The organism is Corynebacterium sp. J010B-136, assembly GCF_002967075.1.
Lineage (GTDB): Bacteria > Actinomycetota > Actinomycetes > Mycobacteriales > Mycobacteriaceae > Corynebacterium.
Genome location: NZ_PUGE01000010.1, coordinates 1 through 57,671 on the forward strand (window position 1 = coordinate 1; position 57,671 = coordinate 57,671).

Consider the following 57,671-nt stretch of genomic DNA (forward strand, 5'->3'; position numbering starts at 1 on the left):
GTTCCATCAGAGAACTCAATCTCCAAATCACCATCAGCGTTAACCTCCTGGCCAACGACAGTAATCGACTCACCATCGCTACCATCCTGACCAGCAGGAATCACAATTGTATTGCCATCAGAGAAGACAATGGTGATGGTTCCAGTCTCTGGGTCCACAGTGTTGGACACGATTTCTACGGATTCCCCATCAGCGCCATCTTCACCATCAGCGCCGGTGGCGGGCACACCAGTATCGATCTCACCAATCCACCAGTTACCGTTTTCACCAACCTGTGGGGTCAAACCATCCTGGCCGTCTTGACCATCTTGGCCAGCTTCACCATAAGGAACTTCAATTACAGTTCCATCAGAAAAACGAATGGTGATCGAGGTATCGCCTGGGATAGTTTCAACAATCTCAAACGGAGACATGACGACATTTACGCGCGCGCGGAGATCATCGGTTGACCCATCTGGGTATGTTGCGATGACTGGGACTCGGAAAACAGTACCTGGGAATGCACCTTCTGGTGCGGTGATCTCAAGATCACCCGTAGCAGGGTCCGTGATGGAGATCGTCCAACCAGAAGGACCCGTCCAACCTGGGGCAATCTCAAACTCTGTACCCTCAGGAAGATCCGTGTCTCCAATCTGTTCTACAGGCAGAGTTTGACCTGCTTTAATGAAGACGTAATCGTAGCCTGGGTTATGGTCCTCAGCAATAGGGGCGCCGTCAATATAGGTATAGTCCAGTGGCTCCGATCGATCACCGTCGGTAGCTACGGAGACCTCAACCTCGTCTTGGGTAGTATTAAGCTCGGCCCATGGTGGTGCTACGAAGGTTGCGGTTCCAGCTTCAGCATCGAGCTCAAAGTCAGTAATCGCGGTGTCATTGATGTAGATCGTGTCAATACCTGCGAGGTTTGTACCGGTCAACGTAACTTCATTACCGCCGGAACGAGGCCCTTGGTTCGGATCGATGCCTAGAAGCTCTGGAGCGTTGAGAATAGGGTCATCAATATCGGTCGCTTTTACCGTTGAACGTGCCAGCGGAAGATCAACAACTCCGCCGTCGGTGCCCAAAGGAAGAACTTGTGCACGAATAGGTACAACGCTGAAATCTGCGGAAGGATCAGTCAGCGTTCCGCGGCGAGCATTTGGACGACCTTCGACAGAACCAGGCTCTGCGATCAGCTCATTCGTCTGGTAGTTGACGGTTACCTGCGCAACCTCGCTCAGAACCTCATCGATCAAACCGCTTAGCCCCAAGACGGAGCCGTCACCCAGCAAGGAATTAACCGGTGTCAAAAGATCGCCGATAATGTCGTTCAGGATGGTGACCTGAAGGTTTCCCTGATCATCGACGCTGCCCAGAACTGAGCCCAAACCGCTAACTAAACTATCAACGATATCCGCAAGCACACCACCGGTCACGACATCAAGCACCCCACCACCGGTAACCGCGACATCGTCAGCCAAAATTTGTGCCAGAGTGCCATTTATCTCGGCTGACCCTAGTAGGGTGCCGACAAGAGGAACACGCACTTCGAGTTTTACTTGAAGATGAGTGTCTAAGACCCCATTGTTCAACGTGTCCGTGATCCGCTGACTCAGCGAATTCAATAAGCCATCCACGGTGGAGGTAATGCGAGTGAGTTGCTCTGCATTAACTAAAGGCGTGTTGGGCTCTAGGTTGCTGAGGTTATCCCCATGCAGCTTTTCCAGGTTTACCTTGACTTCACCAGACTGCAAGTCAATGGTGACTAATTCATCCTCCGAGGTCAGCGGTTGACCTAACAACTCATCGAGTGCCGCCTCGAGATTCGTGGTCGCGTTAATCTCAACGCTACCTAGGCCCAAGCCGGTAAGCAGTCCGCTTACGAGCCCGACGATCTGACCGCCAACAAGTCCATCTTCACCCAAAAGGCCATTGACGACGCTGTCGAGATCTTCACCAAGTCCGCCAGGCTTGACCAGGCCGCCGATTTCTTCAACCAGCGGGCTGTGCAGGTACAGCTCAGCATTAGCTACCGCGTATTCAGAGGTAACTTCGTTGCCTTCAGCCTGTGCCATGGAACTGACAGCGCCTAGGCGAAGAGCCAGGTCATCGGCGATGGTATCGGTGATTGGACCTAAGCCCAGCTGATCCAAGACAGCGGTGAGCTGCAGGTTGGTTTCGACGTTGCCGGCACCTTGGGATGGATCAACATTGATTGCGCCATCTTCATTAACAACGCCAGCAGCAGCGTGAGCAGAGGTTGCGTCAGGTGCAGAAGCATAAGCGCTCAAAGCGCCTACGCCCTCGGTGCCGAGCTGCAATAGACCGTTGCCGGAGCCATCATCGATAAGCGGGAGAGTAATTCCACCCAGGTTGAGGCGAATATCCTGCAGCGCTTCCACGTTAAGCTGGCTGGTTTCGGGGCTGTTGTTTTCGTTCCCTGTGAAAGACTGCTGCGCTTGGAAAGCTTCAACGAGACCATCGAAAATACCCAAGTCATCTTCGTGGACGAATCCGCGCAAAAGGGAAAGATCAATGACCTCACCCTCGGCGTGAGCAAGAACTGCTTCCTGAGCAGCAGCCTCAGCCACGAGCGAGTGCTGGAAAAAGCTATTCGTAGGAACGGGAACAAGAGTGCCACCAACGAGGGCGGTACTGGTTAGGGTAGCGATGCCGAGACGAAGCCATTTACGTTTTTGAATTAGCCGCGCGGACACACTAGGGGAATGCGAATGCATCAAGATCTCCTGCAGGTTCTGGCCGGGAATCGGGATAAGTCCCAGCATCAAACGTTTGCCCAACAAAAGAAGTTGGGAACCAGCCATATCCTAGGCAAATTTTTAACCTAAATCTGCGCCCCCAAAATAGTGCAATTTACGAATTTAAATGCATTAAATGCAGTAGTTCAGGAAGGCAATTAAAAACTTGAAACTTAGTTAACAAGAGGCACAATAGTCACAAACGTTGAGCAAAAATTGTCCTGACTAGAGCGAACATGTATTTACTCAACTCACAGCAATGTGACAGAAACGGCATTTTCGCTTACCCCCGAAGGAGCTAGAGTTTCTTATATTTTGGGACATTTTATACATAGCGCAAGTACTTAGCTTCCGGTTTGCATGCGGTTGCGAGTCCCCAAAGCACTGTCGTCATGAAAGACTAAAGGGTGCCGGGAGATAATCCTCCGGCACCCTTAATGTGGTGAAAAATTAATCCTTGATGGACTCAAAAGCCTTCAGCAAGACATCGGTTTCTTCTTCCGTTGTGGTGGAAATACGCACGCCTTCCGGGAAGGCACGAATGAGTACGCCAGCTTCGGCGAATTTGGCGGCGAGCTCTTGCGGAGGAAGTGGAAGCGCGGCTGCGGGAAGCCACACGAAATTGGCTTCGGAGGCGATTGCGCCCCAATCGGCAAATGCTTTGGCGATGCGCTCGCGGGCGATGACGGCTTCATCGATACGCTCTTTAAGCTCTTCTTTGGCATCTAATGCCGCAAGCGCACCTGCTTGCGCCAGAGAGTTCACTGAGAAAGGAATAGCTACCTTGTTGATGGCTTCAATGAGGTTGCGTGGGCCAAACGCATAACCCACGCGGGCGCCGGCGAGGCCATAAGCCTTGGAGAAGGTACGCAGGCCCACGACGTTGTCGTATTTTGCGATGACCTCAGTGCCAATCGGCTGACTTTCAGCGCGGTTGTACTCAAAATAAGCCTCGTCTAATCCGACCACAACATTCGCGGGAACCTTGGCCATGAAGGCTTCAAACTCGTCGTTGCTAATAGTCGTACCGGAAGGATTATTCGGGTTGCAGATAAACACCAGGCTGGTCTTATCCGTAATAGCGGCCGCGAGACCATCCATATCCAGCCCCTGCTCAGGGGTAAGCTCCACAGGCACGGGGGTTGCGCCGACGACCTGCGCGAAGATTGGATAAGCCTCGAAGCTGCGCCATGGGAAAACCACCTCATTATCGGCAGTGGTGGTGGCGTGGACCAGCTGCTGGCACAGGGCGGAGGAACCAGTACCCACCGCGGTCTGTTCAAAATCCACGCCTAAATGCCGCGCCAGTGCGGTGCGCAATTCAACGGCACCCATATCTGGGTAGCGGTTCACGCCAGTTGCCGCCTCGCTCATGGCCTTGGCTACCGAAGGCAGTGGGGCATAGGAGGACTCATTGGATGAAAGCTTGACGGCATCATCCATGCGTGCGCCTGGTACATAAGCGGGGAGGTTTTCCAGATCTTTCCGGATCATTATCTATAGCTACCTTTTCTTGTGCTTTATTAATCGCTGCAGGTTTATAGGGTGTGGCCGCGAAACCTAGCTTTATCCTAGTCCGCGGGCAACCATTCCCATCTTATGGATTGCGGGGACCACGTGGGCCGAAGTCGAAGTCAGCGGTCATCGGGCCAAAGGCCTTCAATCCAGCAGGTGCATCCATAGCGTCAAGGTGGACTTCGAGGAAAGCTCCAGCATCAGAAGCCTGAATCTTGCTCAATGCATCTTCAAGTTCACCTTCGGTACGCGCCTGGTAGGAAACCATCGTGGTATCCGGTACGAAGACCTGCGGAAGCTTGGCGTACTGCCAATCGGCAATGTCGTTGTACTTTTCTTCCATGCCGAGGATATAGCGCTCGATGGTGTAGCCCTTGTTGTTGACCAGCACGATGATCGGCTTGAGGTCTTCACGCAGGATGGTTGAGAGTTCCTGGGCGGTGAGCTGGAAGGAGCCATCGCCGATAAAGAGCACGTGGCGGCGGTCGCGGTTGGCCAGCATGCTGCCCAATAGTGCGGGCAAGGTAAAGCCAATAGCGCCCCAGATAGGGGAGTTGATATAACGTGCCCCCTTAGGCAGACGCTCTGGGGTGAGACCAATGTGGGAGGTTCCGGCCTCTGCAATCACGGTGTCATCGTCTTCTAAGAAACGGATGAAGCGTGGCCACATGCGCGCATGGGTTAGTGGTGCTTCGGCGTCAATCTCCCACTCGTCATAGACGAATTCTTCCTTTTTCTTCTTGCGGGAAGCCTTGGTGCGGTCGATGAGGGCATCGAGAAGCTCAAGCGTATTGATGCCGACGAAGAACTCACCGCCGACGTTGACGTGCTGGTCACCGAAGTTCACGATGGCTTCAGCAGGCAGGTGGTGGGTGAAAGACCCGGAATTTACCTCGATGAAACGTGGATTGGTGGTAAAGAGCAGGTCAGCGGATTCCACGATCTTCTGCACACCCGGCGCGGAAGCCTTGCCGTTGTAGGAACCGAGGAACAGGCCATCACGTTCAGAGAGCACGCCTTTGCCGGAAGTCAGCTGCGAATAAGGAATCTGCAGCTTATCCACCAAGGTGCGGAATTTCTCCGTGAAACCGTGGCGATCGGTGTCCTGGTCAAAGAGAAAGACAGGCTTTTTCGCCTCGGCGATGCGCTCTAACACGCGGGCGGTGGCGGCTTCGAGGCGTTCGGCATCGGAAGTTGGCAGCGTCGTGTCTAATGCTTCTTCTGGCGCTTCGATTTCCAGGTGGGTGATATCCGAGGGGATCTGGATGTGCACTGGGCGCTTTTCGCGCAAGCAGATATGCAGCGCGCGGTCTAGCTCTTCCACCACGTTCATCGGTGTGATGCGCACGGCTGCACCGGTGAACGGCAGGATGGAATCCAGCATGTTCTCAAAGTCGCCATCTGCTAGCGAGTGGTGCAAGTTCCAACGATATTCCGTGGAATACAGCGGCGGGGAACCGGCCAAGCTCACCATGGGAACGTGCTCTGCGCGCGCGCCAGCGATGCCATTGAGCGCGGAGAGCTCACCCACGCCATAGGTCGTCAGCAGCGCGCCGACACCCGACTGGCGGCCGTAGCCATCGGCAGCGTAAGCAGCGTTGAGCTCATTACACGCGCCGACGAATTCGATGTTCTCTGCTTCATTAATCTGCTCAATGAAGCTCAAGTTGAAATCTCCTGGCACACCAATGATGTGCTCAATCCCCAGTTCTTTCAACCGCCTAATGATGAATTCACCTACGGTAGTGCGCATCGTCTTGTCCTCAACTTTCTTGCCAGTGACGGCATTATCCTGCATTAACATCTATTGTGCTGCACATCACTTTCAAAGTCACTAGACAAAAAGCGTGAATTTCTTCGACGAATGTCAAAATGTGCCAGACTTTGAGCCATGGATTCCTCCACGCCACAAGCAACACCCCGCGCAGCCCAGCTCGGTCAGATTCAATCTTTGGTCGATGAGCTAGCTAGCAAGCTCCAACGCTCCGTCCAGGTTGATACGCCGGCCTTCTATGCCTTTTGCTCCAGCCCGCAATACGGCGAAGTCGATAATGAGCGGGTATTTAATGTCCTGCACCGCGAACCCAACCCGGAACCCATCCCGTGGCTGGTTGCCAATGGCGTGCAGGAATCCCGCGATCCCGTGCGCGTGCCCGCACATAAAGAGTTCGATTTGCTTCCCCGCCTGTGCGTTCCGCTGTGGGAAGGGGAGAAGCTGTGCGGACATATCTGGCTCATTGACTCACCAGCCATTAGTGAAGCGGACTTAGAGATCATCACCAGCTATCGCCAGCCAATTATTGACCTGATGGCCGCGCGCGATGAAACCTTCTTGCGACGGGTAGCAGAGATGCGCGAGATAGCCCGCGATGTCACCTTGGGTCTAGATGGGTCGCTCGCGCACGCGGTGGACAATAACTTCCTGCCGCGGCGCGGCGCCATCCGTATTCATCAGCTCACCATCCGTGAGGCCGCCGAAGCTGCAGTCACCACAGATGCACCTGAGCGGCTCATGTTGGAATTGCTGCGCTTTCGGCGCCGTCGGCCTTTCCTCGTCACGGATAATCACGATGGGTTGACCATCGTCGAGCGCTCAGACGATGAGGCCGCATCGCAGTCGCTTTTCGATGCCCTCCAGGCCGCCTCAGTCGCCGTCGGCGCCGTGATTGTTTCACGTGGAACATCGACAATCAATGAGTTAAGCGGCGCCCGCAATACAGCCCGGCGCGCCAGTTTCATCGCCACGGTAGCGGCCTTGTTGGGGCAAGAGACTCTCACATGGGAGGATTCCGGTGCTTGGCGCTTGTTGTTGGGCTGGGAGCTTACACCCGCTACCGTCAGCGCGATTTCCCCAGCGGCGACAGCCCTGATTGCTGAGGGGTCCCAATCATTATGGGAGACGGTATTGGAGTATTTAGATAATGCTCGTAATGTCACCGCCACCGCAGATAACCTATTTATTCACCGCGCCACTTTGCACTACCGCTTGGAGAAGGCCCGGGCGGTACTGCCCGAAGGCGTGCTTGATGATGGCTGGGAGTCCACCTGTTTGCATGCAGCACTGCGCCTGCACGCGGCGTTGAATACAGTGCCATAGAAAAATCCAGTCTCGCCCGTGGGGAGCGAAGACTGGATCTAAGGACGAAGTTTTAACTTCGTCTACTGCAACAGCGTGCGGTCGGAGGTTCCGCCTTTAATCTTGGCAAATTCCGACATGAGGTCTTGCACGGTGAGCTTTTGCTTTTGATCTTCGGAAGCCTCATAGATGATCTTGCCGTCGTGCATCATAATGAGTCGGTTGCCCACCTGGATGGCTTGCGCCATGTTGTGGGTGACCATCAAAGTGGTCAGGTTACCTTGGGAGACAATGCGTTCCGTCAGGGTGGTGACCAGCTCGGCACGTTGTGGGTCCAGCGCTGCGGTGTGCTCATCGAGCAGCATGACATCAGGGTTGGTAAAGCCCGCCATGAGAAGGCTGAGCGCCTGACGCTGACCACCAGAAAGCAGACCCACCTTGGAGCCCATGCGGTCTTCGAGGCCAAGTTCTAGGCTTTCAAGCTGCTCGCGGAAGAATGCGCGGCGCTTGGAGTTGAGCCCCAAAGAAAGCCCACGGCCCTTGCCGCGCAAGTACGCGAGCGACAGGTTTTCTTCAATGGTGAGATTCGGGGCAGTACCCGCCATCGGGTCCTGGAAGACGCGGCCAACAACCTTCGCGCGTTTATGCTCAGGTTGGCGGGACACATTCTTGCCCTCGATGGAAATGGTTCCGGAATCAACAATCAACCGACCTGAAATCGAGTTGAGCAGAGTAGATTTGCCGGCACCATTAGATCCAATCACGGTGACGAAATCACCGGGGGCAAGGTTTAAGGAGACATCGACAAGCGCTTTGCGTTCGTTGGCTGTGCCGGCGAAGAAGGTTTTGGAAATGCTATCGATCTTAAGCATTGGCTACCTTCCTCCCGGCGACTTTCGGCGTCCGGCCGGTCAGCTTCGGAAGCAGCAGCGCGGCGATGACAAGCACTGCGGTAATCAACTTCATGTCGTTCGGATTCAGGCCGACCGTCAGTGCCACGTAGATAATCAGGCGGTAGAGGATGGAGCCCAGCGCAACCGAGCCGACAATCAGCCACAGGCGACGCTGCGGGATAACAGCCTGGCCGACAATGACCGAGGCCAGACCGACCAGGATGAGGCCGACACCCATGGAGATATCCGCAAAGCCCTGGAACTGCGCAATCAACGCGCCACACAGGCCAACCAGGCCATTCGACAGCGCGAGGGTCAGCGTCTTGGTGAAGTCAGTGGAGACACCGAAGGAGGTAATCATCTGTTGATTATCACCGGTCGCGCGCAGCGCCAGGCCGAGGTCGGTGGACAGGAACCACACGATGAGTGCCACTAGCGCAATTGCACCAACGACCAACAGGCCGACGACAGCCCAGTCATTTTTGATGCTATCGAGCGGGGTAAACACGGAGTCTTGGCTCAGCAGCGGGATATTCGCGCCGCCCATAATGCGCAGGTTGATTGACCACAAGCCAATCATGGTCAAGATACCGGCGAGCAGGCCGTCAATCTTGCCCTTGGTGTGTAACAGTCCGGTGATGATGCCGGCGATAAAGCCTGCAACGAAACCCACGCCCGTAGCCAGGATGGGATTAACACCGTTAGTAATGAGTACGCCGGCGGCAGCAGCACCGGTGGTGAAACTGCCGTCAACGGTTAGGTCAGGGAAATCTAGAACTCGGAAGGTGAGGTAGACGCCTACCGCCATCACGGCATAAAGGAGTCCGAGCTCAACTGCACCGATCATACGGTTTCAGCTTCTTCCAAAATCGCTTCTGGAATCTCAATGCCCTGTGCCTCAGCGGCTTCTGGGTTGACCACGTAGGTAAATTCCTTCGCGGATTCCACAGGTGTAGACGCTGGCTCTTCGCCATCTTGCAGGATGCGCAGCGCCATCTCACCGGTCTGGCGTCCCAGCTGCTCGTAGTCAATACCCAAGGTTGCAGCAGCGCCACCCTCAACGGTGCCGGCCTCAGCGCCGATGACTGGGATCTGCTTCTCATTGGCCACGTTGATCAAAGAAGCAATACCGGAGACCACCATGTTGTCAGTTGGGACGTAGATGGCATCGACATCGCCAAGCGCCTGCACCGCCTGCGGGATTTCAGTCACGGAAGTCACGGTCTGGGACTTCACATCAATATCAGACTCGCCCGCAACAGAGGTCAGTTCATCCACCTGCACCTGGGAGTTGACCTCACCGGAAGCGTAGACAACACCAACGGTCTTCGCATCCGGGACCAGTTCCTTCAGCAGATCCACCTGGTCCGAAATCGGTGCGATGTCGGAGGTGCCGGTGACGTTTGCGCCAGGTGCATCGTTGGAATCTACCAACTCTGCTGCCTCTGGGTCAGTGACAGCGGTAAAGAGCAGGGGAGCGTCCTTGATGGACTGCGCCATCGCCTGCGCGGCTGGGGTAGCAATAGCCAAGTACAGATCGTGATCAGCATTGGCCATCTGCTGCGCGATGGTCACCGCGGTGGACTGCTCGCCGTTGGCGTTTTGCTCATCCCATTCCACTTCGACGCCGGCGTCTTCAAACGCGGCCTTGAAGCCTGCGGCGCTGGCATCCAGTGCCGGGTGCTGCACAAGCTGGTTGATGCCGATGGAATAGCTTTCCGATGCACCTTCGCCGCCAGCGTTATCGCCAGCAGCGTCATCGCCGCTTTCCGATGAACAGCCGGCGAGCACGAGGGCAGTCGCAGAAATAGCAGCGATGACCGAAGTCATGCGGGAGGGCTTGGAGATTCGATTAATTCTCATATTGAGAGCTTCCTTATGTGTTGAAGGGAGTTCACAGGAAACGGTGGCGCCAGTTGGTGCACCACGGCGCTTCCTTCTGCAAAACCAGTAGGGTAGTTCTAAACATATCGGTTAAGCAGGGGTTTCAATACTCTTTCAACAAATTAATTCAGGCTCTATACGGCTGAATTCTTCACCCAATCCCCAAGCTTGCGTAATGCAAGTCACATAACATGCAGCTCATAGCTACGCCAGTCTTTTATTCACGCCTCGCCCAAACCGTCTTTACGGTCAGTAAATATTTGACATTCTAGCCCCGACTGGGGGTATCTACCTATGGCAGAACGGACCCAGGATTCCCCGCGCCCGGAACATAACACTCAACATAGTACTTAACATAGTAATCCGGAGTAAAAGTACTATGTTAAGTACGGAGTTAAGTGCTATGTTTGAATATCAGCATTTCAAGACACATTTTGAGGTCTTGAATTGTAATGAATTGGATGGGCAATGCTTAGCAGTAGTGAGTATGAGCCGGGGAGAAAAGAATTAAATTCGGGATCCGTATCCCATTTTTGAAGAGGTAGTGCTACAGTGTGTTTCATGAAGAAGTTAAGCACCGTTAATCTTTGGTGGTGGCGCGCGTAACACGCGGGCCCATTTAAGCTTCCTTCTTTAAAGCTTTCCTTAAAACCAGGCTCGCAGTATGCGGGCCTTTTCGTTGTCTTAAGGGACATAAACCGGTATAGACCCGCGAACTGCGAGATAAAAATATTAAATCTCTCAAAAACACAGTCGCGAAAGATAGATAGCTATGACCGGATTTTCTACCGCATCACGGCAGCTCCCGTACTATACGGATGCCGCTGCATTATTTGATGCCCTAGCCACCACACATGATTCCATGCTGCTGGAATCAGCAGATATTGAATCCAAGAAGAATGTGCAGTGCCTTGCTGTTCTAGATGCCGCACTCAAGGTCACCTGCCGCGGTCAGCGTGTATACGCTGAGGTTCTTACCCCCACCGGGCAAGCGATGCTCGAGCGCCTAGAAGAACAGCTTTCTGAGCACCGCGTCGGGGCAGGGGAGTTTGAATTCCAGCGCCCTACCGATAGTGATGAACGCCGGCGCCTGAAGGCCATTTCCAATGCAGAAGTCCTGCGTAAGCTGCAGTTATATGCAGGTTATTCACATGAAATGTTGCCCTTTCTAGGCGGCGGCTTTGCCTATGATTACCTCGATACTTTTGAGGTGCTCCCTGAGGTGCCAGAGAGCAACAATGAATACCCGGACTATGAGTTCATCGTGGCGCAGACTGTGTTGCACGTTGATCACCTCAACCACAGCATCGTTATCCACGGCGTCGATGTTAATGATGCTGCGCTGCAAGCGCGCTTAGATGAGTATCTGGACAAAGCACAAAAGCTTGTCGATGCCCCCCTGGCCGAAACCACCGAGGTTGCCGAAGAGAAAACCGTGACCGTCACCGCGGATATCTTGGATAAGGACTTCCGCGAACACGTGAGCAACCTGCAGAAGAATATCTACGAGGGCGATATTTACCAGGTTGTGCCAGCACGGTCTTTCTCCATGGAGTGCCCAGATGCTTTCGCTGCTTACCGGAAGCTACGCGAGACCAACCCTTCGCCCTATATGTTCTATATCCGCGGCGCAGATTATGAACTCATTGGTGCATCCCCTGAGTCCAACCTGAAATTTGATGCTAATACCCGCGAGGTGCAGCTCTATCCCATCGCCGGTACCCGTCCACGCGGTGCAACGCATGAATTAGATATCCGCAATGAGCTGGATATGCGCACCGATACCAAGGAGCTCGCCGAGCACACCATGCTGGTTGACCTCGCGCGCAATGACTTAGCGCGAGTTGCGGTTCCTGGAACCCGGCGCGTGGCGGATCTGTTGCAAGTAGACCGCTACTCCCGCGTGATGCACTTGGTCTCCCGCGTGGTGGCAGAACTGCACCCTGACTTCGACGCGATTGATGCCTACCGCGCGTGTATGAACATGGGCACGCTCACCGGTGCGCCGAAACTGCGCGCGATGGAACTAGTGCGCGACACCGAAAATAAACGCCGCGGTTCTTATGGTGGGGCAGTGGGGTACCTGCGCGGGGATGGCTCCATGGATAACTGCATCGTTATTCGTTCCGCCTACATCAAAAATGACACGGCGATCGTGCAAGCCGGCGCCGGCGTTGTTCGCGACTCCGTTCCACAATCTGAAGCCGATGAAACATTGCACAAGGCATACGCGGTATTACATGCAATTGCTGCAGCCAACAACGCCACCCTGGAGGTCGTCCGATGAGCACTATGGAAACCAAGACCGTAGAAACCAACCCAGGCAACAAGCCTAAGGTTTTACTTCTCGATAATCACGATTCTTTCGTTTATAACCTTGTTGACGCCCTTTCTGGCTATGACACCGTAGTTATGCGCAATACCGTCACAGTGACGGAAATCCTCGATGAGTCGCCCGACTTGATTGTGCTCTCCCCAGGACCCGGACACCCCACTGATGCCGGATGCATGATGGAACTCATCGACACCGTCTTGGGCAAGATTCCACTACTCGGTATCTGCCTCGGCTTCCAAGCACTCTTGGAATACCACGGTGGAAAGGTCACACCATGCGGACCCGTCCACGGCTCCACCGACACGATGGTGCTCACCAGTGAGGGAGCACAGCACCCCGTCTTCCATGGACTGACTACGGACGTGGAACCAGACCAACCCGATTACGTGGGCACCCAGGTTCCGATTGCGCGTTATCACTCCCTGGGCTGCACGCAGTTGCCAGAAGGTCTGCGCGCATTGGGATACATCGATGACATCGTGATGGCCGCCGAAACCACCGACGGCACAGCACTCGGTCTGCAATTCCACCCGGAGTCAGTACTGACACCCGCCGGCCCCATCATGTTGGAGCGCTGTGTGGAGCAATTGGCATCGAAAAGCGTGCTCTAAGCACACCATTAACCGCACGTTAAACCATATTTATTAAAGTATCTATTAAGAACTAGAAAGGATGCCTCCCCCTCATGGCAGCACCACTGAATGTATTAATGAAATTCCTCGACAACCCCGCGCCCACGGTGGAGGAGGCCCAAGAGGTCTTTAACCCGCTGAGCAACGGCGATTATGACGACATCCATATCGCTGCACTGCTGGCCACCATCCGCACCCGCGGCGAAACCTTCGCGGATCTGGCTGGCGCAGCCAAAGCCTTCCTCAACGCCTCACGTCCTTTCCCGATTACAGGCAAAGGCATCATGGACTCCGCTGGCACGGGCGGTGATGGCACCAATACCATCAACATCTCCACCGGCGCATCGCTGGTGCTCGGCGCTGGGGGAGCGAAGGTCGTCAAATGCGGCAACCGTTCCGTATCTTCTAAGTCTGGCTCCGCGGATGCACTAGAAGCTCTCAACATCCCACTGGATTTGGACGTTGACCGTGCTGTGCGCCAGTTCGAGGAATCTGGCTTTACCTTTCTCTACGCACCGGCGTACCACCCAGCGGTCGCGCACGTCATGCCCGTGCGCCGCGCGCTGAAGGTACCCACGATCTTCAACTCGCTGGGCCCCATCCTTTCCCCAGCAAGCCCAGAGTTTCAGATCATGGGCGTTGCCAACCCAAAGCTGGGCCGCACCATCGCTGAGGTCTTTAAAGAATTAGGCCGCGGCCGCGCCATCGTCATGCACGGCGCAGGCACCGACGAAATCGCTGTGCACGGCCCAACCCAGGTGTGGGAACTACGCGACGGCGAAATCGAAGAGTACACCGTAACCCCAGACGATTTCGGTGTGGGCACCCACCAACTTGCCGACCTCACCGGTGGTGACGGCGCCGAAAACGCCAAGGCACTGCGCCAGGTCTTCAATAACACCGCACCAGCAGCACACCGCGATGCGATCGCCGCGAACGCCGGCGCCATGTTCTACCTCACCGGCCACGCTGATAGCTACAAGGAAGGCACCGACAAGGCGCTCGGTTTGCTTGCCGATGGCACCGTGAAAGATTGGTTGCAGCGCCACGAGGAGGCTAACTATGCCAAGTAATCATCAATTACCCACGGTTCTAGAAAATATTGTGGAGACCCGGCGCACGCACTTAGGAGACATCGCCAAGCGAATTGCACACGTCGATGTTTCCAACCTGCCGCGCTCTACGCGCTCGCTGTATGACAACCTGCACGGCGCAACCAATGCCTTCATCATGGAGTGCAAGTCTTCATCTCCTTCCTTAGGTCTCATCCGTGAGCACTACGAGCCCGGTGCCATCGCACGTACCTACTCACGTTATGCCGCTGGCATCTCCGTGTTGTGCGAACCTGTGCGCTTCGGTGGCGACTATGACCACCTACAAACCGTTGCTTTGTCTACGCACCTGCCTGTGCTGTGCAAGGATTTCATCGTTGATGAAGTGCAGATTCACGCGGCCCGCTACTTCGGCGCTGATGCTATCTTGCTGATGCTCTCTGTCCTCGACGATGAGGAATACACCCGCCTGCAGGATGAAGCACACCGGCTGGGCCTTGATGTCCTTACCGAGGTCATCGATGTCGAAGAAACTGAGCGCGCCATTCGTTTGGGCGCGAAGATCTTTGGCATCAACCACCGCAACCTGCACGACCTCAGCATCGATCTGACCCGCTCGAAGACCTTGAGCGCGCTTTTGCCTGAAGGTTCCGTAGTGGTGTCTGAATCTGGCATTCGTGATAACAAGACCGTGCGCAGCCTGGGCAGTCACTCCAATGCCTACCTGGTGGGCTCGCAGCTTACTTCGGCACCGGATATCGATCAGGCGGCTCGCGCACTCGTGTATGGCGAAAATAAGGTGTGTGGGTTGACCACTTGGTCGGCTGCACAAGCCGCGCGTGCCGCCGGAGCTGTCTATGGTGGTCTCGTCTTTGAAGAGGCTTCTCCACGCAATGTTTCACGTGAAACCGCCGAAGATATCATCGCGCATGAACCCGATCTGGACTACGTTGCCGTCTCACGCCGCACCGAAGGTTGGGCAGAGCTAGCCGCCATCGATGGGGTAGAAGCGCTCCAGCTGCACGCTCCCTACCAAGGCAGCATCGAAGCAGAGCTGGACTACATCCACGCCGTAGTTCAAGAAGTCCGTGACTCCGGAATCGCCGTTGCATCCTCCAAGGATGAAGACTTGGACTTCGGCGCAGAGCAGGAGAGCGGCCTGCAGATCTGGCGCGCTGTCTCCATGAGCCATGCCGATGGCCCGGCCCTGGCTCAAGCGCTCATTGCCGACAAGGCCGTCGACCGCATTGTTCTCGACTCCGGTGACGGCGGAACAGGCACCAGCTTTGATTGGGCTACCGTTCCCGCTGAGGTTTTAGATTCCGCACTTCTTGCAGGCGGCATTGGTCTGGATAACATTGAAGAAGCACTAAACATTGGCACTGTCGGCGTTGATCTGAACTCCGGGTTGGAAACCATCAAGGGCACCAAAGACACCGGCCTTATTGCACGCGCATTTGCCACCATCAGAAATTTCTACCGCTAAGGATTACCCACCCATGACTGACACTTCTCGGGAGACCTTACTTCCTGCGTATTTTGGAGAATTCGGCGGACAGTTTGTTCCAGAATCTCTCATCCCCGCATTAGACCAACTCGAAAAAGCCTTCGTGGATGCCATGGAGGATGAGTCTTTCCAAAAGGAACTCGCAGACCTCCTGCGTGACTACTTGGGCCGACCAACCCCTATCACCGAGGTCCATAAGCTCGGCGGCAAAGCGCGCATCTTCCTCAAGCGCGAAGACCTTGTCCACGGCGGCGCACACAAGACCAACCAGGTTTTAGGCCAGGCGCTCCTGGCTAAGCGCATGGGCAAGACCCGCATCATCGCTGAAACTGGTGCGGGCCAGCACGGCACGGCTACGGCTCTTGCATGTGCACTCTTAGACCTTGAATGCGTTGTGTACATGGGCGCCAAAGACGTCGCACGCCAGCAACCCAACGTGTTCCGCATGGAACTCATGGGCGCTAAAGTCGTGCCCGTCGATACCGGCTCCGGCACCCTAAAAGACGCCGTGAATGAGGCGCTACGGGACTGGACCGCCACCTTCCATGAGTCGCACTACCTGCTCGGCACAGCGGCTGGCCCACACCCATTCCCAACGATCGTGCGTGAGTTCCACCGCGTCATCTCCACTGAGGCGAAGGCGCAGATGCTTGAGCGCATCGACGGCCTGCCAGACTTGGTCGTCGCCTGTGTGGGTGGCGGTTCCAACGCCATTGGCATGTTCGCAGATTTCATTGATGAAGAAGGCGTGGAACTTGTCGGCGCTGAACCCGGCGGAGAAGGCCTCGACTCCGGCAAGCATGGTGCAACCATCAACAATGGCACCATCGGCATTTTGCACGGCGCTCGCAGCTACCTCATGCGCAATAGCGATGGCCAGGTAGAGGAGTCCTACTCGATCTCCGCCGGACTGGATTACCCAGGCGTAGGCCCACAGCATGCGCACTTGCACGCTACTGGTCGCGCGAAGTACGTCGGCATTACTGACGCTGAGGCACTTGAAGCTTTCCAGCTGCTGTCTCAACAAGAGGGCATCATTCCAGCACTCGAATCTTCACACGCGCTGGCTTATGCGCTCAAGCGCAAGGACGAAGACATCAACATTCTGGTCTCGCTTTCCGGTCGCGGTGACAAAGACATCGACCACGTTCGCCAGACTCTCGAAGACCACCCTGAGCTTGTCATCAAGGAGAAGAACTAACCATGACTACAACACGTGATGGCGCTAGCCGCTTTGAAGCACTCTTTGCTGCACTTGAGGAGAAGAACGAAGGCGCATTCGTCCCTTTCCTCATGCTCAATGACCCAACGCCTGAAGACAGCATGGAAATCATCCGCACCGTCGTTAAAGCAGGCGCTGATGTTCTCGAACTGGGCGTTCCTTTCTCCGACCCGGTTGCTGACGGCCCGACCATTCAGGGCTCCCACATCCGCGCTTTAGACAATGGCGCATCCGTTGATGATTCCCTCAACTTGGTACGCCAAATCCGCGAAGAGTTCCCTGATACTCCCATCGGCATGCTCATCTACGGCAACGTTCCTTTTACCCGTGGGCTAGATAAGTTCTACGAGGAATTCGGTGCTGCTGGCGCTGACGCCATCCTGATCCCGGATGTTCCAGTCCGTGAAGGCGCACCCTTTGCTGCCGCCGCTGAGAAGGCTGGGGTAGCTCCAGTATTCATCGCTCCGGCCCGCGCATCAGAGCGCACTCTCGAAGGCGTTGCTAAGTACTCTAAGGGCTACATTTACGCTGTCTCGCGCGACGGGGTAACCGGCACTGAGCAAGAATCCCAAACTCTCGGCCTCGACGAAGTAGTTGCTAACATCCACCGCTACAACGGTGCTCCAGCTCTTCTCGGCTTTGGTATTTCTACGCCAGAGCACGTTGCTGAAGCAATCGCCGCTGGCGCAGCTGGCGCGATTACCGGCTCAGCAATCACCAAGATTGTCAACGGTTACGTTTCACGTGAAACAGAGGATTCTCCAGCTTTCATTACCGACATGGAAGCTCTGAAGAAAGAAATCACGGACTACGTCTCCGCGATGAAAGCTGCGACCAAGAAATAAAATAAGCCTGGTTCCTTCTTTCCTCTTTCGAGAGGAAGGAACCAGGCTTTTGTTATGCCGATTTCACATTGTATCGGCATACAAACTAGCTATTTTTCTTCGTGCTTTCCGGAGCTGGTCTCAGCATCAACGGCTTCAATGAACTCTGCTTCGTAGCCCTCTTCACCCAGGAAGTTCTCTGGGTCATCAGGGTCGACCATCTTGTTCTTAGCAAAGCGGTCAACGATCATCGCGATTGCACCGTCACCGGTGACATTCGCTGCGGTGCCGAAAGAGTCGACCGCGATGTAGGCGGCAATCATCAAAGCAATCATGGAATCATCGAAGCCCATCATGCTTTGCATCAGGCCAACAGCCACCATGACTGCGCCACCTGGAACACCAGGGGCAGCGATCATCATGACGCCCAGCAGCAAAATGAATCCTGCTGCGGTTCCCAGGCTAACGTCCAAATCTGCAAGGTAAACGACCGCAAAACCATATAAGGTCAGCTTAATCATCGAACCTGAAAGGTGAATGGTCGCGCACAAAGGAATGACAAAACCAGCAATCTGCTTAGAAATTCCGTTGTTCAGTGCGGCACGGTGGGTAACCGGAATGGTCGCTGCAGAAGAGGAAGTACCCAACGCGGTGAAGTACGCAGGCGCCATAGTTCGCAAAGCTTTAAACGGGTTGCGCTTAGCGATGGCACCCGCCACGACGTACTGCAAGATCAGGTATGCAATGGTCATTACGACCGAGAGCACCAGCACCTTAGCAAATGCCGAGAGCACATCGAGCAGATTGCCATTCATACCCAGGCCCAAGAACATACCGAAGATATAAATTGGCAACAGTGGGATAACAAATCCCCAGATCACCTTGATGACGATGGCTTCCAGCTCGCGCGAAGCGTTGTAAATGGTGTCTGCTTTGACCGCAGTCATGGCAACACCAACGCAGAATGCCAGCAGCAGGGCCGTCATAACCTCAAACGGTGCAGGCATCTCAACTTCGAAATAAGGCGCTAGTGAGCCTTCATCGATATCAGATACATCCAATCCAAGAGATTGGTTACCAAGCAATACTGGGTAGAGCAGCTTTGCGGTGACGAACGCGATCGCACCGGCGATAATGGTGGAACCATAAGCGATAGCAGTGGTGTATCCCAACCACTTTCCGGCTCCTTTTCCTAACCCAGCAATCGCAGGAGCGATGAGCGCAAAAATCAAGACCGGAATGAAGAAGTTCAGGAAGTTACTGAACAGACCGTTGAATGTCGCGAAAATGCGCCCAAGCCACTCTGGGGCAAAAAGACTTACAATGATGCCAAGAACAATCGCGATGATGATCTTGAACAACAGTGAGTCTGTCACTTTTGACTTAGACATTGTTTTCAATTCTTTAAACGTGCTGCGGCGGGGATCTACCTACTCACAACTATTCGACAGGGGCTCGCCACCGACAGGCTCTATTACCTGTCAAGCGACACGGCACTAACTTTAGCCCACGCCGGAACGTTTCCGACAGTTACTGTTTGGGTATTTTCGCTGATCCGGGATTAGAATGACCATCATGGTCGCTGTTGGTATTATCCTGTTGATTTTCGCCGTGTATTGGCTGGTTTTTGGTGGTTTAGCTACCGCCCGCCGACTGCCGGGAAACAAGTATTTTGGGTTGCGCATTCCTGATGTACGCAAGTCCAAAGAGGCCTGGGATGGCTCGCACGTCGTTGCCGGCCCAGTCTGGATCTTCGCAGGAATCACCCTTCTCTTCGGTGCTTTGGTAGCTTTCCGTGCTTCAGGCTGGATGTGGCTAATTCCAGTTGCCACCGTTTTGGTTGCGATCGTTGCCATCTCCGTGGGCTCTAACCTCGGTGCCCGTGCGGCACACCTTTATACCCTTAAAGACCAGGAAGAAAATGGCGGCTGCAGCTCCGAAGGCGGATGCAACTGCGGTTCTGGTGGATGCGGTTCCTCTGCCGAGACACCACAAGTAGACCTTGAGGCATTGCGCGAAGCAGCTAAGAACGTAGACCGCACCTAAAAATCGCGTTCGCTGCAGTTTAATTATCCCGGCTCATGTAGCCGGGATTTTTTATCCCTCATTCTTGCATGAGAAGTACACCCACGCTCATTTTTGCACTGATACAATGTGGGTCACATCCCCTACATGGGATGCTCCAAGTCACTAATCAAAGAGGCCTGGAAAATCATTGCTTCGAGTCAGATAGGAGAGGCGAGATGTCCACTGACGCGCCCCAAACATTTAATGCTGCTGTTGTCGAGAAATTCGGCCCTGAAGTAACCATCAAAGAAATCGACCTACCAAAGCCAGGACCCAACCAGGCCTTGGTCAAAGTACTAACATCCGGAATCTGCCACACAGACCTTCACGCACTAGAAGGGGACTGGCCGGTTAAGCCAGAGCCACCATTTGTTCCTGGCCATGAGGGCGTCGGCGAAGTTGTTGAGCTTGGCCCCGGCGAGCATGACGTCAACGTTGGCGATATCGTCGGCAACGCTTGGCTGTGGTCTGCCTGCGGAACGTGCGAATTTTGTATCACTGGACGTGAGACCCACTGTGCTGATGCCGAATACGGCGGATACACACAGAACGGCTCTTTCGGCCAATACATGCTGGTAGATACCCGCTACGCAGCGCGCATTCCGGAAGGAGTGGACTACCTTGAGGCCGCACCTATTCTATGTGCAGGAGTGACTGTGTATAAGGCACTGAAGGTCTCCGAAACCCGCCCGGGCCAGTTCATGGCCATCTCCGGCATTGGCGGCCTGGGCCACATCGCTGTCCAGTACGCGGTTGCCATGGGCATGCGCGTCATTGCTGTAGATATCGCCGACGACAAGCTCGAGTTGGCATCCAAGCTGGGCGCAGAATTTACCGTTAACGCTCTCAACGAAGATCCCGGCGAAGCAGTGCAGAACTATACCAACGGTGGCGCACATGGTGTCCTGGTTACCGCTGTTCACGAGAAGGCGTTTGGCCAAGCACTTGGCATGGCGCGCAGCGCCGGAACCATTGTCTTCAACGGACTGCCACCGGGAGAATTCCCAGCCTCTGTTTTCAACGTTGTCTTTAAGGGCCTGACTATTCGCGGCTCCCTTGTAGGTACTCGCCAAGACATGAAGGAAGCTCTTGACTTCTTCGCGCGCGGACTCGTCAAGCCAACCGTTACCGAGTGTGCACTCGAAGATGTCAATGATGTCTTCGATCGTATGCGCAACGGCAAGATTGACGGCCGCATAGCTATCCGGTACTAACACTGACTGACAGCCATCCCAATATTGGACCTAAAGGAGATGCCACGCTGCGTACACCAAGTACGCAGCGTGGCATTTCACTGTTGTATGAGCGCATCGAATTCCTCAGCCGGTAGACTTTCACAACAGGAAAAATTGATTTTCACGCGAACAGGGCTGAGGTACTAACCCGCTCGAATAGCGTCACTGTGACGCTATTCGAGCGCGGACTACTACCGAGTTTCAAACCGAGATAGTTTAGCTATTTCAAAACGTTAACTATAGATTTTAGCGATGATTGAATAACTCATATTACGACTAAACCGTCTGCGATAGGGAAGAATGCGCGAATTCGTCGGCGATCCGATCTTTAGGGTTATCTTTAATGGGATTCCTCAACCATTGATGAGTTCTATACTCAAATTAGTCCAAGGTATAGGTGCCCTATCCTAAAGAACATCAATAGATGATCCGGGGAGACGCTGGGTAGAAATTCTCTGCGAAATACTCGCCACGTGCGATTGTAATCCCGACGGGCGCTGGATTACTACGTTATTATTTTACACGAGAAGACTGTAGCAACAACAGCCCCAACCTCCACAGCTTAGAGCAGCGGGGATACCGAACAAAAGAGTTACCTGCGTAACAATATAAAGGTTTCTGCCAATCTCCTGGCCAAGTAGCCATAAGGAAGATATCTACCGCTGAGTAAGGGAGGATGGAGACATGAATAAGTCCGTAGCTATTACCGCACTCGCCGTTTCCGCCCTTGCGTTAGCTTCCTGTTCTACGGAAGCGTCTAATGACGACAGCACGGACAATGGCGCCATGACCCAGACCGCCACCCAGGAGTCTCCGGAAACCACGGAGGAGACCTCAGAGGAAACCTCTGAGACCACCAGCGCCGAAGAATCCAGCTCTGAAACAACGAACACCGCCGCATCGAGCTCGGGCCGATTCGATGAAGCCGCTCTCAAGAGTGAACTCGAGGGAATGGGATATCAGTGCGATGACGATGATGACTGCACCAAGACCGAGGGCACCATCGTCTACGACGTCGATATCGATGATGATTCCGTGGACGCTGAAGTCCAGGGCAATAACAATCTTGATCAGCACTTTGAAACTATCCTGACCGATATTGGAACTGCATTCGGGGAGTATGACTTCGGTGGTGCTTCTTGGGATGAGATTCAGACGTGGTCGCTGGAAGCCGGGGAAGATGAAGAAACCGTTCTCGGAAATGTTGGGCTAGAGCATGACCTCGGAGAAGACGATGGAATCCCCACCCGCGATCTCAGCGTAGAGCTCATCGAAAGCTAAACCGCGTCGACTAGCCTACAGCGGAAAATACTACTAGTGACCAGGTAAAATGAAATCATGTCCGCTAACCCTGTCCGTCCCAATTGTGCGCGTCCGCATTCTTGTTCTTTAGACGTCCGTCTGGATGCCATGGCGCGTTCACCGCTTACACGGGAACTCAAGCCCGAAGAACATCTAGATCTGGATTCCTTCGTCACCTCGTGGGCGTGGTCGGAGGGTGATCCGCTCATGATGGCAGGGCAGAAGGTATCGGGTTCCTATCTCGTTGTGGCAGGTCGGGTACGGGTCGTGCGCGATACCATCGATGGCCGTGAGATCACCGTCGACATTGCCTCGCCAGGAGATATCATTGGACCGCTAGAGACGAATCCTTCGTATGCGGTGGATTCAGCCTGGGCAATGGAAACCACCTGTGCGTTGTACCTACCTGCGGACCGTCTCGCAGAAGTCATCGCTAAGCACCCGGCTTTGGCAGTAGCAATTGTCCAGATGCAACACGCGCGCTTAGCGCAAGCACGAGATAGAGATGTCAATCAAAGCGCAAAGACCGTTGTGCAGCGCGTAGCTACCGTTCTGCTTAGGCTCGATGCCAAATTGGGGAACCTGCGCCCAGACGGCAGCAGCTTGCTGCAAATACGCCTTCGACGCGACGATATCGCCGGGATGGCTGGAACTACCCTGGAGTCCACTTCCCGCGCCATGTCGCAAATGAAAAAAGATGGACTCATCGACGCGGGGCGGGAGTGGGTGTCCATCATCGATGCCCAAGCATTAGATCGCATTGCCGATGGTGAATAACAAGTTCTACGCTCTTTGATCGGCGTCAAAGAACCTTTCCTAACTTCGTTTTAACATTGTAATTGCAAGCACGAAGGAAAGTGAAAGGAAGCTGAGAAGCCATGACCACCCCAACCGCATTGAAGAAGACCACCCTGCGCTCTGATGAATTCACCTGCCCAAGCTGCATCGCGAAAATCGAGAATAAGCTACGCGGCCTCGATGGTGTCGAGTCTGCAGAGGTGAAGTTCTCTTCCGGCCGCGTCCTTGTAGAACACGACCCCGCAAAGGCGAGTATCCGCGACCTCGTCGACGCCGTGTCAGAAGTAGGATACACGGTTAAGCCATCCGCCATCTAAGCAACCACCGGGCAGTAAGCGGAGAAACCGCAATTACTGACCGCTCATTGCACAGCCTGTTCCTGACCATCATCAGGAACAGGCTTTTTGTATTTGCGGTGCGCATACCAACGAAAACCAGTATCGCGAACATTGATCTGGATCAAGGAACCCCGACTGCATCCCCCATAACGTTAAAGGTGACAGCACAACACCAATGAGGGAAGGAACTTAAGAACAATGAAAACGTGGAAGACGTGGGGAGTGGTTGGCGTATCAGCGCTGCTGATTGCGCTGTCCTGGTTAAGCCCCGCAGAATCATTAATCGCAGATGCTCTGATGATTGCTGCTGCAGTTGTAGCAGGTTGGAATATCGCTATCTCCGCAATCCAGGCACTACGCATCAAGATGGTCTCGATCGATCTATTGGTCGTCGTCGCCGCCATCGGTGCGCTGTTTATCAACAACTATTGGGAATCCGCAGCCGTCACATTCCTCTTCGCATTGGGTAAGGCATTGGAAAAGGCCACGATGAACCGCACCCGCAAGGCCTTGAGTGACTTGGTAGATTCCGCACCGGAGACGGCATTGAAACTGCACGACGACGGCTCTACCGAAACGGTGGAAGTATGGGAGTTAATGCCCGGGGAGAAAGTCCTGGTTCGCAATGGCGAACAAATCCCCGTGGATGGCCGGGTTATATCCGGGTTCGGGGGAGTGGACGAAGCCAGCATTACTGGTGAGTCCGTCCCAGCGGAAAAATCCGAGGGCACAGAGGTCTTCGCGGGAACCTGGTTACGCAGTGGCGTACTTCACGTCGAGGCAACAGCGGTGGGATCAGATTCCACCTTGGCAAAAATCATCCACCGCGTAGAAGATGCGCAGGATGATAAGGCAAAGACGCAGACATTCTTGGAACGCTTTTCCAAGTGGTACACCCCAGGAGTCATGATCGCGGCTTTAGCAGTTGGCCTCATCACGCAAAACGTGGAACTGGCACTGACCTTGCTGGTTATCGCATGTCCAGGTGCTCTGGTTATCTCTATCCCCGTCTCCATCGTCGCCGGCATTGGTCGCTCGGCCAGGGATGGCGTGCTCATTAAGGGTGGGGAATACCTGGAGACCTCCGCGAAGATAGACGCCGTTGTCGTCGATAAGACTGGCACCTTAACCAATGGACAACCAGAACTTACTGACGTCGAAGTACTCGACCCTGCTTATACCTCTAACGAGGTTCTGCAGCTCGCTGCGCGCGCAGAAACCGCCTCCGAGCACCCGCTTGCCGATGCCATCATTCGCGGTGCCAAGACCCGTGGGTTAGAAGTCAAGCTAGTAGAAAGTGCACAACCAGTGATGGGCAAGGGTATTCGGGCTAAAGTTGATGGGCACGTCGTCGCAGTGGGCTCCGCCGAGCTTCTCGATGAAACCCCCAGTGAGGATCGGGTCCTGGAATTAAACACTCAAGGCAAGACCGCCATGTACGTCGGCGTCGATGGCCGTGCCATTGGATTGGTCGCAGTTGCCGATACCATCCGCAGCGATGCACCTGCCGCCGTTAAATCCCTTCATGACAATGGCATCAAGGTTGTCATGGCAACTGGTGACGCCCAACGCGTTGCCGAAAACGTCGCACGCGAATTAGGCGTGGATGAAGTTCACGCCGAGATGATGCCGGAAGATAAGCTGGACTTGGTCAAGGAACTACAAAGCCGCGGCCATGTCGTGGCCATGGTCGGAGATGGCGTCAATGACACACCAGCCCTGGCCCAAGCAGACATCGGTGTAGCCATGGGCGCAGCAGGCTCACCCGCCGCTATTGAAACCGCGGATATCGCGCTAATGGCAGATAAGCTACCACGCTTGCCCTATGCACTACACCTCGCTCAACGCACCGTACGAACCATGACGCTCAACATCGTCATCGCACTGGCAACCGTCGCAGTTCTGCTGGCGGGTGTGCTCCTGGGTGGAGTGACCATGTCCATTGGCATGTTGGTCCACGAGGCTAGTGTCCTCCTCGTCATTGGCATCGCGATGCTGCTTCTGCGCCCGGTATTGAAGCCAGAAGTGACGAGCGAGAATCCAGTTCCTCGTGAAACACAAGAAGTCGCAGCAGCCTAAACACCAGCGCAGATTCCGTGAACAATAAGCAGACTGGAAAAGGGGCAGTTATCTTGCCCCTTTTCCTAATTCTCGCCCCAAGCGAGTGCACTGCGTAAGCTAACACTCATGCTTGAGCGCTTGAAAAAGGTCGACCCACTTATTGTTTTGATTATCTCGGCGGTCATCATCGCCATTATCTTCCCGGCCCGGGGGCAGTTCGCCGAAGTGTTTTCAACACTGGTCAGTATCGCGATCGCGGTGTTGTTCTTTCTCTATGGCGCACGTTTATCCACGCAAGAAGCGCTCAATGGCCTAAAGCACTGGAAGCTGCATCTGACCATCTTGATGTTTACTTTCGTGCTCTTTCCCATCGTCGGACTAGCCCTGCGGCCACTGACGTTATTTATTACCGATGAGATGTACCTCGGTATTCTATTCCTCACCCTGGTTCCTTCAACCGTGCAGTCCTCGGTGGCTTTTACTTCCATAGGTCGCGGCAATGTAGCCGGAGCCATCGTGGCCGCATCTGCTTCCAACCTCGTCGGCGTTATCGCCACCCCAGTGCTGGTGATGCTCCTGATGAATTCCGCCGGCGGAATCCACATCGATGCCTCGGTCTTCGGGGAGATTGCACTTCAGCTTCTCGCACCATTTATCCTCGGACAGCTCTTGCGCCCGTGGGTGAAGAATTTCGCGGCGAATAAAGCCACCAAAGTAGTTGACCGCGGATCCATTGCCATGGTCGTCTACTCAGCCTTTTCCTCCGGCGTGGTTGCCGGGGTGTGGGGGCAAATCTCTGTCGGCGAAGTTATCTTCCTCGTTGTCTTCTCTGCCGTTCTGGTCTGCTTCATGCTCTTTCTTACCCGCGTAATTAGTAAGCGCATAGGCTTTAATCGCGGCGATACCATCGCAGCGGAATTTTGTGGTTCCAAGAAGTCTCTAGCGACAGGTTTGCCCATGGCTTCGGTCATGTTCGGCTCGGGCGCGGCGCTGGGTCTGCTGATTCTGCCACTGATGATTTACCACCAGATTCAGTTGATGATCTGCTCATGGCTTGCCGCGCACTACGGCAAGGAAGAAACCGAGCCGGCGGCTTAGATAGACTGTCAGACCATGGACACCATTCACTACGTACGCACCACCTTGTCTGTTCCCGGCGCAGGCATGGCCATCCATATCGCCGAGCTCAAAGAGCTCAATAGCCAAGTGTGCGAGATGTTGCGCTTGATTGCTTTAGACCCCAATAACTCCATCGTGGGCGCTGCAGCAGGCGATGCGCGTGAAGGCAATATTGATATGCCCACCAAACAGGTTCCACACCCGGAAACCTATGGCCAATTCCCCGATATTGAAGCGACCTATATCGATTCGCAGGAATTCGAAGGTTTGTGGTCGGAAGCCCAGGCACTTTTCCCACGCCTTTAAGCACGTCACGAAATCTCCAACCCGATAACATCACCTCCAAAGCAACAGAATGCCTCTGCAAGGTTTCACGTGAAACCTTGCAGAGGCATTATTTAGAAGACCAGGTTGACCAACAACATATAGGTAACCGTGCCGCCCAAAATGGATAGGCCTACATCCCGACGCCATTTGTGCAGTAGGTAGGTCGCGGCAACCGCAATGGCAACGGAAAGGAAACCACCGGAGGCTTCTAGTTGCCCATGCCAGGTATAGACCACCAGCACCGTCATAACGCCGACTGGCATGGTGCGGCCCAGCACCGCCATGAACTCACTGTTGCGCAGGTAGCGCAGCAGACTAAAGGGAAGTGCACGAAGAGCTACCGTGACGATGAACAGCGGGATGATAACCGCAAGGACCATCCCCAGGCTTACGCCAGCAGGCATTATTTAGTCCCCTTTCGCCATTCCATCTTTTGATCAATCTGTGGCGAGTAAAAGCGCAGAAGCAACACCGCAAGGTAGGCCGTCAGAGCCACCATCAAGATCTGGTTAGGGAAGATGACCGCGGCGATAACTCCAAAGACTCCTGCGGTAAGTGGGAGAGAGTAGTCCTGGTTATTTTTAAACGAGTCCATCATCAACACAACAAAGAGAGCGACCAGAGCAAACTCCAGTCCTTCTAAATTGGGTGGAATGATTTGGCCGGCGAGTGCGCCGATAATGCCGCCACCGACCCACGCGAGTTGGCACAGAATTTGAATACTTAAGATGCGCGGTCCTGTAAGTTGCAGATCTCGCGGCATGGCCGAGACGATTGCATAGGACTCATCGGTAAGCGCGTAGGTGGAGTAGACCTTCCCAGGACCCGAATTAATACGATGGCGGGGAAAGGTTAGTCCGTAGAACATGTGCCGGAAATTCACCATGAAGCCGGTGATGATAGATGCGGCAACGCTGGTGTTGTTTAAGACCATGGGAATGGCCAGAAATTCCATCGAACCGGCGTAGACGACGATGGAAAATATGGGCGTCCACCACCACGCGAAGCCTGTTTGGACCATCAAAAGTCCGAACGCTAACCCTAAGGGAATTAGTCCGATGCCTACCGCCCAGGAATCCTTGATCCCCTTCTTTATCTCCTCAGCACGCATGAGGATACTGTATCAGCGCAAAATTAAACGTGGGCAGTGAGATTCAGCCCGTACCAACTCCGGTGCGGGGGCTTCTCGACGGATATTTTCTGCAGAGAAAATCTCTAGTTGGATTCGAGGTCTTCGGGGAAGGTCGCATACAGCGGCAAGGGCATGTCCTGGCGGCGCATGACATCGCCCCACAAGTCCGCAGAGCCCGGCGTAATCACGTCTTGAGGCAGGGCAGGGGTGACAAACCAATCACCGCGCTCAATCTCATCATTAAGCTGTCCGGGACCCCATTCGGCGTAGCCTGCAAAAAGACGTACACCGTCGACGTAGTTTGCCAGTTCTTCTGGATCAGTGCGCATGTCCACGTGTGCAAGGCGCGGAGCTAGGCGGTTGAGTTGCGGTTGGGCATCGATATTCACGCCCGTCTTGGTCATGGCCAATCCGACCACGGATTGCTGGTTGAGTGGACCACCGATGTAGAGAGCTTGCGGCTTAGCGATGACCGGTAACCAGTCCGGCAGCACGTTAAATACGGCGACCTCGCTGCGGGATGTCAGGTCCACGCCGAAGCTCATGGAATCAGTGTGTTCAATGACGAGCAAAACGGTGCGGTTAAAGTGCGGGGACATCGTGCCCGGCGCAGACACCAGCATTTGGCCAGGGCCTGGCTCGTTGCGCTCTAAGGCGTTGAATAATCTATCGGCGTACATCATTTCTTAGACTCCCACCATTTCAGCAACTCCGCAATAGCTTCGTCCCGCGACAGCGGGCCGACCTCGAGTCGCAAATCTTTCATGAAGGCCCACGCTTGACCAACTTCGGGGCCAGGCTTGAGATCTAGAATTTCCATGATCTCATTGCCATCCAAATCTGGACGGACCGCGGCGATGCCTTCTTTTTCTTGAATTTCCGCAATGCGCTCTACTAAATGATCATAGGTGCGTTGCAGGCGTCGCGCCTTACGTTCGTTGCGGGTCGTGCAGTCGGCGCGCACAAGCTTGTGTAGACGCGGCAGCAATTCACCGGCATCGTTGACGTAGCGGCGCACTGCAGAGTCCGTCCACTGGCCGTCGCCGAAACCGTGGAAGCGCATGTGCAAGCGCACTAGCTCGGAAATCTCCGAAATGGTTGCCTTTGGGTACTTCAGCTGACGCATACGGCGGCGAGCTAATTTCGCTCCCACAATCTCATGCTGGTGGAAGCTAACCTTGCCGTCGGTGACATCGCGGGTATCGGGCTTGCCGATGTCATGCAGCAGGGCTGCCCAACGCAGTACCAGATCGGGGCCGTCTTCTTCTTGTTCCATTGCTTGGCGAAGAACTGTTAGCGAGTGCGCGTAGACATCCTTATGCTGCGCATGCTCATCTGGCTCCATGGCCATCGCAGGAATTTCGGGGAAGATGATCTGCGCCAGACCAGTCTCCACGAGCAGGTCGATGCCATCCCATGGCGCCGCGCCGAGGATGAGCTTGTCCATCTCTACTTGGATGCGCTCAACAGTAATGCGACGGATTTCCTCAGCCATGTCGGTCATGGCTTTACGCACGCGATCGCTGACACCAAATTCCAACTGAGATACAAAGCGCGCGGCACGCAGCATCCGCAGCGGGTCATCACGGAAAGAAAGCTCCGGGGCAGCCGGAGTGTCCATGATCCCCGCCTGCAAGTCCTTGAGACCTGCCATCGGGTCAAAGAATTCCCGGGTGTCATCGGCACGCAGCTCGATTGCCATGGCGTTGACTTTAAAGTCACGGCGAATCAAGTCATCGTCAAGCGTGTTGCCAAACGTGACCTCCGGGTTACGGCTATCCCCGTCATAAAGATCAGCGCGGAAGGTAGTGATTTCAATCTGCTGGCCCTTGTACACCGCAGAGACCGTGCCAAACTCAATGCCAGTATCCCACGTTGTCTCCGCCCAGCCGTCCAAGATCTCATGAACAACCTCAGGCCGGGCATCAGTGGTGAAGTCTAGGTCATTACCCAAACGGCCCAACAAAGCATCACGAACGGAGCCACCTACTAAATAGAGGGAGTGTCCGCGGCGCGAAAATTCGGATATCAAGCCGGATAAAAGATCACTTAAGCCTGCAATGGTCGAGTCTGCACGGGCGAGAAGTCCCATTAGCTGAGTGTCCTGTAAATCCACGCCTTGGAGTCTACTACGATAAGCAGGGATGACTAACCACGCTAACCGGAAGCGGCGCAAACGCCGCCCAGCGCAACGGCCGCAACGCCAGGCGCGCTCGACAAATAAAATGGTAACCCGCGATGAAACCTCAGCGGGTGGCTTAGTGGTGTCCGGATTAGCTGAGGCAGTCGGTGAAGACGGGGAAGTAGATCTCACCCGCATTTACGTCGCGCTAATTGGCAGGCTTGATCGCCGCGGCCGCCTGTTGTGGTCCATGCCGAAGGGCCATGTCGAAGATGGAGAGCCCAAAGACCTCACCGCGCAGCGCGAGGTGTGGGAAGAAACTGGCATCCATGGAGAGGTTATCTCTGAGTTGGGTGTCATTGATTATTGGTTCGTCTCCGATGGCGTGCGCATTCACAAAACGGTGCACCACTTCCTCTTGCGCTTTGTCGATGGCATCTTAAATGACGAAGATCCTGAGGTCACCGAGGTGGCCTGGGTTCCAGTGGCCACGTTGATTGAGCATTTGGCCTATGCCGATGAACGCAAGCTCGCGCGCTTGGCGCATGATCAGCTCCCGGATCTCGCACGAAAGGAAGCCGCAGCAGGAAGGGCAACCCCGCGGTGATGACGGTGAGGTCAAGGCACTTTTTGTGGGATCTTCCCATAAAGCGCGCAGCGGGCATTTCCGCTGCCGCGGCTTTAACCATGCCTTTGGCACTTGGTGGTGTGCCGCTAGTTGAGCAGACGCCAACGGCGTCCGCTCAGGAATATGTCCAAGAAGATAGTGACGTAGCCGTTCAACACCCAGGCTGGGAGAGCCTGTCAACCCGCCGCGATGATCGCGTGGGCTTTGAGCTCACCACCAATCCGGGCAGCGTGGAGTTAGATGAGCGCTTCAATGTTGGGATGGAAATTTCCAATGACACCATGGGCACGCTGGAAAACCTTCAGGTTACGGCTCGTCGCGGCCCGCAGGTCACAGACGCCGAGTCAGCACAGCAACAGCTAGCACACGGGGATTTTCCCTATTATGGCTCCACGGTATTCCCAGCGGCAATGGCACCGGGGGATAGCGCCACCGAAGATATTGATATCGCTGTCGGCTTAGAAGATGAAGCCACCTTGGCGATTACTAACCCAGGTGTTTATCCCGTCATGTTGTCGCTAACAGGCACCCTCGATGGGGAGCCAGTTGCGCTTGCCGATGACCGCTTCTTGCTCACTGTCACCGACGCCGATGGCCAGATTCCCGGTGCGGATGATTCATTTGCACCCTCGACTCTGATCTATCCCATTACTGCACAGACCAATATCGCGCCAGGAGAAACCGGCGATAGCCCGCTGGTGCTTAACGATGAATCCTTGGCCGAGCAATTAGCCAACGGTGGTCGTTTGGATCGCCTCGTTGATATCTACGAGGACCATAAGTTAGGCGATGGCGCCTGCGTCGCTATCGATCCGGCCCTTTTAGACACGGTGGATCGCATGAGTGAGGGCTATAACGTGGCCGATAAGCATCCGCCAATTGTTAAAGAGCGCAAACGCCTGCGCGATTCCTGGTTTGATAATGATGACTATGACGAAGGCGTTCCCGGCACCGGTGCTGCCGATGCCAAGCGCTGGGTCGAGCGTGTTTCACAGTTGAATTGTCTCATCGCGATGCCGTGGGCAAATACTGATCCCAATGCGGTCGCGCGCGTTAATAACAACTGGCTCAATGTTGAAGCCACCGAACGCGGTAAAGAAACCATTCGCGCAATTACGGGCAAAGAAGTTGCCTCTGATCTGATCGTCCCGGCGTCAGGTTATTCAGAAACCAAGACCGAAGTGCCTTTCTTAGTTGCGGATAACACCGGCTGGGAAGGTCAGGCAGCAACTTTCGACGCCAACCAAGCAGCGCTGCTGGCGCAAGCGGGCACGAGGCCCCAAACCACCGCGTATACCGATCCGTGGCTGCGTTATGACTTCACCACGGATTCTGTGCATGCTCGCGATCTCTCAGCGGCATCGGCAGTCTTCTTGCAGGATGCCCGAGAAGGCGGAGAAGCAAACGGTGTTGATAACGGAAACACCGATGCTTCGCCGAATATTGTGAAGTTGCCGAATTACTTGGAGCCATCGACAGCCGAGGCGGTACTCGATGCCGTCGATAAGCTGCCCGAGCTACGCCCGCTTACTGAAGTAGAAATGCGCACTACCGATCAAGAGCCGGGTCTACCTATGGATAGCACTGGGGTACAAGCGGTGTCTGACCCGGCGGCTTTTACTGATCCGGAAATCCAGCGCATCGCTCAGCAAGCTCGTTATACCGATGAGCTGACCATGATGATGGAAAATAGCGAATCCATCGCGATGACGCGTTATGGCTTTACCTTGCCGCTGCGCCGTGATTTGCTCGCAGCCCTGTCGATGACCAAGCGCGATTCCTTGCACAGTCATGATGACGCGGTGAGCACTGCGAACCGCCGTTTGCAGGAAGATAACGTGGTGCTGCGCACATTGCGCGATGCGGTGAATTTGATCCCACCGGGCAATGTGTACACGCGTACCTCGGATTCCTCGCCGCTGCTGGTCGTAGCGGAAAATGCGTTGCCGTTGCCGGTGCGCGCGAAGTTGGAATATGACAGCAATGACGCCGTTAGTTTGAACACGTCCGAAGACATCGTCATTCCGGCAAAAGGTTCGATTACGGTGTCATTAACCGCTTCCATGCCTGAGCGGCAGGAGCGAACAAATATTTCTATGTGGCTCGCCACTGAAGACGGTGCGACAATCTCCGAGCCTGCCAACATCGCTGTGCAGACTCGAGGCGGTATCGTAAACATCTATGGCGCCGCCATAGCGTGTGCCTTGATCTTTGTCCTTGCCGTGGTGGTGAGGATTAGTCGGAAGAAGAAACGTGGACGACAAACCTAAATCTCTGAGTTCGACGGAGAAGCAGGACCAACCTGTTTCTCCGTCAAATGCTACTGCCCCTTCTGTCACGGAGGAAGACGCTGCCGCAACCGCTGTTGCCGCGGCCAATATTCCTGCGCTGAACAACGACGGAGGTTCTGAAGAAACCTCGCCGGAAGGGGGCTCTGAAGAAGCTGAAGGTTCCTCGGTCGGCTTGCGCCAACGCATCGTTGCGCCTTCGCCACCAGCTCCCGTACCGGAGCTGAAAAAGCCGGAGCCAGTACCGCCAGCGGTAGAGGATAAGTCAACGCTGAAATCAGCGCAGGCGACCCAAACCAGTGACGGCGACGTCGTGCGCGCGACCGGCTCCATGGCGGTAGCGACGCTACTGTCACGCATCACGGGCTTTATCCGCAACGTGCTCATTGGTTCTTCTTTGGGTGCGGCGATTGCATCGGCGTTTACGACAGCAAACCAGCTGCCCAACCTGATTACGGAAATCGTCCTCGGCGCCGTGTTGACCTCGCTTGTGGTCCCGGTGCTGGTGCGTGCGGAAAAGGAAGACGCCGACCACGGCGAAGCCTTCGTGCGAAGACTGTTTACCCTGGCAGTCACGCTGCTGGGGGCTATTACCTTGCTGTCCATTGTCTTCGCGCCTCAACTGGTGAAGATGATGCTGCCGGAAACCGGCCAGGTCAACACCACGCAAGCAACAAGTTTTGCCTATCTGCTGCTCCCGCAGATCTTCTTCTATGGCCTGTTTGCGCTGTTCCAAGCAGTGCTCAACACCAAGCACATCTTTGGCCCCGCGGCCTGGGCGCCAGTGGCTAATAACGTCATTTCTATCTCAGTCTTGCTGGCTTATCAGTTTGTTCCCGGCCAGCTCAATGCCGCTGAAGCATCTCCAGTAACAGATCCACACGTGCTGCTACTGGCTGCTGGTACCACCTTGGGTGTGATTATCCAGTGCGCGATTTTGATGCCTTATATCAAAAAGGCCGGCATCAATATCAAGCCTTTGTGGGGCCTGGATGCACGCTTAAAGCAGTTCGGAAACATGGCGATTGCCATTGTTGCCTACGTGGCAATTTCCCAATTCGGCTACATCGTCACCTCCCGTATCGGCGCGCTTGCCGATGAAGCAGCACCGTTTACTTACCAGCAAGCATGGCTGCTTTTGCAGGTTCCCTACGGCATCATTGGCGTCACTTTGCTCACGGCGATTATGCCAAGGCTCTCGCGCAACGCTGCCGAAGGTGACGTCAAGGCCGTCGTTCGCGACCTGACTTTGGGCACCAAACTGACCTTTATTGCGCTGATTCCAATCGTCATTTTCATGACTGCTTTTGGCGTTCCGATTGCGCGCGGGCTCTTCCAGTACAATAATTTCTCCGCCGATGACGCCGAGCTTTTGGGACTTACGCTGTCGTTCTCGGCGTTTACGCTGATTCCTTATGCCTTGGTGCTTTTGCACCTGCGCGTGTTCTACGCGCGTGAAGAAGCTTGGATTCCGACCTATATTATTGCCGGCACCATCTTCACCAAGGTTGTGTTGACCATGCTCTCACCACTGGTGGCAGGTTCTCCTGAGCGCGTGGTTATTTTGCTCGCGGCCTCCAACGGCTTCGGTTTCATTGCCGGTGCCGTCATCGGTGCTTTCTTGCTGCGTCGCAAGCTGGGCAACCTCGGTGGCAAGGAAGTTATGTCCACTACCTACTGGGCTGTGGGCGCTTCCCTGGTCGGCTTGGTGCCTTCTGCGCTGCTGATGTGGCTGATGAACTGGCTGCTGCCAGATTCTGTTCCGAGCGTGGTCTTCTTACTGCTGCTCGCGATTGTTGGCGTCATCTTCGTGATCACCACCGGTGTGGTCTTGGGTCGCTCGAGCTTGCCGGAGGTTGTCAACCTGGGCCGCGCGCTGCAGAGGATCCCTGGTCTCAGCCGTTTCATCCGCGTGCGCACCGAAGATGGCATCAACGTGGAAGCACCAGAGATGGCCGAAATCCAGCCTATCTACGGCCTGGATGCATTCAACTCTTCGCCAGTTCCACCACCAATGTCCGCAGGTATTGTGCGCGGCCCACGCTTGGTCCCTGGTGCACCAGTTTCCGATGGCCGCTTCCGCCTGCTGCGTGACTGCGGTTCCGTCCCAGGTGCACGCTTCTGGCAAGCCCGGGAGCAAGATACGGGTCGCACCGTGGCTCTCACATTCGTTGACACCACCTCCCAGGCACCGCTGGCGCCAGCTCCTCCAGCAGAGGCAGCACGTCGTTCAGCGCTGGTATCGCGCAATACCCGCAAGCTTGCTGAGCTCAACCTCGACACCATGCCAACCGGTGTGGAAATCTTGGGCTACCGCTCAGGTTGCTTGGTTGTAGCGGACTGGGTCGAGGGCTCTGATCTGGCAACCGTTGCCGAGTCCGGCAGCTTGGATCCGCACGCTGTAGCTCGCGCACTGGCGCCACTGGTGGAGGATTCCGCCACCGCTCACGAAGAAGGGCTTGCGGTAGGTATTGATAACCGTTCCCGCATCCGCATTTCCACCGATGGGGTAGCGGTGCTGGCTTTCCCGGCAGTGCTTAATGAGGCGACTGAAGAGACCGACCGCAAGTCTTTGTCTTCTGCACTTCGCTTGCTTGTCGATGCTTCCACTCCAACCCCACAGGTTCTGGTGGACTTAGGCGATAAGGACGCGGATCATTCCCTCGAAGAAATCGCCGCTGGTTTGCGGGATTACGCACCAGTAGAGACTGATGAGCAAGAAGAGCAAGAGCCGGTTGAGGCGCTTCCTATGCCAGAAGAGCCGCTGGCGCGACAGGATATCCCGGAGGAAACCGCAGGCTTTGGCGCCCGCAGCTATACGCGCGTAGGTGCGATTGTCGTTGGTACCGCAGTGATCTTCTTCGTGGTCTTGATGGCTGCGTTGACCACCTGGATCACTTCTTTGATCGGCAAGGATTCAGAGGCCAACCCAGTGGCAAGTGCACCGCTGGAAAGCCAAGAATCTGCAGAGCCAACGCTGGCAACTTCACCGCCGGTGATGCTACCGATGGCCTCCGCCATTGAGGTCCCTACTGGCCGCATCGTAGGTGAGGCTGTCGATGATGACCGCGACACCGCTTGGACCGGCGATGAAACCGGCTTGGGAATCGTGGTTACTTCAGAAAACTCCGCACAACTGCGTGATGTCTTGATCTCCCATCAGGGGTCGTCTGGGGCAGAAGTTGTCATCTATGGCGCCAACGCTGCTGACTTCACCGCGTCGCAGTTCAACGCTGATGAGCTCACGCAGCTGGGCGAAGGCACGCTCTCGCGTGGTCGTACTGCCATCGACTTGGAAGAGGATCCAACCTCTTATGACTCGGTGATTGTGTGGGTAACCAAACTTCCTTCCGATGATGAAATCAACGTAACGGAAGTACAGCTGACCGGAGTTATCACCGGTGCTGGTTCTACCGACAACCCGGAAGAAGCAGTAGGCGAAGAAAGCTAATCACAGCTTTTGCACCTTTAGCCGGCTTGAAGCTTAAGAGAAAACTCTTGCTTCATGCCGGCTTTAGTATTTGCTACTAGGATTGGTGGCGCGGCCTCCCAAACCGTGGGGGAGGCTGGTGGATTCTGATTGGTTGTTATTGCAATTTCCGACGAGTTGAAAGTAATTTCAACTCGTCTACCTGCAATTTCAAAATATTTTTAGTTAAAGGTTGACGTATCATGCAACTGGTGCCATAATAGTTGTTGTTGCGTCAACAAAGGTTGATGCTAAGGCTTGAATCGCAACGCATTTGAAATGACTACTTAGGAGTACACAATGTCTAACTTCACCGGTTCTTACACCCTGGACCCAACCCACACCATCATCGGTTTCGTAGCTCGCCACGCAATGGTTACCAAGGTTCGCGGCAAGTTCAACGAGTGGGATGCCACCATTGAAATCGCTGACACCCCAGCAGATTCCAACATCGAGGTTGTAGTTAAGACCGCTTCCGTGGACACCGGCAACGCTGACCGTGACGGCCACGTTCGCGCTGATGACTTCTTCAACTCCGAAGAATTCCCAGACATGATCTTCAAGGCAACCGACTTCAACATCGATGAGAACGGCAACGGCACCCTGACCGGCGACCTGACCATCCGTGAAACCACCAAGTCTGTCACCTTGGATGTAGAGACCGAGGGTATTGCTGAGGACCCATTCGGCAACACCCGCGTCGGCTTCGAAGCTTCCACCAAGATCGACCGCACCGAGTTCGGCCTGAAGTTCAACGCTCCACTAAACACCGGCGGTGTCCTGGTTTCTGAAAAGGTCACCATCGAGATCGAGGGTTCTGCAATCAAGAACGCTTAAGTTAAAACCTTAAAAAGGTCGTGCTGTCGGATTTTCTCCGACAGCACGACCTTTTTCAATTACTCCCTAAACTACACAGCCCAGGCTTGCCAGAGCTTTTCATACACCCCACCAAGTGTGCGCAGCTGCTCATGCGTGCCGGATTCTTTAATGCTGCCGGCCTCCATCACAATGATGCGATCAGCATCGGCAGCCTGATCCAGGCGGTGGGCCACTGTCAGGCACCCACGATCTTTGACTACAACCCGGGCTGCTTCTTCCAAACGCTGCGCCTGATCCGAACCAGCTTCTGCGGTCGCTTCATCTAAAATCACTAATTCTGGATTGGCGAGCTCCACGCGCGCCAAAGCCAGCATCTGGCTTTCAACCGCACTGAGACCAAATCCGCCGTCACCGATGACAGTTTGAAGTCCCTGGGGCAAGCGGTCAATCCAAAAATCCCCCACGGTAGAAAGTGCTGTGCGGACTTCTTCATCACTGGCATCAGGTTTAGCCATGCGCACATTGTCAATCACAGTGCCGCGGAAACAGTGCATTTCTTGGCTGACCATCGCGATGACACCGCGCAGCTGACTCGGCTCAATATCAGCAATATTTTTGTCATTTAGCTCCACGGTACCGTCAGTGGGGGTCAATAGCCCCGCCGCGATCAACGCCAACGTGCTCTTGCCGGCACCTGTGGCACCAACAATGGCAATATGCTCACCCGGTGAAATGTGCAGACTCACCTTATCGATGACGGGAAGCTCGTCGAAGGCGTGGGAGACATCGACAAGCGAAAGCGTTGCGTGCTGTGGTGCTGCAACCGTTCCGGGCGTGCGTGCCTGCGCGGTGTCGATAACCCCAACCATGCGGATCAACGACGCGGCCGCCGATTGAATATCGGCAAACATGCCCACCACGATGCCAATCGGTCCGAAAAGCCGGTGGAAGATCAATGCCGCAGTAGAAACCGCACCGACCGTGACAAGATCTTGAGTGACCAGGTAAAAGCCCATGCCCAAAATAGCAATCAGCGTTATGCACTCTGCGCGGTTATTGCGGGAAAAGGCCCAGGTGACAAACCGGAATACCGCAATCGAGATATCCCGCGCCTTGCCTGAAGCCTGGTTGATGCGCGCAAGCTCCACCGGTTCTGCGTGGTAGGCGCGCAAGGTTGAAGCACCTTCCACAGCACCCAGCAGGCGTTGCGTGCGAACACCAAAAGCTTCGCGTTCTTGGGTATACATAGGACCCGACCTGGGCAAGTAGACGCGCAAAGTTGTCCAATACAAGGGGATAGCGATTAACCCGATCAGCCCTAAACGCCAATCCACCGCGGTCATGCCGACGGCAGAGACAATCACCGTGAAACCAGCTTGGATGACCATCGGCATAACCGAGCTCGCCGCCGTGGATACTTCCCGGGAGTCATCAGCAACACGTGAGACCAAGTCACCGCGACCGGCACGTTCTACGGTATCTGAATTCAAGGTCAATGCCGCATCCAGTACCGATTCACGCAAGTTGGCGATGGCTGGTTCTAGAACCCGCGCCAGCAACACATTGCCCCACCAAGTGCCCAATGCTGCGATGATGCCGCCGACCACGATAAGCAAGCAATACCCGAGTACTTGACGGAAATCTGGGGTGATGAGCAATTTGTCGACTACGACGCCGACTGCCCACGGGCCGATCAGCCCGCAAATCGCAGTAACTAAACCCAAGACCAGTACGCCAAGCAGGCGAAGCCGGTAGGGTTTGAGCTGGTCAAACGCGATCTTGAAAGCGTGCTTGGGGCGCGCTGAGGCTAAAATAGTGCTCATTTACTTCACCTCGTCTGCTAGGTGCCGAAAAGCCGGTGAGGTGCTGAGCACCAGCGTGGACTTGCCCGCGCGATAGTTATAGATCCCCTGCGCAATGCTAACTTCGGTGACTGAATCAACGGCACTGGTGGGATCGCTAAGCACTAGCACTTCCGGATCTGCATACAAAGCGCGCGCTAAAGCCAGCCTTTGGCGCTGACCGCCAGATAAATTGCTGCCCGAATCCCGCACGGGTGCATCTAAGCCCTCGGGGAGTGTTTCAACAATTTCTGCCACACCCGATGCTTCCAGCACCGCTGGGTCAATGACCGTGTTGGGCTCATGCGTCATGGTGATATTAGAGCGCAAGGTTCCCTCAAAGATATCGGCTGAGTGCGGGGCAATCAGTACCTGCTCGTGGTTTTCAGGCAAGGTGATAGCCGCTGGGTCCGCGACTGTGAACGCAGAATCGGCGATTTCTACGTTGTAAGTTTGACCATTCGAAGGTGGGGTAGTGCCCAAGAATTCGCTTACTCGTCCGGCTGCGCCATGCGCAACGGCGGCATCACTCATGGAGTTGCTCAATAACCGGATCGGTTCGGAAAGATACACAGCAATGCCCACGATGGCCACGAGCTGACCTGGTTCCAAGTGACCGGAGGTGACTCTCCACGCTGACATCAATAACACCGCAGCTAGGTTCAAAGCCACGGCTAGCTCACCAATGCCAGCGACTTTTCCGGTGGCAGCGGCAGTACTAATAGCCGCGCGTACGGATTCTTGGGAAGCCTGGTGGTAAGCGGAGCTTGCCCACTTCTCACCGCCGATCGCTTTGATGACGCGCAGGCCCAGCATCGTGTCACCGACTTGCGCCCCGGCGGCGGCAAGCGTCGCTTGTTGCTTGGCGCTGCGTTGGGAAATCCCCTTGCTGGTTGAGGCCACGATCAAAGAAATCACTGGCGCGATAATCAATACGATAAGCCCAACAAGCCAGTCGCTAAACAGCAAAAATATCGCACTTACGGCAAAGCCCGTAAGCGCGGAAACACCCGTTCCAATCTGGCCAAAGATGCGCGTGATGGAATCAGCATCCGCAGTAGAGCGCGACATGACGTCACCTGGCACGAGATCTTTAGTAGACAGCTTCGTCAACGCATGCTCTGCGACTTCTACCCGCAAAGAGTGCGATTCATGGTTGACTGCACGATTAAGCGCCCGGGAGCCAATGCGATAGGAACCGGAGAGAACAACGAATAATAGCGCGAAGCACACCAACGCGATCCCCATGAGCATGAGATCGCGCGGCAACACTGCGTGATCGATGATGAGACCAATGGCAATAGGAACTAGAGCTTCACTAATTTGCCACAGGCCTAAGAAAATAGCTCCCGCAACAGCGCGCTTCCATTGTCTTTTTACCGTGCGCTGCAATAGCGATGTTCCGCTGTGCGGCACCTTTTCCATAGCAACCTTTCTCTCCCGCAACAACGACATGGCTTATCGATGCCCGCAGAACCTACTGAATGTTATGAATCTACCTGAGATCAAACTTTAGTAGGCATAGGCGTTTGGAAAGAGAAGGAAGCTAAAGGGGCATTGCAGATTGCTCCCAGCTTTAATTGGCGGAGACGTTTATAGCCCAGCTGATGCCGAAGCGGTCCCGGACGTGGCCATAGAGTTCGCCCCATGGCGCTAACTCCAGCGGCAAAACAACTTCGCCGCCAGTATCTAGGAACGTGTCCCAATAGTGTCGGCCTCCTGCTTCATCCTCAGCAATAAGCAAAAGTGAATAAGGCGTGCCATCAAGCCCTGGAGCTGATTCATCCATAGCATCACCACCCGCGAGAGAGATGACATCAGAGACCAAGGTGGCATTGGCAACAGCATCCGGGTTTAGTTCAAAGGGAAATTCCGAGGCCATTTCCTCCGGGAATTGGCCATAGGTCAAGATCTCGAGTTCACCACCAAAAATGGAGTGATAGTACTCAAATGCTTCCTTCGCAGTACCGGGGAAGCTGATATAGGTATAAGATTTCACGGACATGACGACCCTCCAATGGGGTAGTTGTGGCAACCCCATTCAAGGGCCGCTTAGCCTAAAGCGTACCTGTCCTAGCACCCGAGAAAAAGGGCTCAGTGTGCTCAGCGTCATATTTTTCCGGTGAGTTCTACAATGGCCAATATGTCTCAAGCTAATCTCACTCATAAAGAAGCCCAGTTTCGAACCGATGCGCTATCTTTAGATTCTTACCACCTGCATTTAGATCTGTCGCAAGCACGCGATCACGAGCGCACCACCTATCCGGTGAACACTCGAATCGTGTTCTCAACGACTGCACCGGAGATCTTCTTAGATTATCTAGGTGCGGAAATCTCTGATCTGACTGTCAACGGCAACCCCGTTGATGTCGACTTCCACGATGGCAGAATTTATCTCCGCGACCTGCCAACCGGGGAAGAAGTAACCGTTGAAATTAACAGTCTCTCCAGCTATTCACGCAGTGGGCAAGGCTTACACCGCATGCTCGACACCGCTGACGGCAATACCTATCTCTATTCACACTTAGAGCCTTCCGATGCCCGCCGGATCTTTCCATGTTTTGAACAGCCTGATTTAAAAGCGAAGTTTCACGTGAAACTTTCAGCACCCGCCGAATGGGAAATCCTGGCCAATCAGCCGGAGGTGTCCCGCGATTCCAGTGGGGAAGTGGCGACCGTGCAGTTCGCGCCAACTCCGTTGCTGTCTACTTATCTCACATCCTTTGCTGCGGGGCCTTATGCATCTAAGTCCCGAACATGGACAGCGCCGGATGGTTCTTTAACGGTGGACTTGCGAAGCTTTGCGCGGGCATCCATGGCCGATTACTTGGATGATGAGATCTTAGAACTGACAGCTCAAGGCATGGATTTCTTCCATGAGAACTTTGCCTATCCCTACCCCTGGGGCAAGTATGACTCCATCTTCGTGCCGGAATACAACTTAGGCGCGATGGAAAATCCAGGGCTTGTCACTTTTACTGAGTCTTATCTCTTTAGATCAGCGCCAACGCGTGCGCAGCACGCTGCCCGGACCAACACGATCTTGCACGAAATGTCGCACATGTGGTTTGGCGATCTGGTTACTCCACAGTGGTGGGATGACCTGTGGTTGAAAGAATCTTTTGCTGAATACATGGGAGCAGACGCCTCCGTGCATTCGACCCAATATAAAGAGGCGTGGACGAATTTTGCTGGTAGCCGCAAGAATTGGGCGTACCTCCAGGACCAGTTGCCCACCACGCACCCGATCAAGGCGGTGATCCCAGATGTGGATGCTGCACGCCAGAATTTCGACGGCATCACCTATGCCAAGGGTGCTGCAGCGCTGAAGCAGCTCGTGCACTATGTCGGCCGCGAAGAGTTTTATGCCGGCGCCCGGGATTATTTCCAGGCGTATGCCTTTGGCGCCGCAACCTTTGACGATCTATTAAACGCGCTGCGTAACCATACCGACCGCGATCTTGAAGCCTGGTCTAGAGCATGGTTGAAGACCTCTGGGCCAGATACCCTTACTCCGGAAATTCACATCCAGGGTGACACCATTGAGTCTTTAGAAATCCATGCGACAGCTGACGAGGAAGTTCGTCCACACCGTTTCAGCATTGCGCTTTTCGATGCCCACCTTCACCGCACTGACACCTTCGATATCGATATCGCCGCTGGTAGCAGCACTACCGCGATCTCAGCGGCTAGAGGCAAGCCAGCCCCTAGCCTGGTTTTACTCAACGATGGTGACCATACTTATGCGAAGGTGCGCTTTGATGACAACTCCTTAGAAACGGTGCGCACAAACCTTTCGCAGTTAACGGGAGGAGCCGAAGAAGAACTTTCGCGCGCGGTTATCTGGACGGCACTGTGGAATATGACCCGGGATGGGAAGTGGCCAGCTAAAGAGTTTATCGCCACGGTCTTAGAGCACGCCCCGAAAGAAGACAATGCCGATCTCATGGGCACCAACTTCGCCAATGCGCGCTATGCCGTTACGCATTTCCTCCCTGAAGAACAACGCGATGATGCACGTGCAGAAATCGCGCAGGCTTCTTGGAACTTGCTGACCAGCGCCGATCCCGGATCCGATGCGCAATTGACGCTGGCCCGTTCTACCATCGCATCGCTTACCGCAACCCCTGAAGAATCGGGCACTGAACGCTTGCAAGAGATCCTCAATGGCGCGGTTACGGGCCTTCAATTAAGCCCGGATCTGCGCTGGTCCATCATTCGCGGCCTCGCAGCACGCGATGCACTACCGCTAGAGGTCCTCGATCAGCAGCGTGCAGAAGACAACACGCTTACAGGAGAAGCCGAATACTTAGGCGCGAAGTATTCTTTCCCCACCGAGGAGAATAAGCGCTATATCTTCGATCAGCTGCTTATTCCGCAGGCATATTCCAATGCGGAAGTACTGAAACTGCTTGGGGCATTTAATGCTCCACGCTCGGCATCATTAAGCGAAGTCTTTGCGCCAAAGTTCTTTGAAGTCCTGTCTACTGTCTGGAAAAAGCACCCCATCGAGATTGCCAACCACATTGTGCGCGGTTTATACCCACAACTAGAAATGGCTTTAGCAGCAACAGATGAGTTCTTAAGCGCTGACGAAGTACCCGGTGCTTTACGCCGTGTACTGCTGGAATGCCAGGACACTGTGCGCCGCAACCTTCATGTACAGAAGGCACAGAAAGAACTGAAGGGCCAGTAGTCGCAGACTGCGCAAGTCTAAGAAAGGTTGCGCGGTATAGCCCACTTCGGTGGGCTAAAAACCCTAGTTCTTTGTTGAAAGCCCCGTGATAATGGGTGAAGAAACACACCATGTAGTGGTGTTTAATATTTTCATCACAATATCTCGGGGGAATGTGCGATGGCGGCTGATGACAGTGAGCCCACGGACGAAAAACTGGTGGAAGCCTTCTTAAACGGGGACCATAAGGCTTTTTCCACCATTGTTGAACGTCACCGAGAACAACTCATCTACGTTGCGAAGTCTTATACCAAGACGGAAACTGATGCCCAGGACATCGTGCAGGAGACATTCTTTAAAGCCAGCAATAAACTGCATACCTTCCGGGCTGAGGCCAAGCTTTCGACCTGGTTAAACCGGTTGGTGCGAAATTCGGGTTATGACTATGTGCATCACCGTTCCAATGTGCAGCACCATTCTTTCGACGGGGAAGTAGATGCTGATCGAAATAGCTGGCTTTCCCACGAGCCCCTGATGGGCATCGATACGCGCTTGGATATCCAAGAAGCTTTAGAAAATCTGCAACCTGAACAAAGGGAAGTGTGGATGCTCACGGAGATTGGTGGTTACTCCTTAAAAGATGTCGCAGGACTGCAGGGAGTAGCGGAAGGAACCGTAAAATCGCGGCGCTCGCGCGCGAAAAGTGCTCTGCGCTTGGCGATTGGCTAGAAGCACCGTCTCCGGCGGTAGACTCGCAAGAAGAATTGGTTTTTAAGAATTTACTTTCAAACCAAGTCGCCGGGGTCTTTGCAGCTACCTGTCTTGCAGGCTCGGCTCGACATGCAGCAGCTGTGGCGAATGAAATTAGTTCACGAACCCTGCTGTTGATCCTATTGGCGGCTATAATCGCCCACGGTAACAAATAGAGGAGTTAGTACATGACCATCCATGATGTCGCTATTGTTGGGTCCGGCCCAGCAGGCTACACCGCTGCACTTTATGCAGCACGCGCAGAGCTCAAACCCATCGTTTTTGAGGGTTTTGAATACGGTGGCGAATTGATGAACACCACCGAAGTGGAAAACTACCCTGGTTTCCAAAAGGGCATCATGGGCCCTGAGCTCATGGAAGAAATGCGCGCTCAGGCTACTCGCTTCGGTGCTGACCTGCGCATGGAAATCGTGGACTCTGTTGAGCTTGAAGGCGACATTAAGAAGATCCACGTCGGAGACGAAGTCTTTGAGGCTCGCTCTGTCATTTTGGCAACCGGCGCGGCACCACGCCACCTCGGCGTTGAAGGTGAAGACACCTTGACTGGCCGCGGCGTTTCTACCTGTGCAACCTGTGACGGCTTCTTCTTCAAGGGTCACCACATTGCTGTAGTCGGGGGCGGTGACTCTGCGATGGAAGAAGCGACCTTCTTGACCAAGTTCGCTGAAACCGTCACCATCATTCACCGCCGTGAAGAGTTCCGCGCTTCTAAGATCATGCTGGAGCGCGCACGCGCCAACCCACAGATCAAGTGGGAACTGAACAAGACTGTGGAAAAGGTCATCGAAGTCGACGGCAAGGTCGGCGGCCTAGAGCTGAAAGACACCGTTACTGGTGAGACCTCCACGAAGGACTTCACCGCAATGTTCGTCGCCATTGGCCACGATCCACGCTCTGAGTTCCTCGAAGGCCAGGTTGCTACTAACGAAGAAGGCTATGTCGTAGTTGAGCAGCCTTCCACCCGCACCAATGTCGATGGCGTTTTTGCATGTGGTGACCTGGTTGATGATCACTACCGCCAGGCTATTACCGCCGCTGGTTCCGGTTGCCGCGCGGCCATCGATGCGGAACATTTCTTAGCTGCACAGCGTTAGGGAGAATATGAGCAACGTAATTGACGTAACCAAAGACACCTTCCGCAGCGAAGTTATTGACTCCGATAAGCTCGTGGTCGTTGATTTTTGGGCTGAATGGTGTGGTCCATGCAAGAAGTTATCCCCATTGCTGGATGAAATCGCCGCGGAAATCGGTGATGATGTCACAATCGCCAAGATCAACGTGGATGAAGAGCGCGAATTGGGCGCGATGTTCCAGGTAATGTCCATCCCTTCTGTCTTGCTCTTCAAAAACGGCGAGAAGGTCGATGAATTCATCGGGCTGCAGCCTAAGCCTGCGATTACTTCGAAGATTCAGGCACAGCTTCAGTAATTTTCTCGTGTCTGTCACCAACCGTAAAGTGTGATGAAAAGACTCTAATAATATGTGACGCCGAGGTCGAAAGCTTCCTGCTGAGACCTCGGCGTCTTCGCGTTCCTGCAGGTTATTGCCGCTAATGTGGCATAGCGCCGAGTTAGGGCTAGTCGTGATTAGTTTGTTATCGTGGTTCGCTGATGTTTCCACTGATGTTCGTGTGAAATGGCGTATTCTCAAACTGTCACACTAGAGTGGAATGCAAGATTAATTGTCAACGGATAAAAGTATTTACTGAAATGGTTATGAGTTCTAGAAAGGGGGACGAAGTGGATCGAGTCCTTCGGGTTGGAGATCGCAGTGCCCGCGTTGCTGAAGCTAGGGCTACGCTTGCGCGCGTTGGAATGTTGTCGAACTACACCGGCGACGTATCGGATTGGAAGCGCCAGAAGTTCTCCGAAGAAGACAAGCACTTCGACCCCGAGCTTTCCGACATCCTAAAAGCATTTCAGCAGTCCCGGGGCATCATTCCTTCGGGAAATATAGATGATTTAACCCTGCGGGAACTACGCCAGGCTTCCTATAAATTGGGCAACCGGGTCTTAAGCTATCAACCCAACAATGAGCTTGTTGGTGATGATGTCCTGCAGCTGCAACGCCAGCTGCAAGAGTTGGGCTTTTACATGGCGCGTATCGATGGCCATTTTGGCTCCTTTACCCATGAAGCACTGCTGGAATACCAGCTCAATTACGGTCTGCAACAAGATGGTGTGTGCGGCCCCGCTACGATTCGTGCGTTCGGCCTCTTAGGCCGACGCATTACCGGCGGGTCTGCACACAACATTCAAGAGCGTGAACGCGTGCGTAATGCGGGACCCCAACTCGCTGGTAAACGCGTTGTTATTGATCCGAGTCTCGGTGGTGATAACAAGGGTCAGCAGGTTAAAGGTCGTTTTGGCCAGATTTCTGAAGAGGAAATCTTGTGGGATCTCGCTGAACGTCTGGCTGGTCGCATGATTGCAGCGGGCATGGAAATTATCTATTCGCGTACTCGCGAGGATGAGCCTTCCAACAAGGACCGCGCAGAAATAGCCAATGCTTTTGATGCTGATCTGGTTATTTCCTTGTCCTGCGATCACTACCCGAATGAAAAAGCTAACGGTATCGCAAGCTTTTACTTCGGCTCCGAGCTAGGTAGTACCTCCATGATTGGAGAAACGCTCTCTGGATATATCCAACGCGAGATTGTCGCGCGTACGGATCTGAGCAACAACCATAATCATGCTCGTACGTGGGAGCTGCTGCGTCTTACGCGCATGCCGGTTGTCCAGGTGGTGTTGGGCTATCTGTCCAACCCGCATGACGTTTCGGTACTGACCAATCCATCTAGCCGCGATGATATTGCAGAAGCCATCGTGGTTGCTGTCAAGCGCCTCTATCTGCTTGACGATGATAATGCGCCAACCGGTACCTATAATTTCGCCGAGCTATTGCGTGCTGAACAAGCTCCATAAAGCTAGGCCCAATACTAAATCACCGCAGCCATCGAAGATTTACTTCGTTAGCTGCGGTGATTTTTCTATACGCATAATCGGACTTGCTAGGCCAAGGCTTTAGCGACTAAGTCTTCAACGGCGGCTGCTGAGAGCAGATCATGCGCCGGTGGCAGCTCTAAACGCAGCCGCGGGGTAACTGGATGGTCTTGGACGATCTCAAAGCCTGCTCCTTGCAGGATAGAGACCGGTAAAAGCCCAATATGATCGGGGCGGATACCTAGAAAGTGCCGGGCAATCTCAAAATTTACGTCGACGAAAAACTCCGAAGAAGTGCTCTTAAAGAGCTCCTCGATTCCAGGCCCTTGCGTACCTACATCAGTACTTTCATAAAAGATTTCATCGTCCGCGGTCTCTCCAAAATCGTGGTAGCCAAAAGCTTCCACGGCATCGAACTCGCGCTGGAGCAAATCCATAATTGCAGTATCCAAAAGTACTGATTCCAACCCACGTCCACAACGCTGGGAGGACACGAATAATGACGTGATGATGGCAGCATCTGAACTTACTGGCCCGGTAGGCATTTTGGCGATACCGGGGGCGTCGTCAGCAGCGCAGTAGATGATGGTGGCATCGGAGCGAATACTGAAACCACACGGGCCAAAGCTGAGCAAGGTAGATGAAATCCAAGCTTCTTTTTCAAAGCCCGGATCAGCTACCTCATGCGCGCACTCCCAATACATGGAGCTAGCTGCCCGCGGATGCATCTCCGAATATGGAGTTAGTGGTTCAAGCATTGCCTCATGCTTTTCCTTTACTTGCTGTTGGCTCCTAAAGGACTAAGAGCCTTGTGCTCCTGCGCCGTCGATCAAGGCCATGATGCGTTCGAAGTCTTCTTGATCGCCGAACTCAACTACCATTTTGCCTTTTCGCTTGCCCATTGTCACGGTTACCTTCGTGTCAAAGCGGTCTGAGAGGCGTTCTCCCGCGTTGGTGTAGATCTCCGGCTGTGGCTGTGCAGGCTTCGGTTGTGGAGCGTCAGGCATGCCATTGCGCTTGATTAGCGTCACGGCTTCTTCAGTCGCGCGCACAGACATGCCTTCGGCAACGATGCGCTGCGCTAGTTTGTCCATGACGTCTTTATCTTCCAAGCCCAACAATGCACGCGCATGACCGGAGCTTAAAACGCCCGCTGCAACGCGGCGCTGCACTTCAACGGGCAGGCGCAGCAGACGAATGGTGTTGGTGATCTGTGGACGTGAGCGTCCAATCCGATCAGCTAACTCATTTTGCGTGACGTTAAATTCTTCCAGGAGCTGCTGATAAGCGTGAGCTTCTTCCAAAGGGTTGAGCTGCACACGGTGGATATTCTCCAACAACGCATCGCGCAACAAGGAATCATCTTGAGTATCGCGAACAATCGCTGGAATCGTCGCCAGGCCAGCCTTAGACGCTGCACGCCAACGGCGCTCACCCATAATCAGCTCAAAGCCACCTTGGCCGGATGGGCGAACTACAACGGGTTGCAACAGGCCAAACTCACGAATGGAGTGCACCAATTCATTGAGTTCTTCTTCGGCGAAGACGGTGCGCGGCTGCTTTGGGTTCGGCTGGATCTCACCAATTGAGATCTCGCGGTAGGTTGCGCCGATCGATGCCGGCTTAGGCTGACGCTTTTTAGAGTTCGTCGTCGCAATAGTCGGAGCACCTGCAACGCGCTTATTGCCGCCAGCAGATGAACTGCCGGAGCCTAAACCGCCTTTAGGCTTCGCAGACTTCGAATCAGTCTCCTCAGCGCCGGCTTTGCCTTGGCCATCGCGTGGCTTGGCAGCGCCCAAGATTACGTCAGCTGCACTATCACCTAGACGCGGCTTGCGCGTGGGAGCATCAGGTCCCGTAGGGATCAAAGCAGCAAGGCCTTTGCCGAGCCCGCCTGATCGTGCCTGTGGTTTCTTATCAGCCATAAAGTATCTCTCCAGCCTTAAGCTTCTAATTCCGCATAAATTTCCGGACTCACACCAATGACACCGGTAGTTTCATGTGGAACATAGTCACCGCGTTCATGCAGCTCTCTTGCTGCTGCGACATAAGCGTGGCCGCCAGGTGACGAAGGGTCATATTCAATTACGGTCTTGCCAAAGCCCGGTGCCTCAGACACGCGAATCGAACGCGGAATGATATTTCCTAAGACCACTGCGCCAAATTGCTCGCGGACTTCATCTGCGACCTGCGATGCCAGCTTGGTACGTGCATCATACATGGTCAAAAGCACGCCAGAGATGTGCAAGTCTTCATTGAGATGCTGACGAATCATGGTGATATTACCCAGCAGCTGACCCACACCTTCTAGCGCGTAGTACTCGCATTGAATCGGGATAATAACTTCTTCCGCGCATGTCATCGCGTTAATGGTTAACAATCCCAAAGACGGCGGGCAGTCGATAAAGACATAGTCAAAGCCATGCTTGTCCAAAAAGCCCTTATGCAGTGCGTCGTAAAGTCTAAACTCGCGGCGTACCAGCGAGACCATCTCAATTTCGACCGCGGCCAGATCAATGGTGGCTGGGATACAAAACAGATTCTCCAGCGTTGGAGATGCCTGCATGGCCTGATCTGCGTCAATATCGCCTAGGAGCAATTCATAGCTAGACGGAGTGCCGGAACTGTGTTCAACATTAACCGCGGTCGACGCATTGCCTTGCGGGTCAAGGTCGATGACCAGCACTTTATTGCCGGACTCGGACAAGGCAGCAGCAAGGTTTACAGCAGTGGTGGTCTTTCCCACACCGCCTTTTTGATTCGCAATAGTAATCAGGCGCGGTTTGTTCATATCCACCACTCTAGTTCACCCGTGGGATACGGATAATGGTAGTCCCGCGCACTACCTCAACCTGGGCTTTTCCGCCGCCAGCCTTTTTAATATCAGCTGCATCGCGAGCTAATTCTTCGTGTACAGACTCACCTTTCATGGCGATCATTTCACCACCGCGGCGAACCAGCGGCAGTGACCACTTCGCAAGCTTGCCCAGGGGAGCCACTGCGCGGGAAGTAACGATGTCAGCGCCGGCCACGGCCTTTTTGATAGGTCCTTCTTCAGCCCGGCCGCGGATAACCGTGACGTTGTCAAGGGCTAGCTTGTCGACGACTTCTTGCAGAAACACGGAACGCTTCAGCAAAGGCTCGATCAAGGTGATCTGCAGATCAGGGCGGGCGATAGCTAAAGGAATACCTGGCAGCCCTGCGCCTGAGCCAACATCGACAACAGTCGCGCCTTCATCCATCACATCACCAATAACGGCGCAGTTAATCAGGTGCCGTTCCCACAACCGTGGAACCTCACGCGGGCCGATAAAGCCGCGGGTGGAGCCGTCTGTTGCTAGCAAGTCATGGTATTTCTCCGCTAATGGCAGACGGTCTTTGAATACTTCCGACGGCTCCACGCAAGTAACTCCTTGGTCACGAATAGAATTGAGGGGATCTAAAAAGCGCCTGGAATCAAACTATCCCAGACGCTTTAAAGTATAAAGGCTAAAAATACAGCAGCCTATTTATTATTAATTGTTGCCCTGCTTACGCTGCTTCTTAGTGCGGGTATCGCGCTTGCGAGCACCTGGCTTTGGCGCGGTGGTGCGCTTGAGCTCAATTTTTGCCTGCTCTTCTGCTTCTTCCTCGCGGTCCATGTGGTTATTGACCATGCGGGTCTGAACAAAGGTCCAGACGGTGTTGGACAGCATGTAGAACAACAGACCGATTGGCCAGATGAAGCCGGAGATAACCAGCATGCCGGGCATAACCCACAGCATCATCTTGCCCATCATCGCCATTTGCTGCTGCATCATCTCAGCATTTTGACCCTGTGGAGCTTGGGTCTTGCCGGAGGCACGCCGTGCTTCCTGGCGATCAAGCGACATGCGAGCATTCAGGTGAGTCAGAACTGCAATGATGAGAATCAGCGGAACAATAATCAGCGCCGCTTGCAGAGTCGTGACATCGTGCAGAATTGGTGAGTTCAAACGCAGGTTTGCAACCAGTGGAACACCGAAGAGCTCGGCATCCAGGTAAGACTGAACCTGTTCTGGGTTGAAGAAGTAGTTACCAATTGAGCGGTTCATCTCAATGGACATTGGCTCACCCGCTGGGTGTCCAATGCCGCCTGCAACTGAGACGGTGCGGTCAAAGGAACGCAGAACGTGGAACAAACCAATAAACATTGGGACCTGCGCCAGCATCGGCAAGCAGCCTGCCATCGGACGCACCTTGGCGTCCTTGTAGACCTTCTGCATTTCTTCTGCTTGCTTGGTCTTGTCGTTGGCGTACTTGCTACGTACCTCTTGCAGCCTTGGCTGCAATTCCTGCATCTTGCGCTGTGAACGCAGCGAGGTCAGGGTCGGCTTGACCATGATGGCCTTTAGGGTCCAGGTCAGCAAAACAATGGCCAGAATCCACGTGATGCCCGCAGCGGGGTCAAGCACAAGACTCAGTAGCCAATGCCAGCAGTACAGCACGAATGAAATCGGCCAATAAATGAAATTAAGCACTGGGGATTGGTTTCCTCAACTGATCGATAAAATGTGTTACTTCTTCGGCACCGGGTCAAACCCGCCCGGATGCCACGGACCGCATTTGACCAGCCTAGCCGCAGCTAAACCAGCTCCGCGTACCGCACCATGAACAGAAACCGCTTCGAGTGCATAGGCACTACATGTTGGTTCGAAGCGGCAGGTTGACACCGTCTTTAGCGGGGACACGTGCTTTTGATAGAAGCGTACCGCTTTTACCAAAGGTTTTGCTGCGCCACGAGGCTTTGGGATTTCTTCGCCGTCGGAATTGAAATAGACATCCCCGCTCATTTAAGAACTCTTCTCAAGCTTCTTGCGAACCCGCTGCAAAGCGGAGCGCAGATCTTTTTCCAGTTCTGCGCTACTGGCTTGAGAACTTGGCGGCAATGCCCGAATAACAATATCCAAATTTGCTGGTAGCTCATCCGCTAAGGCCATGCACACATGCCGAAGCCGCCGGGAAGTGCGGTGTCGAATCACAGCATTCCCAACGGCTTTAGAAACAACCAAGCCGAACCGCGGACCAGTGGTCACGAGTTCGGCTTCAGAAGTTGTGTCGTATGCATGCACGACAACAGTATGCGACCCCACGCGACGCCCACGCTTAATTGTCCGACGAAACTGTGTCGGCGAAGTGAGCTTGTTCGATGTGGGAAGCACGGATTAAGCAGTCAGCTTTGCGCGACCCTTCTTGCGGCGAGCCGCAACGATGGCACGACCCGCACGGGTGGACATACGGGTACGGAAGCCGTGCTTACGAGCACGACGACGGTTATTTGGCTGGAATGTACGCTTTCCCTTTGCCACGATATTCTCCTCTAGGTTCACCGGGCTAGGCACACAAGGCACACCAAGCCCGTAAAAAAAATTTACAAATGTGGGTAGTTAACGTTTCACCACCGGTCAAGACTTCCTCGACAGCGCTAAAAAGAAGCGCTTTTCGACGAGCATTTTGCACACGGGGCAAGACACATACTCACGCACAGCCATATTGCTGCGATAGACCATGACAGATTACGTGATTTGACGTGCATTAAACAAATCGACACACAGGGGTACCCGAAATTACAAAGATGTTTTTACCTGCTGGATAACGCCACTTTCATGGGCTCATCCTGCGGCCTTGAACCTTCAGGATTTTGACACCGATTTCCTATCGCGCCAAAAGCAATCGCGAAAACGTACATCACTAGACAGCGGGTTCAAAAAACGGGTAAACATGAGTAATCAACTTGTTCACAACCTGGGCGGTGATGTGGATAACTCTCAATTTAAACTTTAGACTTCAGTCATTACTGCAGGTAAATGCAAAATTTAAGGCTATTGGGAGTTATCCACATCCATAGACTAGGCTGTGGATAACCAATCTTTTCACACCTGTGGATAACTCTGTGGACTACAAGGTAGGCACCGAATTCCAACTGTGGAAAGTTCAGTGAGAAAATGAAATTTGGCTGTTAATGCATAAATTACAAGTTCTCCCACGGCTAGGGCCAGTACCTGCACGTTAGTGCACATTGTGATCTAGGCAATAGTCGCGCAGCAGGCGCAAGCCTGCTCTTTTATTTCTGTCCGTTTAACTATTTCAATGCAAAGGGCTTTGGTGTGTCTGACCAACAATCGTCCCTGAATTCCACGTGGCGTGCCATCGTCGAAGATCTGATTCGGCGCTCGGAACAACCCAACTCGGAAGTTCCGACTTTTACTGCGCAGCAGCGAATTTACCTGCAGCTTTTAAAGCCCATCATGATCAATGACGGCTATGCACTTTTGGCGACCCCAGATCAAAATGGCCGAGACATCGTCGAAGCAGAGCTTTCTACCCATATCGCCGCCGGTCTATCCCGTCAGATGGGACGCCCTTGTTCTATTGCGGTAACTGTGGCGCCCCCACAAGAAGTTGCGCAGTCTCAGACACAGCCTGCGCCACAAATGGGACAGTTTGATGTAGAAGAACAACGCCCGCGTTTAAACCAGGTCGATGTCACCAACCAGAACTTTCAGGAAGCTCAGCCTTCTGCATACGAGCCAGCCCCCGAGCAAAACCTGAACCAGAATTACAGTCAGCAAGAGCACAACTTCCGCTCTCCAGATTCTGCGGCGTGGCCAACCTCAACCAATTTGGGGCAACAACCACCGCAAACGCAGCAGACTCAGCAAACCCATCACGACCAGCGGGAGCAGAATCCCCGCTTTAATGATCTTGCGAGCAACCGTCATGACATGACTGAGGATCCATCGTCTGGTTCTTTTGGATCGCAGCAGTCTTGGCAGACTAGTCATTCCCCAGCGAACCTGGATGATCTAGCTGATATTTATCAAAGCCAGCAGTCGCACCAGACTTCTTTCCAGGCGCCATCCTCAGCGCGTATTCCCCGTGAGCGCCCGGCACATGATCCCAATCGCGAACAATCTTTAAATCCGAAGCACACCTTCGATAACTTCGTTATTGGTTCCTCGAATCGTTTTGCTAACGGCGCCGCGGTAGCCGTAGCAGAAAACCCAGCCCGTGCTTATAACCCTCTGTTTATTTGGGGCGGCTCCGGCCTGGGCAAAACCCACTTGTTGCATGCAGCGGGTAATTACGCGCAGCTGTTGCACAAGGGGCTGCGCGTGAAATATGTATCTTCGGAAGAATTTACTAATGACTACATCAACTCTTTGCGTGATGATAGGCAGGAATCTTTCAAGCGCCGTTACCGCAACCTCGATATTTTGATGGTTGATGATATTCAGTTCTTAGAAGGTAAAGAATCAACCCAGGAAGAGTTCTTCCATACCTTCAATGCTCTGCACCAAGCTAATAAGCAGATTATTTTGTCTTCGGACCGCCCGCCGAAGCAGTTGACCACTCTGGAAGACCGGTTGCGAACCCGCTTTGAAGGCGGACTGATTACAGATATTCAGCCGCCAGATCTGGAAACTCGTATTGCCATTTTGATGAAGAAGGCTTCTGCCGATGGCACCACCGTTGATCGAGCGGTCCTGGAACTCATCGCCTCGCGCTTTGAAACTTCTATTCGTGAGCTTGAAGGCGCACTGATCCGTGTCTCCGCTTATTCCTCTTTGGTCAATGAACCGATCAACATTCAAATGGCAGAAGTTGCGCTGCGCGACCTGGCACCAGATTCTGCGGCTGAACAAATCACGCCGAATACGATTATTGAAGTCACCGCAGAGTACTTCGATATCGATGTCTCAACTTTGACCGGATCTGGCAAAAAGCGCGATATCGCCCATGCCCGACAGTTGGCGATGTATCTCTGCCGTGAACTGACAGATCTTTCGCTGCCGAAACTTGGTGAGCAATTCGGCGGCAAAGACCACACCACTGTTATGTACGCCGAGCGCAAGATCCGAAAAGAAATGACAGAAAAGCGTGAGACCTACGACGAGATCCAGGTTCTTACTCAACGCATTAAGGGACGCGCCCGAAGCTAACCCCAATCTTCTGCCCGCTTAGCCAAGATTATTTCTCTTGGTTAGGCGGGTTTGGTGGTTTTAGTGCTCTTAGCAGGCAAAAAGTTATCCACAAGGTTATTCACACATGTGTAATTCCATTGTTGTAATTTAATGAGCTTGCTCACAAGATTGATTTTCACAAGCTCAAGAAAACCTCCGACCTGCTGTGATCACCGCTGTGCGATCTCAGTGGATAACTTTGACCCTCCTGTGGATAACTTTCGTGTAATTCGAGTTATCCACAATTGCTCCGATCTATCCACAGCTTGATCACATGTGATCACACACGATCGATCTAGCCACCGACCACCGTTTTCTTGTGATTACCCACAGGATTCACAACGGTTATTACTACTACTAACTTTATTTCTAGATCACCTAGAAGAAAGGGGGCCTGTGTGGAAGTTCGAGTACCCGCCGCCGGGAAGCGCCGATTTCGCGAATTACAAAAACTTCGAGCGAGTAGCGCCAAAGCGCTGCGACCGGTTAAGTTAGAAGCAGTTGCAAGAAAGCAATTTTTGTAAGTTGCTAGATCCCAAGAATTTTTGAAACCGGGAAGATTCAGGTATTTCGCTGCGCTTTTGGTAATTACAACTTGTTGTTCATCACCAGGTACCAAGCAGAAATAACCCGAAACGACCTAGTCGGCGTGCGTTGAATGACAACAGTGTGAACACTGGGCACGACGCATCGAAAGTGAGTCAAGGAGAGTAAAGACGCACATGGAAACCCAAACGACCAACGCCGTGTCATTTCGTGTGGCTAAAGATGACCTCAGCCATGCAGTTGGATGGGTTGCCCGAAACCTACCGACGAAGGCCGCGCAGCCAGTACTGCGAGCAATGATTTTCACTGCAGATGACAATGGCTTAGAGATCGCCGGATTCGACTACGAAGTTTCGACTCGTGTTCGAATCGCCGCTGAGATCGAAGAACCAGGACGGGTTGCTGTAGCAGGCAAACTTATGTCTGACATCGTTGCGGCTATGCCGAATAAGCCGGTTGATATCCGTCAAGAAGACACCAAGGTTTTGATCCAGTGTGGTTCTTCGCGTTTTGAGCTGCCCACTATTTCTTTGGAAGATTACCCACAGTTGCCGGTCTTGCCGGAGGTTACAGGCAAGGTTCATCCACAGCTTTTCTCAGAAGCTGTCTCCCAGGTTGCCGCTGCCGCTGGCAAAGATGACACGCTGCCGATGCTTACGGGCATCAGCATGGCTATCGAAGGCAAAGAAGTAACTTTGACAGCAACGGACCGTTTCCGTCTGGCAGTGCGCACTTTGGAGTGGGAACCAACCGCTGAAGAAGTAAAAACTCAGTTGTTGGTACCAGCGAAAACGCTGCAGGAAACTGCGCGTTCTTTGGATTCACACATCACTGATCCCATTGAAATCGCTGTTGGTACTGGTGACAGCATTGCAGCTGATGGTCTATTCGGTTTGCACGCAGATAACCGCGAGACCACAACGCGTATGCTCGATGCCGATTTCCCAACGGTTTCTCACCTTCTGCCTAAGTCGCACACCGCGATGGCATCGGTTGAGATCGGACCACTGCAAGAGGCTATTCGCCGTGTCTCTTTGCTAACTGATCGTAACGCCCAGATCCGCATGCTCTTTAGCGAAGGCGAAGTACAGCTAGCTGCAGGTGCCACCGATACCGGTAATGCCGAAGAAACCATTCCTTGTGCTTTTACTGGTCGCGATGAATTACTCATTGCTTTCAACCCGGGCTTCCTCAAAGACGGACTCGCTGTAATCCCAACGGATCGCGTCGTTTTCGGATTTACTGAGCCATCACGTCCGGCAATTATGATCCCTGAGCCAGAAGAACTGCCTGAAGCAGATGAAGATGGTAATTTCCCAACTCCGGATACTTTCTTCACTTACCTTTTGATGCCAGTACGTTTGCCTGGTTAAACTACGCACTAGATGTATATTCGTGAGCTTGACCTGCGTGATTTTCGATCGTGGTCGGAGTTAAACCTCGATCTGAATCCCGGCATAGTGTTATTTGTTGGCCGCAATGGTTTTGGAAAGACCAATATCGTTGAGGCTTTAGGCTATGTCGCGCACTT

Annotated in this window: 49 protein-coding genes (1 of these 49 running past the window's edge); 27 read left to right on the plus strand and 22 right to left on the minus strand. The window is 54.0% G+C overall.

The annotated features are described in order from the left end of the window. From C5Y44_RS12375 to C5Y44_RS12385, 3 genes are all read right to left on the minus strand, one after another. Window positions 1-2,804 (minus strand): choice-of-anchor G family protein (locus C5Y44_RS12375; RefSeq protein WP_146108506.1); only part of this gene is annotated, 2,804 nt, incomplete at its 3' end. A gap of 384 nt (window positions 2,805-3,188) precedes the next feature. Further along, a complete protein-coding gene (gene hisC / locus C5Y44_RS12380) occupies window positions 3,189-4,232 on the minus strand; it encodes a histidinol-phosphate transaminase (protein WP_105325217.1) in 1,044 nt (347 codons plus the stop codon). A 103-nt stretch (window positions 4,233-4,335) separates the two neighbouring features. Then, window positions 4,336-6,006: an alpha-keto acid decarboxylase family protein gene (locus tag C5Y44_RS12385; RefSeq protein WP_105325274.1), complete on the minus strand. Its 1,671-nt coding sequence runs from the start codon at window positions 6,004-6,006 to the stop codon at window positions 4,336-4,338. 138 nt (window positions 6,007-6,144) lie between these two features. Between C5Y44_RS12385 and C5Y44_RS12390 the strand changes: the two genes are divergently transcribed. Next, entirely contained in the window at window positions 6,145-7,350 is a 1,206-nt protein-coding gene (locus C5Y44_RS12390) for a helix-turn-helix domain-containing protein (RefSeq protein ID WP_105325218.1), read from the plus strand. Window positions 7,351-7,412: 62 nt separating this feature from the next. Here the strand turns inward: C5Y44_RS12390 and C5Y44_RS12395 are convergent, their stop codons facing one another. The 3 genes from C5Y44_RS12395 to C5Y44_RS12405 are packed head-to-tail and all read right to left on the minus strand — an operon-like array spanning window position 7,413 to window position 10,085. Beyond that, window positions 7,413-8,201 carry an ABC transporter ATP-binding protein gene (locus C5Y44_RS12395; protein WP_105325219.1) on the minus strand — a complete coding sequence of 263 codons (789 nt, stop codon included), beginning with the start codon at window positions 8,199-8,201 and terminating at the stop codon, window positions 7,413-7,415. Further along, window positions 8,194-9,069 carry an ABC transporter permease gene (locus tag C5Y44_RS12400; protein WP_105325220.1) on the minus strand — a complete coding sequence of 292 codons (876 nt, stop codon included), beginning with the start codon at window positions 9,067-9,069 and terminating at the stop codon, window positions 8,194-8,196. The genes C5Y44_RS12395 and C5Y44_RS12400 overlap by 8 nt, the downstream gene beginning before the upstream one ends. Beyond that, window positions 9,066-10,085 carry an ABC transporter substrate-binding protein gene (locus tag C5Y44_RS12405; RefSeq protein ID WP_105325221.1) on the minus strand — a complete coding sequence of 340 codons (1,020 nt, stop codon included), beginning with the start codon at window positions 10,083-10,085 and terminating at the stop codon, window positions 9,066-9,068. The genes C5Y44_RS12400 and C5Y44_RS12405 overlap by 4 nt, the downstream gene beginning before the upstream one ends. 793 nt (window positions 10,086-10,878) lie before the next feature. Here C5Y44_RS12405 and C5Y44_RS12410 point away from each other — a divergent pair. The 6 genes from C5Y44_RS12410 to trpA all read left to right on the plus strand — a co-directional run bounded on the left by C5Y44_RS12410 (window position 10,879) and on the right by trpA (window position 17,699). Beyond that, window positions 10,879-12,393: an anthranilate synthase component 1 gene (locus C5Y44_RS12410; protein WP_105325222.1), complete on the plus strand. Its 1,515-nt coding sequence runs from the start codon at window positions 10,879-10,881 to the stop codon at window positions 12,391-12,393. Further along, a complete protein-coding gene (locus C5Y44_RS12415; protein ID WP_105325223.1) occupies window positions 12,390-13,052 on the plus strand; it encodes an anthranilate synthase component II in 663 nt (220 codons plus the stop codon). The genes C5Y44_RS12410 and C5Y44_RS12415 overlap by 4 nt, the downstream gene beginning before the upstream one ends. 74 nt (window positions 13,053-13,126) lie before the next feature. After that, entirely contained in the window at window positions 13,127-14,146 is a 1,020-nt protein-coding gene (trpD, locus tag C5Y44_RS12420) for an anthranilate phosphoribosyltransferase (RefSeq protein ID WP_105325224.1), read from the plus strand. Next, window positions 14,136-15,611: a bifunctional indole-3-glycerol-phosphate synthase TrpC/phosphoribosylanthranilate isomerase TrpF gene (gene trpCF / locus C5Y44_RS12425; protein ID WP_105325225.1), complete on the plus strand. Its 1,476-nt coding sequence runs from the start codon at window positions 14,136-14,138 to the stop codon at window positions 15,609-15,611. The genes trpD and trpCF overlap by 11 nt, the downstream gene beginning before the upstream one ends. A 13-nt stretch (window positions 15,612-15,624) precedes the next feature. Continuing rightward, entirely contained in the window at window positions 15,625-16,833 is a 1,209-nt protein-coding gene (trpB, locus tag C5Y44_RS12430) for a tryptophan synthase subunit beta (protein WP_105325226.1), read from the plus strand. 2 nt (window positions 16,834-16,835) lie between these two features. Continuing rightward, the gene (gene trpA, locus C5Y44_RS12435) at window positions 16,836-17,699 is read left to right on the plus strand and encodes a tryptophan synthase subunit alpha (protein WP_105325227.1); all 864 of its coding nucleotides are present in this window, start codon (window positions 16,836-16,838) and stop codon (window positions 17,697-17,699) included. Window positions 17,700-17,788: 89 nt separating this feature from the next. Here the strand turns inward: trpA and C5Y44_RS12440 are convergent, their stop codons facing one another. Beyond that, window positions 17,789-19,069, minus strand: a complete 1,281-nt coding sequence (locus C5Y44_RS12440; RefSeq protein WP_105325228.1) for a dicarboxylate/amino acid:cation symporter — start codon at window positions 19,067-19,069, stop codon at window positions 17,789-17,791. A 184-nt stretch (window positions 19,070-19,253) separates the two neighbouring features. On the opposite strand from C5Y44_RS12440, the gene C5Y44_RS12445 reads away from it, so the two are divergent. From C5Y44_RS12445 to C5Y44_RS12480, 8 genes are all read left to right on the plus strand, one after another. Then, window positions 19,254-19,724, plus strand: coding sequence for an SdpI family protein (locus C5Y44_RS12445; RefSeq protein WP_066839544.1), 471 nt, complete (start codon window positions 19,254-19,256; stop codon window positions 19,722-19,724). 197 nt (window positions 19,725-19,921) lie between these two features. Next, window positions 19,922-20,959 (plus strand): alcohol dehydrogenase AdhP, encoded by a 1,038-nt coding sequence (adhP, locus tag C5Y44_RS12450; protein ID WP_105325229.1) that lies wholly within the window; start codon window positions 19,922-19,924, stop codon window positions 20,957-20,959. 705 nt (window positions 20,960-21,664) lie between these two features. Beyond that, the gene (locus C5Y44_RS12455; protein ID WP_105325230.1) at window positions 21,665-22,261 is read left to right on the plus strand and encodes a hypothetical protein; all 597 of its coding nucleotides are present in this window, start codon (window positions 21,665-21,667) and stop codon (window positions 22,259-22,261) included. A gap of 57 nt (window positions 22,262-22,318) precedes the next feature. Beyond that, the gene (locus C5Y44_RS12460; protein ID WP_233189983.1) at window positions 22,319-23,059 is read left to right on the plus strand and encodes a Crp/Fnr family transcriptional regulator; all 741 of its coding nucleotides are present in this window, start codon (window positions 22,319-22,321) and stop codon (window positions 23,057-23,059) included. A gap of 101 nt (window positions 23,060-23,160) precedes the next feature. Then, window positions 23,161-23,397: a heavy-metal-associated domain-containing protein gene (locus tag C5Y44_RS12465; protein WP_105325232.1), complete on the plus strand. Its 237-nt coding sequence runs from the start codon at window positions 23,161-23,163 to the stop codon at window positions 23,395-23,397. Window positions 23,398-23,616: 219 nt separating this feature from the next. Beyond that, window positions 23,617-25,497 (plus strand): cation-translocating P-type ATPase, encoded by a 1,881-nt coding sequence (locus C5Y44_RS12470; RefSeq protein ID WP_105325233.1) that lies wholly within the window; start codon window positions 23,617-23,619, stop codon window positions 25,495-25,497. 108 nt (window positions 25,498-25,605) lie between these two features. Beyond that, window positions 25,606-26,577 (plus strand): bile acid:sodium symporter family protein, encoded by a 972-nt coding sequence (locus C5Y44_RS12475; RefSeq protein WP_105325234.1) that lies wholly within the window; start codon window positions 25,606-25,608, stop codon window positions 26,575-26,577. A gap of 15 nt (window positions 26,578-26,592) precedes the next feature. Beyond that, the gene (locus tag C5Y44_RS12480) at window positions 26,593-26,904 is read left to right on the plus strand and encodes a hypothetical protein (protein WP_105325235.1); all 312 of its coding nucleotides are present in this window, start codon (window positions 26,593-26,595) and stop codon (window positions 26,902-26,904) included. A 92-nt stretch (window positions 26,905-26,996) separates the two neighbouring features. Here C5Y44_RS12480 and C5Y44_RS12485 read toward each other — a convergent pair whose 3' ends face one another. From C5Y44_RS12485 to C5Y44_RS12500, 4 genes are all read right to left on the minus strand, one after another. After that, complete coding sequence (locus C5Y44_RS12485; protein WP_105325236.1) at window positions 26,997-27,329, minus strand: branched-chain amino acid transporter permease; 333 nt, start codon at window positions 27,327-27,329, stop codon at window positions 26,997-26,999. After that, complete coding sequence (locus tag C5Y44_RS12490) at window positions 27,329-28,036, minus strand: AzlC family ABC transporter permease (RefSeq protein ID WP_105325237.1); 708 nt, start codon at window positions 28,034-28,036, stop codon at window positions 27,329-27,331. Before C5Y44_RS12490 ends, C5Y44_RS12485 begins: the two co-directional genes overlap by 1 nt. A 104-nt stretch (window positions 28,037-28,140) precedes the next feature. Beyond that, window positions 28,141-28,737 (minus strand): YqgE/AlgH family protein, encoded by a 597-nt coding sequence (locus C5Y44_RS12495; RefSeq protein WP_105325238.1) that lies wholly within the window; start codon window positions 28,735-28,737, stop codon window positions 28,141-28,143. Then, window positions 28,737-30,173, minus strand: a complete 1,437-nt coding sequence (locus C5Y44_RS12500; protein ID WP_105325239.1) for a CCA tRNA nucleotidyltransferase — start codon at window positions 30,171-30,173, stop codon at window positions 28,737-28,739. Before C5Y44_RS12500 ends, C5Y44_RS12495 begins: the two co-directional genes overlap by 1 nt. Window positions 30,174-30,201: 28 nt before the next feature. Between C5Y44_RS12500 and C5Y44_RS12505 the strand changes: the two genes are divergently transcribed. The 4 genes from C5Y44_RS12505 (at window position 30,202) to C5Y44_RS12520 (ending at window position 37,401) form a co-directional block, all read left to right on the plus strand. After that, window positions 30,202-30,786: an NUDIX hydrolase gene (locus tag C5Y44_RS12505; RefSeq protein WP_105325240.1), complete on the plus strand. Its 585-nt coding sequence runs from the start codon at window positions 30,202-30,204 to the stop codon at window positions 30,784-30,786. A 23-nt stretch (window positions 30,787-30,809) separates the two neighbouring features. Beyond that, entirely contained in the window at window positions 30,810-33,077 is a 2,268-nt protein-coding gene (locus tag C5Y44_RS12510) for a hypothetical protein (RefSeq protein WP_233189984.1), read from the plus strand. After that, entirely contained in the window at window positions 33,061-36,546 is a 3,486-nt protein-coding gene (murJ, locus tag C5Y44_RS12515) for a murein biosynthesis integral membrane protein MurJ (protein WP_199186060.1), read from the plus strand. The genes C5Y44_RS12510 and murJ overlap by 17 nt, the downstream gene beginning before the upstream one ends. Before the next feature lie 318 nt (window positions 36,547-36,864). Further along, on the plus strand, window positions 36,865-37,401 hold the full coding sequence (locus C5Y44_RS12520; protein ID WP_066797200.1) for a YceI family protein: 537 nt from the start codon (window positions 36,865-36,867) through the stop codon (window positions 37,399-37,401). A gap of 71 nt (window positions 37,402-37,472) precedes the next feature. Here C5Y44_RS12520 and C5Y44_RS12525 read toward each other — a convergent pair whose 3' ends face one another. The 3 genes from C5Y44_RS12525 to C5Y44_RS12535 all read right to left on the minus strand — a co-directional run bounded on the left by C5Y44_RS12525 (window position 37,473) and on the right by C5Y44_RS12535 (window position 41,229). After that, window positions 37,473-39,206, minus strand: a complete 1,734-nt coding sequence (locus C5Y44_RS12525; protein ID WP_105325242.1) for an ABC transporter ATP-binding protein — start codon at window positions 39,204-39,206, stop codon at window positions 37,473-37,475. Then, the gene (locus tag C5Y44_RS12530; protein WP_105325243.1) at window positions 39,207-40,649 is read right to left on the minus strand and encodes an ABC transporter ATP-binding protein; all 1,443 of its coding nucleotides are present in this window, start codon (window positions 40,647-40,649) and stop codon (window positions 39,207-39,209) included. A gap of 151 nt (window positions 40,650-40,800) precedes the next feature. After that, on the minus strand, window positions 40,801-41,229 hold the full coding sequence (locus tag C5Y44_RS12535; RefSeq protein ID WP_105325244.1) for a VOC family protein: 429 nt from the start codon (window positions 41,227-41,229) through the stop codon (window positions 40,801-40,803). A gap of 138 nt (window positions 41,230-41,367) precedes the next feature. On the opposite strand from C5Y44_RS12535, the gene pepN reads away from it, so the two are divergent. The 5 genes from pepN to C5Y44_RS12560 all read left to right on the plus strand — a co-directional run bounded on the left by pepN (window position 41,368) and on the right by C5Y44_RS12560 (window position 47,594). Further along, window positions 41,368-43,920: an aminopeptidase N gene (gene pepN, locus C5Y44_RS12540; protein WP_105325276.1), complete on the plus strand. Its 2,553-nt coding sequence runs from the start codon at window positions 41,368-41,370 to the stop codon at window positions 43,918-43,920. A gap of 159 nt (window positions 43,921-44,079) precedes the next feature. After that, the gene (locus C5Y44_RS12545) at window positions 44,080-44,628 is read left to right on the plus strand and encodes an RNA polymerase sigma factor (RefSeq protein ID WP_105325245.1); all 549 of its coding nucleotides are present in this window, start codon (window positions 44,080-44,082) and stop codon (window positions 44,626-44,628) included. A 209-nt stretch (window positions 44,629-44,837) separates the two neighbouring features. Beyond that, window positions 44,838-45,764 (plus strand): thioredoxin-disulfide reductase, encoded by a 927-nt coding sequence (gene trxB / locus C5Y44_RS12550; protein WP_075723737.1) that lies wholly within the window; start codon window positions 44,838-44,840, stop codon window positions 45,762-45,764. Window positions 45,765-45,771: 7 nt separating this feature from the next. After that, on the plus strand, window positions 45,772-46,098 hold the full coding sequence (gene trxA, locus C5Y44_RS12555; protein WP_066839472.1) for a thioredoxin: 327 nt from the start codon (window positions 45,772-45,774) through the stop codon (window positions 46,096-46,098). Between the two features lie 311 nt (window positions 46,099-46,409). After that, the gene (locus tag C5Y44_RS12560; protein ID WP_105325246.1) at window positions 46,410-47,594 is read left to right on the plus strand and encodes an N-acetylmuramoyl-L-alanine amidase; all 1,185 of its coding nucleotides are present in this window, start codon (window positions 46,410-46,412) and stop codon (window positions 47,592-47,594) included. Window positions 47,595-47,680: 86 nt separating this feature from the next. Here C5Y44_RS12560 and C5Y44_RS12565 read toward each other — a convergent pair whose 3' ends face one another. From C5Y44_RS12565 to rpmH, 8 genes are all read right to left on the minus strand, one after another. Next, the gene (locus tag C5Y44_RS12565; RefSeq protein ID WP_199186062.1) at window positions 47,681-48,370 is read right to left on the minus strand and encodes a hypothetical protein; all 690 of its coding nucleotides are present in this window, start codon (window positions 48,368-48,370) and stop codon (window positions 47,681-47,683) included. A 42-nt stretch (window positions 48,371-48,412) separates the two neighbouring features. Continuing rightward, window positions 48,413-49,537 (minus strand): ParB/RepB/Spo0J family partition protein, encoded by a 1,125-nt coding sequence (locus C5Y44_RS12570; protein ID WP_105325247.1) that lies wholly within the window; start codon window positions 49,535-49,537, stop codon window positions 48,413-48,415. Between the two features lie 17 nt (window positions 49,538-49,554). Continuing rightward, window positions 49,555-50,403, minus strand: a complete 849-nt coding sequence (locus tag C5Y44_RS12575; protein ID WP_066798043.1) for a ParA family protein — start codon at window positions 50,401-50,403, stop codon at window positions 49,555-49,557. A 10-nt stretch (window positions 50,404-50,413) separates the two neighbouring features. Next, window positions 50,414-51,013, minus strand: a complete 600-nt coding sequence (rsmG, locus tag C5Y44_RS12580; protein ID WP_233189985.1) for a 16S rRNA (guanine(527)-N(7))-methyltransferase RsmG — start codon at window positions 51,011-51,013, stop codon at window positions 50,414-50,416. Between the two features lie 114 nt (window positions 51,014-51,127). After that, entirely contained in the window at window positions 51,128-52,111 is a 984-nt protein-coding gene (gene yidC, locus C5Y44_RS12585; protein ID WP_105325249.1) for a membrane protein insertase YidC, read from the minus strand. A gap of 36 nt (window positions 52,112-52,147) precedes the next feature. Continuing rightward, window positions 52,148-52,423 carry a membrane protein insertion efficiency factor YidD gene (gene yidD / locus C5Y44_RS12590; RefSeq protein ID WP_197462032.1) on the minus strand — a complete coding sequence of 92 codons (276 nt, stop codon included), beginning with the start codon at window positions 52,421-52,423 and terminating at the stop codon, window positions 52,148-52,150. Further along, window positions 52,424-52,792 (minus strand): ribonuclease P protein component, encoded by a 369-nt coding sequence (gene rnpA / locus C5Y44_RS12595; protein WP_066797230.1) that lies wholly within the window; start codon window positions 52,790-52,792, stop codon window positions 52,424-52,426. It lies immediately after the preceding gene. A gap of 3 nt (window positions 52,793-52,795) precedes the next feature. After that, window positions 52,796-52,939: a 50S ribosomal protein L34 gene (rpmH, locus tag C5Y44_RS12600; RefSeq protein ID WP_003847033.1), complete on the minus strand. Its 144-nt coding sequence runs from the start codon at window positions 52,937-52,939 to the stop codon at window positions 52,796-52,798. 798 nt (window positions 52,940-53,737) lie between these two features. On the opposite strand from rpmH, the gene dnaA reads away from it, so the two are divergent. From dnaA to recF, 3 genes are all read left to right on the plus strand, one after another. Beyond that, window positions 53,738-55,573 (plus strand): chromosomal replication initiator protein DnaA, encoded by a 1,836-nt coding sequence (gene dnaA / locus C5Y44_RS12605; protein WP_105325250.1) that lies wholly within the window; start codon window positions 53,738-53,740, stop codon window positions 55,571-55,573. 743 nt (window positions 55,574-56,316) lie between these two features. Beyond that, on the plus strand, window positions 56,317-57,513 hold the full coding sequence (gene dnaN / locus C5Y44_RS12610; RefSeq protein ID WP_105325251.1) for a DNA polymerase III subunit beta: 1,197 nt from the start codon (window positions 56,317-56,319) through the stop codon (window positions 57,511-57,513). 12 nt (window positions 57,514-57,525) lie between these two features. Further along, window positions 57,526-57,671, plus strand: partial view of a DNA replication/repair protein RecF gene (gene recF, locus C5Y44_RS12615; protein WP_105325252.1) — the start only. Its footprint extends 1,099 nt past the window's final position; only the first 146 of its 1,245 coding nucleotides appear in the window; it begins with the start codon at window positions 57,526-57,528; its stop codon lies beyond the right edge, outside the window.

Coding starts and splice junctions, on each gene's coding strand:
- C5Y44_RS12455 (WP_105325230.1), top strand. CDS start 21,665: ATGAATAAGTCCGTAGCTATTACCGCACTCGCCGTTTCCGCCCTTGCG.
- C5Y44_RS12545 (WP_105325245.1), top strand. CDS start 44,080: ATGGCGGCTGATGACAGTGAGCCCACGGACGAAAAACTGGTGGAAGCC.
- trxA (WP_066839472.1), top strand. CDS start 45,772: ATGAGCAACGTAATTGACGTAACCAAAGACACCTTCCGCAGCGAAGTT.
- C5Y44_RS12475 (WP_105325234.1), top strand. CDS start 25,606: ATGCTTGAGCGCTTGAAAAAGGTCGACCCACTTATTGTTTTGATTATC.
- pepN (WP_105325276.1), top strand. CDS start 41,368: ATGTCTCAAGCTAATCTCACTCATAAAGAAGCCCAGTTTCGAACCGAT.
- C5Y44_RS12575 (WP_066798043.1), bottom strand. CDS start 50,403: ATGAACAAACCGCGCCTGATTACTATTGCGAATCAAAAAGGCGGTGTG.
- C5Y44_RS12385 (WP_105325274.1), bottom strand. CDS start 6,006: ATGCGCACTACCGTAGGTGAATTCATCATTAGGCGGTTGAAAGAACTG.
- C5Y44_RS12410 (WP_105325222.1), top strand. CDS start 10,879: ATGACCGGATTTTCTACCGCATCACGGCAGCTCCCGTACTATACGGAT.
- C5Y44_RS12400 (WP_105325220.1), bottom strand. CDS start 9,069: ATGATCGGTGCAGTTGAGCTCGGACTCCTTTATGCCGTGATGGCGGTA.
- trpB (WP_105325226.1), top strand. CDS start 15,625: ATGACTGACACTTCTCGGGAGACCTTACTTCCTGCGTATTTTGGAGAA.
- C5Y44_RS12535 (WP_105325244.1), bottom strand. CDS start 41,229: ATGTCCGTGAAATCTTATACCTATATCAGCTTCCCCGGTACTGCGAAG.
- trpA (WP_105325227.1), top strand. CDS start 16,836: ATGACTACAACACGTGATGGCGCTAGCCGCTTTGAAGCACTCTTTGCT.
- C5Y44_RS12470 (WP_105325233.1), top strand. CDS start 23,617: ATGAAAACGTGGAAGACGTGGGGAGTGGTTGGCGTATCAGCGCTGCTG.
- C5Y44_RS12405 (WP_105325221.1), bottom strand. CDS start 10,085: ATGAGAATTAATCGAATCTCCAAGCCCTCCCGCATGACTTCGGTCATC.
- trxB (WP_075723737.1), top strand. CDS start 44,838: ATGACCATCCATGATGTCGCTATTGTTGGGTCCGGCCCAGCAGGCTAC.
- C5Y44_RS12460 (WP_233189983.1), top strand. CDS start 22,319: ATGTCCGCTAACCCTGTCCGTCCCAATTGTGCGCGTCCGCATTCTTGT.
- C5Y44_RS12390 (WP_105325218.1), top strand. CDS start 6,145: ATGGATTCCTCCACGCCACAAGCAACACCCCGCGCAGCCCAGCTCGGT.
- C5Y44_RS12465 (WP_105325232.1), top strand. CDS start 23,161: ATGACCACCCCAACCGCATTGAAGAAGACCACCCTGCGCTCTGATGAA.
- C5Y44_RS12415 (WP_105325223.1), top strand. CDS start 12,390: ATGAGCACTATGGAAACCAAGACCGTAGAAACCAACCCAGGCAACAAG.
- hisC (WP_105325217.1), bottom strand. CDS start 4,232: ATGATCCGGAAAGATCTGGAAAACCTCCCCGCTTATGTACCAGGCGCA.
- C5Y44_RS12505 (WP_105325240.1), top strand. CDS start 30,202: ATGACTAACCACGCTAACCGGAAGCGGCGCAAACGCCGCCCAGCGCAA.
- C5Y44_RS12495 (WP_105325238.1), bottom strand. CDS start 28,737: ATGTACGCCGATAGATTATTCAACGCCTTAGAGCGCAACGAGCCAGGC.
- trpD (WP_105325224.1), top strand. CDS start 13,127: ATGGCAGCACCACTGAATGTATTAATGAAATTCCTCGACAACCCCGCG.
- C5Y44_RS12520 (WP_066797200.1), top strand. CDS start 36,865: ATGTCTAACTTCACCGGTTCTTACACCCTGGACCCAACCCACACCATC.
- C5Y44_RS12480 (WP_105325235.1), top strand. CDS start 26,593: ATGGACACCATTCACTACGTACGCACCACCTTGTCTGTTCCCGGCGCA.
- C5Y44_RS12440 (WP_105325228.1), bottom strand. CDS start 19,069: ATGTCTAAGTCAAAAGTGACAGACTCACTGTTGTTCAAGATCATCATC.
- C5Y44_RS12490 (WP_105325237.1), bottom strand. CDS start 28,036: ATGCGTGCTGAGGAGATAAAGAAGGGGATCAAGGATTCCTGGGCGGTA.
- yidD (WP_197462032.1), bottom strand. CDS start 52,423: ATGAGCGGGGATGTCTATTTCAATTCCGACGGCGAAGAAATCCCAAAG.
- C5Y44_RS12530 (WP_105325243.1), bottom strand. CDS start 40,649: ATGGAAAAGGTGCCGCACAGCGGAACATCGCTATTGCAGCGCACGGTA.
- C5Y44_RS12445 (WP_066839544.1), top strand. CDS start 19,254: ATGGTCGCTGTTGGTATTATCCTGTTGATTTTCGCCGTGTATTGGCTG.
- dnaN (WP_105325251.1), top strand. CDS start 56,317: ATGGAAACCCAAACGACCAACGCCGTGTCATTTCGTGTGGCTAAAGAT.
- C5Y44_RS12395 (WP_105325219.1), bottom strand. CDS start 8,201: ATGCTTAAGATCGATAGCATTTCCAAAACCTTCTTCGCCGGCACAGCC.
- C5Y44_RS12485 (WP_105325236.1), bottom strand. CDS start 27,329: ATGCCTGCTGGCGTAAGCCTGGGGATGGTCCTTGCGGTTATCATCCCG.
- adhP (WP_105325229.1), top strand. CDS start 19,922: ATGTCCACTGACGCGCCCCAAACATTTAATGCTGCTGTTGTCGAGAAA.
- C5Y44_RS12565 (WP_199186062.1), bottom strand. CDS start 48,370: ATGCTTGAACCACTAACTCCATATTCGGAGATGCATCCGCGGGCAGCT.
- C5Y44_RS12525 (WP_105325242.1), bottom strand. CDS start 39,206: ATGAGCACTATTTTAGCCTCAGCGCGCCCCAAGCACGCTTTCAAGATC.
- trpCF (WP_105325225.1), top strand. CDS start 14,136: ATGCCAAGTAATCATCAATTACCCACGGTTCTAGAAAATATTGTGGAG.
- C5Y44_RS12570 (WP_105325247.1), bottom strand. CDS start 49,537: ATGGCTGATAAGAAACCACAGGCACGATCAGGCGGGCTCGGCAAAGGC.